General features: G+C 71.0%; 55 protein-coding genes and 1 pseudogene (1 of these 56 running past the window's edge). 31 read left to right on the top strand and 25 right to left on the bottom strand.

Annotation, left to right across the window (positions count from 1 at the left end):
- On the top strand, window positions 1-391 hold the final stretch of the coding sequence (locus ACFC0D_RS09275; RefSeq protein ID WP_329116789.1) for an NAD(P)H-quinone dehydrogenase. The gene continues 1049 nt to the left of window position 1, outside the view; the window shows 391 of its 1440 coding nt (coding positions 1050-1440); its start codon lies beyond the left edge, outside the window; the stop codon is at window positions 389-391.
- A 166-nt stretch (window positions 392-557) separates the two neighbouring features.
- Complete coding sequence (locus tag ACFC0D_RS09270) at window positions 558-1514, top strand: DeoR/GlpR family DNA-binding transcription regulator (RefSeq protein ID WP_376432801.1); 957 nt, start codon at window positions 558-560, stop codon at window positions 1512-1514.
- A 172-nt stretch (window positions 1515-1686) separates the two neighbouring features.
- Here ACFC0D_RS09270 and ACFC0D_RS09265 read toward each other — a convergent pair whose 3' ends face one another.
- Window positions 1687-2232: a helix-turn-helix domain-containing protein gene (locus tag ACFC0D_RS09265; protein WP_329116785.1), complete on the bottom strand. Its 546-nt coding sequence runs from the start codon at window positions 2230-2232 to the stop codon at window positions 1687-1689.
- 85 nt (window positions 2233-2317) lie between these two features.
- Entirely contained in the window at window positions 2318-4072 is a 1755-nt protein-coding gene (locus tag ACFC0D_RS09260) for an acetyl/propionyl/methylcrotonyl-CoA carboxylase subunit alpha (RefSeq protein ID WP_376432798.1), read from the bottom strand.
- A 362-nt stretch (window positions 4073-4434) separates the two neighbouring features.
- Here ACFC0D_RS09260 and ACFC0D_RS09255 point away from each other — a divergent pair, with 362 nt between their 5' ends.
- Window positions 4435-4860, top strand: coding sequence for a hypothetical protein (locus ACFC0D_RS09255; RefSeq protein ID WP_376432796.1), 426 nt, complete (start codon window positions 4435-4437; stop codon window positions 4858-4860).
- Between the two features lie 14 nt (window positions 4861-4874).
- Here ACFC0D_RS09255 and ACFC0D_RS09250 read toward each other — a convergent pair whose 3' ends face one another.
- From ACFC0D_RS09250 to ACFC0D_RS09240, 3 genes are all read right to left on the bottom strand, one after another.
- Complete coding sequence (locus tag ACFC0D_RS09250) at window positions 4875-5480, bottom strand: nucleoside triphosphate pyrophosphatase (protein WP_376432794.1); 606 nt, start codon at window positions 5478-5480, stop codon at window positions 4875-4877.
- 19 nt (window positions 5481-5499) lie between these two features.
- Complete coding sequence (mmpB, locus tag ACFC0D_RS09245) at window positions 5500-5628, bottom strand: morphogenic membrane protein MmpB (protein ID WP_362365552.1); 129 nt, start codon at window positions 5626-5628, stop codon at window positions 5500-5502.
- Window positions 5629-5703: 75 nt separating this feature from the next.
- A complete protein-coding gene (locus ACFC0D_RS09240) occupies window positions 5704-6339 on the bottom strand; it encodes a TetR/AcrR family transcriptional regulator (protein ID WP_376432791.1) in 636 nt (211 codons plus the stop codon).
- A 70-nt stretch (window positions 6340-6409) separates the two neighbouring features.
- Here ACFC0D_RS09240 and ACFC0D_RS09235 point away from each other — a divergent pair, with 70 nt between their 5' ends.
- Both ACFC0D_RS09235 and ACFC0D_RS09230 read left to right on the top strand, forming a co-directional pair.
- A complete protein-coding gene (locus ACFC0D_RS09235; RefSeq protein ID WP_376432789.1) occupies window positions 6410-7768 on the top strand; it encodes an MFS transporter in 1359 nt (452 codons plus the stop codon).
- Between the two features lie 48 nt (window positions 7769-7816).
- A complete protein-coding gene (locus ACFC0D_RS09230; protein WP_376432787.1) occupies window positions 7817-9064 on the top strand; it encodes an SGNH/GDSL hydrolase family protein in 1248 nt (415 codons plus the stop codon).
- 78 nt (window positions 9065-9142) lie between these two features.
- Here the strand turns inward: ACFC0D_RS09230 and ACFC0D_RS09225 are convergent, their stop codons facing one another.
- Both ACFC0D_RS09225 and ACFC0D_RS09220 read right to left on the bottom strand, forming a co-directional pair.
- The gene (locus ACFC0D_RS09225; RefSeq protein ID WP_376432785.1) at window positions 9143-9355 is read right to left on the bottom strand and encodes an acyl-CoA carboxylase subunit epsilon; all 213 of its coding nucleotides are present in this window, start codon (window positions 9353-9355) and stop codon (window positions 9143-9145) included.
- A gap of 9 nt (window positions 9356-9364) precedes the next feature.
- Window positions 9365-10957 carry an acyl-CoA carboxylase subunit beta gene (locus ACFC0D_RS09220; RefSeq protein ID WP_376432783.1) on the bottom strand — a complete coding sequence of 531 codons (1593 nt, stop codon included), beginning with the start codon at window positions 10955-10957 and terminating at the stop codon, window positions 9365-9367.
- Window positions 10958-11090: 133 nt separating this feature from the next.
- Here ACFC0D_RS09220 and ACFC0D_RS09215 point away from each other — a divergent pair, with 133 nt between their 5' ends.
- From ACFC0D_RS09215 to ACFC0D_RS09185, 7 genes are all read left to right on the top strand, one after another.
- Window positions 11091-11942, top strand: a complete 852-nt coding sequence (locus tag ACFC0D_RS09215; protein ID WP_376432781.1) for a biotin--[acetyl-CoA-carboxylase] ligase — start codon at window positions 11091-11093, stop codon at window positions 11940-11942.
- Between the two features lie 166 nt (window positions 11943-12108).
- Window positions 12109-13251: an adenylate/guanylate cyclase domain-containing protein gene (locus tag ACFC0D_RS09210; RefSeq protein WP_376432779.1), complete on the top strand. Its 1143-nt coding sequence runs from the start codon at window positions 12109-12111 to the stop codon at window positions 13249-13251.
- Window positions 13252-13299: 48 nt separating this feature from the next.
- A complete protein-coding gene (locus ACFC0D_RS09205; protein WP_376432777.1) occupies window positions 13300-14097 on the top strand; it encodes an enoyl-CoA hydratase/isomerase family protein in 798 nt (265 codons plus the stop codon).
- A gap of 119 nt (window positions 14098-14216) precedes the next feature.
- Complete coding sequence (locus ACFC0D_RS09200; protein ID WP_376432775.1) at window positions 14217-15371, top strand: diguanylate cyclase domain-containing protein; 1155 nt, start codon at window positions 14217-14219, stop codon at window positions 15369-15371.
- A 439-nt stretch (window positions 15372-15810) separates the two neighbouring features.
- Window positions 15811-19527 carry an RHS repeat-associated core domain-containing protein gene (locus ACFC0D_RS09195; RefSeq protein ID WP_376432773.1) on the top strand — a complete coding sequence of 1239 codons (3717 nt, stop codon included), beginning with the start codon at window positions 15811-15813 and terminating at the stop codon, window positions 19525-19527.
- Window positions 19524-20114, top strand: coding sequence for a hypothetical protein (locus tag ACFC0D_RS09190; RefSeq protein ID WP_376432771.1), 591 nt, complete (start codon window positions 19524-19526; stop codon window positions 20112-20114). The genes ACFC0D_RS09195 and ACFC0D_RS09190 overlap by 4 nt, the downstream gene beginning before the upstream one ends.
- Window positions 20115-20306: 192 nt before the next feature.
- Entirely contained in the window at window positions 20307-20639 is a 333-nt protein-coding gene (locus tag ACFC0D_RS09185) for a hypothetical protein (protein WP_376432769.1), read from the top strand.
- On the opposite strand, the gene ACFC0D_RS09180 is transcribed toward ACFC0D_RS09185, so the two are convergent.
- From ACFC0D_RS09180 to ACFC0D_RS09170, 3 genes are all read right to left on the bottom strand, one after another.
- Window positions 20626-21642 (bottom strand): hypothetical protein, encoded by a 1017-nt coding sequence (locus ACFC0D_RS09180; RefSeq protein WP_376432767.1) that lies wholly within the window; start codon window positions 21640-21642, stop codon window positions 20626-20628. The two genes, ACFC0D_RS09185 and ACFC0D_RS09180, sit on opposite strands and share 14 nt — an antisense overlap.
- A gap of 132 nt (window positions 21643-21774) precedes the next feature.
- Window positions 21775-22005, bottom strand: a complete 231-nt coding sequence (locus ACFC0D_RS09175; protein ID WP_376432765.1) for a hypothetical protein — start codon at window positions 22003-22005, stop codon at window positions 21775-21777.
- Window positions 22002-22238: a hypothetical protein gene (locus ACFC0D_RS09170; protein WP_376432763.1), complete on the bottom strand. Its 237-nt coding sequence runs from the start codon at window positions 22236-22238 to the stop codon at window positions 22002-22004. Before ACFC0D_RS09170 ends, ACFC0D_RS09175 begins: the two co-directional genes overlap by 4 nt.
- Between ACFC0D_RS09170 and ACFC0D_RS09165 the strand changes: the two genes are divergently transcribed.
- From ACFC0D_RS09165 to hutH, 7 genes are all read left to right on the top strand, one after another.
- Complete coding sequence (locus ACFC0D_RS09165) at window positions 22225-23157, top strand: Scr1 family TA system antitoxin-like transcriptional regulator (protein ID WP_376432761.1); 933 nt, start codon at window positions 22225-22227, stop codon at window positions 23155-23157. The two genes, ACFC0D_RS09170 and ACFC0D_RS09165, sit on opposite strands and share 14 nt — an antisense overlap.
- A 21-nt stretch (window positions 23158-23178) precedes the next feature.
- The gene (locus tag ACFC0D_RS09160) at window positions 23179-23310 is read left to right on the top strand and encodes a DUF397 domain-containing protein (protein WP_376432759.1); all 132 of its coding nucleotides are present in this window, start codon (window positions 23179-23181) and stop codon (window positions 23308-23310) included.
- Window positions 23311-23825: 515 nt separating this feature from the next.
- Window positions 23826-25838, top strand: coding sequence for an RICIN domain-containing protein (locus ACFC0D_RS09155; RefSeq protein WP_376432757.1), 2013 nt, complete (start codon window positions 23826-23828; stop codon window positions 25836-25838).
- 172 nt (window positions 25839-26010) lie between these two features.
- Window positions 26011-26661 carry a hypothetical protein gene (locus ACFC0D_RS09150; protein ID WP_376432754.1) on the top strand — a complete coding sequence of 217 codons (651 nt, stop codon included), beginning with the start codon at window positions 26011-26013 and terminating at the stop codon, window positions 26659-26661.
- A 236-nt stretch (window positions 26662-26897) separates the two neighbouring features.
- Window positions 26898-27749 carry an MBL fold metallo-hydrolase gene (locus ACFC0D_RS09145; protein WP_376432752.1) on the top strand — a complete coding sequence of 284 codons (852 nt, stop codon included), beginning with the start codon at window positions 26898-26900 and terminating at the stop codon, window positions 27747-27749.
- 246 nt (window positions 27750-27995) lie between these two features.
- Window positions 27996-28697 (top strand): hypothetical protein, encoded by a 702-nt coding sequence (locus tag ACFC0D_RS09140; RefSeq protein WP_376432750.1) that lies wholly within the window; start codon window positions 27996-27998, stop codon window positions 28695-28697.
- A gap of 82 nt (window positions 28698-28779) precedes the next feature.
- A complete protein-coding gene (hutH, locus tag ACFC0D_RS09135) occupies window positions 28780-30321 on the top strand; it encodes a histidine ammonia-lyase (RefSeq protein WP_376432915.1) in 1542 nt (513 codons plus the stop codon).
- A 126-nt stretch (window positions 30322-30447) separates the two neighbouring features.
- Here the strand turns inward: hutH and ACFC0D_RS09130 are convergent, their stop codons facing one another.
- On the bottom strand, window positions 30448-30708 hold the full coding sequence (locus ACFC0D_RS09130; protein WP_376432748.1) for a hypothetical protein: 261 nt from the start codon (window positions 30706-30708) through the stop codon (window positions 30448-30450).
- 110 nt (window positions 30709-30818) lie between these two features.
- Here ACFC0D_RS09130 and ACFC0D_RS09125 point away from each other — a divergent pair, with 110 nt between their 5' ends.
- Window positions 30819-31160 carry a hypothetical protein gene (locus tag ACFC0D_RS09125; RefSeq protein WP_376432746.1) on the top strand — a complete coding sequence of 114 codons (342 nt, stop codon included), beginning with the start codon at window positions 30819-30821 and terminating at the stop codon, window positions 31158-31160.
- A gap of 229 nt (window positions 31161-31389) precedes the next feature.
- On the top strand, window positions 31390-32658 hold the full coding sequence (locus tag ACFC0D_RS09120) for an Ig-like domain-containing protein (protein ID WP_376432744.1): 1269 nt from the start codon (window positions 31390-31392) through the stop codon (window positions 32656-32658).
- Between the two features lie 151 nt (window positions 32659-32809).
- On the opposite strand, the gene ACFC0D_RS09115 is transcribed toward ACFC0D_RS09120, so the two are convergent.
- On the bottom strand, window positions 32810-33673 hold the full coding sequence (locus ACFC0D_RS09115) for a helix-turn-helix transcriptional regulator (RefSeq protein ID WP_376432742.1): 864 nt from the start codon (window positions 33671-33673) through the stop codon (window positions 32810-32812).
- A gap of 149 nt (window positions 33674-33822) precedes the next feature.
- Here ACFC0D_RS09115 and ACFC0D_RS09110 point away from each other — a divergent pair, with 149 nt between their 5' ends.
- A complete protein-coding gene (locus ACFC0D_RS09110; RefSeq protein ID WP_376432739.1) occupies window positions 33823-34875 on the top strand; it encodes an NAD(P)-dependent alcohol dehydrogenase in 1053 nt (350 codons plus the stop codon).
- A gap of 93 nt (window positions 34876-34968) precedes the next feature.
- Entirely contained in the window at window positions 34969-35337 is a 369-nt protein-coding gene (locus ACFC0D_RS09105) for a DUF1330 domain-containing protein (protein WP_376432737.1), read from the top strand.
- Here the strand turns inward: ACFC0D_RS09105 and ACFC0D_RS09100 are convergent.
- A complete protein-coding gene (locus ACFC0D_RS09100) occupies window positions 35320-37068 on the bottom strand; it encodes an ABC-F family ATP-binding cassette domain-containing protein (protein WP_376432735.1) in 1749 nt (582 codons plus the stop codon). The genes ACFC0D_RS09105 and ACFC0D_RS09100 overlap by 18 nt on opposite strands.
- Before the next feature lie 84 nt (window positions 37069-37152).
- Window positions 37153-37458 (bottom strand): hypothetical protein, encoded by a 306-nt coding sequence (locus ACFC0D_RS09095; RefSeq protein WP_376432733.1) that lies wholly within the window; start codon window positions 37456-37458, stop codon window positions 37153-37155.
- Window positions 37459-37805: 347 nt separating this feature from the next.
- Between ACFC0D_RS09095 and ACFC0D_RS09090 the strand changes: the two are divergent.
- Window positions 37806-38018, top strand: a pseudogene (locus tag ACFC0D_RS09090) (response regulator transcription factor); the annotation flags it as partial.
- Window positions 38019-38071: 53 nt separating this feature from the next.
- Here ACFC0D_RS09090 and msrA read toward each other — a convergent pair.
- From msrA to ACFC0D_RS09070, 4 genes are all read right to left on the bottom strand, one after another.
- Complete coding sequence (gene msrA / locus ACFC0D_RS09085) at window positions 38072-38734, bottom strand: peptide-methionine (S)-S-oxide reductase MsrA (RefSeq protein ID WP_376432731.1); 663 nt, start codon at window positions 38732-38734, stop codon at window positions 38072-38074.
- 129 nt (window positions 38735-38863) lie between these two features.
- The gene (locus ACFC0D_RS09080) at window positions 38864-39979 is read right to left on the bottom strand and encodes a hypothetical protein (protein WP_376432729.1); all 1116 of its coding nucleotides are present in this window, start codon (window positions 39977-39979) and stop codon (window positions 38864-38866) included.
- A gap of 39 nt (window positions 39980-40018) precedes the next feature.
- Window positions 40019-41632 (bottom strand): M48 family metalloprotease, encoded by a 1614-nt coding sequence (locus ACFC0D_RS09075; protein WP_376432727.1) that lies wholly within the window; start codon window positions 41630-41632, stop codon window positions 40019-40021.
- A 336-nt stretch (window positions 41633-41968) separates the two neighbouring features.
- A complete protein-coding gene (locus ACFC0D_RS09070) occupies window positions 41969-43075 on the bottom strand; it encodes a hypothetical protein (RefSeq protein WP_376432725.1) in 1107 nt (368 codons plus the stop codon).
- 141 nt (window positions 43076-43216) lie between these two features.
- On the opposite strand from ACFC0D_RS09070, the gene ACFC0D_RS09065 reads away from it, so the two are divergent.
- Window positions 43217-44371, top strand: a complete 1155-nt coding sequence (locus ACFC0D_RS09065; RefSeq protein WP_376432723.1) for a cystathionine gamma-synthase — start codon at window positions 43217-43219, stop codon at window positions 44369-44371.
- Between the two features lie 37 nt (window positions 44372-44408).
- Here ACFC0D_RS09065 and ACFC0D_RS09060 read toward each other — a convergent pair whose 3' ends face one another.
- From ACFC0D_RS09060 to ACFC0D_RS09045, 4 genes are read right to left on the bottom strand one after another with little or no spacing between them, the layout of a single operon-like run.
- Window positions 44409-44600, bottom strand: a complete 192-nt coding sequence (locus ACFC0D_RS09060; protein ID WP_376432721.1) for a DUF1059 domain-containing protein — start codon at window positions 44598-44600, stop codon at window positions 44409-44411.
- A 41-nt stretch (window positions 44601-44641) separates the two neighbouring features.
- Complete coding sequence (locus tag ACFC0D_RS09055) at window positions 44642-44893, bottom strand: hypothetical protein (protein ID WP_376432719.1); 252 nt, start codon at window positions 44891-44893, stop codon at window positions 44642-44644.
- A complete protein-coding gene (locus ACFC0D_RS09050; protein WP_376432717.1) occupies window positions 44890-45399 on the bottom strand; it encodes a sigma factor-like helix-turn-helix DNA-binding protein in 510 nt (169 codons plus the stop codon). Before ACFC0D_RS09050 ends, ACFC0D_RS09055 begins: the two co-directional genes overlap by 4 nt.
- Window positions 45400-45430: 31 nt before the next feature.
- Entirely contained in the window at window positions 45431-45946 is a 516-nt protein-coding gene (locus ACFC0D_RS09045; RefSeq protein ID WP_329116721.1) for a MarR family transcriptional regulator, read from the bottom strand.
- Window positions 45947-46093: 147 nt separating this feature from the next.
- Here ACFC0D_RS09045 and ilvA point away from each other — a divergent pair, with 147 nt between their 5' ends.
- The 3 genes from ilvA (at window position 46094) to ACFC0D_RS09030 (ending at window position 49318) form a co-directional block, all read left to right on the top strand.
- Window positions 46094-47323: a threonine ammonia-lyase gene (ilvA, locus tag ACFC0D_RS09040; RefSeq protein WP_376432714.1), complete on the top strand. Its 1230-nt coding sequence runs from the start codon at window positions 46094-46096 to the stop codon at window positions 47321-47323.
- A gap of 121 nt (window positions 47324-47444) precedes the next feature.
- Window positions 47445-48476: an ATP-binding cassette domain-containing protein gene (locus ACFC0D_RS09035; RefSeq protein WP_376432712.1), complete on the top strand. Its 1032-nt coding sequence runs from the start codon at window positions 47445-47447 to the stop codon at window positions 48474-48476.
- Entirely contained in the window at window positions 48473-49318 is an 846-nt protein-coding gene (locus tag ACFC0D_RS09030; protein ID WP_376432710.1) for an ABC transporter permease, read from the top strand. The genes ACFC0D_RS09035 and ACFC0D_RS09030 overlap by 4 nt, the downstream gene beginning before the upstream one ends.
- Window positions 49319-49503: 185 nt before the next feature.
- Here ACFC0D_RS09030 and greA read toward each other — a convergent pair whose 3' ends face one another.
- Both greA and ACFC0D_RS09020 read right to left on the bottom strand, forming a co-directional pair.
- Window positions 49504-50001 carry a transcription elongation factor GreA gene (gene greA / locus ACFC0D_RS09025; RefSeq protein ID WP_376432708.1) on the bottom strand — a complete coding sequence of 166 codons (498 nt, stop codon included), beginning with the start codon at window positions 49999-50001 and terminating at the stop codon, window positions 49504-49506.
- A 190-nt stretch (window positions 50002-50191) separates the two neighbouring features.
- The gene (locus ACFC0D_RS09020; protein ID WP_376432706.1) at window positions 50192-50593 is read right to left on the bottom strand and encodes a DUF4307 domain-containing protein; all 402 of its coding nucleotides are present in this window, start codon (window positions 50591-50593) and stop codon (window positions 50192-50194) included.
- Between the two features lie 97 nt (window positions 50594-50690).
- On the opposite strand from ACFC0D_RS09020, the gene mca reads away from it, so the two are divergent.
- Both mca and ACFC0D_RS09010 read left to right on the top strand, forming a co-directional pair.
- Window positions 50691-51572: a mycothiol conjugate amidase Mca gene (mca, locus tag ACFC0D_RS09015; protein WP_376432704.1), complete on the top strand. Its 882-nt coding sequence runs from the start codon at window positions 50691-50693 to the stop codon at window positions 51570-51572.
- Window positions 51565-51804 (top strand): hypothetical protein, encoded by a 240-nt coding sequence (locus ACFC0D_RS09010; RefSeq protein ID WP_376432702.1) that lies wholly within the window; start codon window positions 51565-51567, stop codon window positions 51802-51804. The genes mca and ACFC0D_RS09010 overlap by 8 nt, the downstream gene beginning before the upstream one ends.
- A 103-nt stretch (window positions 51805-51907) precedes the next feature.
- Here ACFC0D_RS09010 and ACFC0D_RS09005 read toward each other — a convergent pair whose 3' ends face one another.
- Window positions 51908-55123 (bottom strand): tetratricopeptide repeat protein, encoded by a 3216-nt coding sequence (locus tag ACFC0D_RS09005; protein ID WP_376432700.1) that lies wholly within the window; start codon window positions 55121-55123, stop codon window positions 51908-51910.
- Window positions 55124-55367: 244 nt separating this feature from the next.
- Here ACFC0D_RS09005 and ACFC0D_RS09000 point away from each other — a divergent pair, with 244 nt between their 5' ends.
- Window positions 55368-55757 carry a rodlin gene (locus ACFC0D_RS09000; RefSeq protein ID WP_376432698.1) on the top strand — a complete coding sequence of 130 codons (390 nt, stop codon included), beginning with the start codon at window positions 55368-55370 and terminating at the stop codon, window positions 55755-55757.
- Window positions 55758-55886: the final 129 nt, after the last annotated feature.

Below are 55886 nucleotides of genomic sequence, written 5' to 3'. Positions count from 1 at the left end.
GGCCCCGCTGAACCTGAAGACGGTCTCGTCGAACGTCTTCACCGACCCCGAGATCGCCACCGTCGGCTTCACCCAGGCCGACGTGGACGCGGGCAAGATCGAGGCCAGGGTCGTCAAGCTGCCGCTGCTGCGCAATCCGCGCGCCAAGATGCAGGGCATCCGGGACGGTTTCGTCAAGATCTTCTGCCGTCCGGGCACCGGGATCGTGGTCGGCGGCTGTGTCGTCGCCCCGAAGGCGAGCGAGCTGATCCACCCGATCTCGATCGCGGTCGACAACAATCTGACGGTCGAACAGATCGCAAACGCTTTCACCGTGTACCCCTCCCTGTCGGGCTCGATCGCGGAAGTGGCACGGCAGTTGCACACCCGAAAGGCGTCGGGCGAAGGCTGACCCACCGTCCCGCCTGGGGAGATGTGGACAACCCCCGGCAAGGCGGGACAAGGAACGATCAACGACGGGGCCTCCCATACCACTTGGGGGCCCCGTCTGTGCGCATCTTCTGCAATTCGGCGCATAGTGCTGAAAAGTATCTGCCGGTCACGTTACTGTCGGTTTCGTGTTCGCTGCAGAACGTCGTCAGTTGATCCTCGAAATGGTGCGCGCCAATGGAGCCGTGTCGCTCCGTGAGCTCGCCCGCGTCGTCCAGACCTCAGAAGTGACCGTACGGCGGGACGTGCGGGCACTGGAGGCAGAAGGACTCCTCGACCGCCGGCACGGCGGTGCGGTACTGCCGGGCGGGTTCACCCGAGAGTCCGGCTTCCCGCAGAAATCCCATCTCGCGACCGCGGAGAAGACGGCCATCGCCGATGTCGCCGCGAGTCTCGTCGAAGAGGGCGAGGCCATCGTCGTCGGCGCCGGGACGACCACGCAGGAGCTGGCCCGCCGGCTCGCCCGCGTGCCCGGTCTGACCGTGGTCACCAACTCCCTGCTCGTCGCCCAGGCCCTCGCCCATGCCAACCGGGTCGAGGTCGTCATGACGGGCGGCACGCTGCGCGGCTCGAACTACGCGCTGGTGGGCAGCGGGGCCGAGCAGTCCCTCCAGGGACTTCGGGTCTCCCGCGCCTTCCTCTCCGGCAGCGGCCTGACGGCCGAGCGCGGTCTCTCCACGTCCAACATGCTCTCCGCGAGCGTGGACCGGGCGCTGGTGCAGGCGGCCGCGGAGGTCGTGGTGCTGGCCGATCACACCAAGCTCGGCACCGACACCATGTTCCAGACGGTGCCGACCGACGTGATCACCCGCCTCGTCACCGACGAGCCGCCGCCGCACGACGACCGGGCCGCCACGGAGCTTCAGGCGCTGGCCGACCAGGGCGTCCAGATCGCCGTGGCGGGGACGGGACCGGGTGGGGACGCCGTCCCCCCGGGCGGCGGCCGCCCGCGCCGTGACGTTCCGCTCCCCGGCCAGCGCGCCCGGCACCAGCCCGGCCAATTCCGGGGAGCCGCCGCCTCCTTGGCGAGTGAGGTGCTTCAGCCGGAACGGACGGCCAGGGTCGCGGACATGCGCAGGCGCTGAGCCGGGGCCGCCGCGGACCGAGCGCGGGCGTCGAGGTCCGGGGCGTCGAGGTCGGCCGGTCCGGCGCGGACGCCGAGGTCCGGCAGCGACTTCCGGCTCCGCGGGCGCTGTTGCCCGCGGCCGGGGTGTGCCTCGGCGTACACGCGGGCGCGTGAGCCGACCGCCCGCGGGCTCAGCTCTTCATGCCCCGTAGGGTCAGGGCCAGCAGCCGGTCCGGCAACTCCTCGTCGTCCGGGTTCTGTTCGGCCGCCAGCGCGATCGCGTGAGTGAGCTGCATCAGATCGCCGATCGACACATCGGCGCGGACCGTACCCGCATCCCGGGCCCGGCCCAGCAGGATCTCGCCGGCCGCGCGCAGCGGCACGCTGCACTGCGCGAGCGCCGAACTCTCGTCCCGTGACGCCGACATGAGTGACCGGGCGAAGCCCCGGTACTCACCCGCGTGGGTGATCAGGGCGCGCAGCCACTCCACCAGCGCCGGACACGGCTCCTCGGCCGCCGCGAGCTCACGGCCCCGCTGGAGCAGCGCGGCCAGGGCCTCCTGGAAGACGGCGTTCACCAGCGCGTCACGGGTGGGGAAGTGCCGGTAGAGCGTGCCGATGCCGACCCCGGCGCGACGGGCGACATCCTCCAGGGAGGCGTCCGTACCGTGCTCGGCGAAGGCTGCGCGGGCCTCGGTCAGCAGCCGTTCGTGATTGCGGCGCGCGTCGGCGCGCATGGGGGCTCCTCGGTTGGGCGAAGGGCCCGCAGGCTATGTGCCTGCGGGCCCTTCCCAGCGTACGAACGGCCTGAGCCGTCGGTCGTCAGTCCTTGATCTCGCAGATCGCGGCGCCGGAGGTGATCGAGGCGCCGACCTCGGCCGACAGTCCCTTGACGGTGCCGGAGCGGTGCGCGTTGAGCGGCTGCTCCATCTTCATGGCCTCGAGGACGACGATCAGGTCGCCCTCCTTGACCTCCTGGCCCTCCTCGACGGCCACCTTCACGATGGTGCCCTGCATCGGGGAGGCGAGGGTGTCGCCGGAAGCGGTCGGGCCGGACTTCTTCGCGGCGCGGCGCTTCGGCTTGGCACCGGCGGCCAGACCCGTACGGGCCAGGGACATGCCCAGCGAGGACGGGAGGGAGACCTCCAGGCGCTTGCCGCCGACCTCGACGACGATCGTCTCGCGGCCCGACTCGTCCTCCTCGGCGTCGGAGCCCGCCGGGGCGAACGGCTTGATCTCGTTGACGAACTCGGTCTCGATCCACCGGGTGTGGACGCGGAACGGGTCCGCGGTGAACGCCGGGTCGACCACGACCGCCTGGTGGAACGGGATGGCCGTGGCCATGCCCTCCACCTTGAACTCGGCCAGGGCGCGGGCGGCGCGCTGGAGCGCCTGCTCACGGGTGGCGCCGGTGACGATCAGCTTGGCCAGGAGCGAGTCCCAGGCCGGGCCGATGACCGAGCCGGACTCGACGCCCGCGTCCAGGCGGACACCGGGGCCGGTCGGCGCGTCGAAGGTGGTGACGGTGCCGGGCGCGGGCAGGAAGTTGCGGCCCGGGTCCTCGCCGTTGATACGGAACTCGAAGGAGTGACCCCTTATGGCCGGGTCGTCGTAACCCAGCTCCTCGCCGTCGGCGATCCGGAACATCTCGCGGACCAGGTCGATGCCGGTGACCTCTTCGGTGACCGGGTGCTCGACCTGGAGACGGGTGTTGACCTCCAGGAAGGAGATCGTGCCGTCCACGCCGACCAGGAACTCGACCGTTCCGGCGCCGACGTAGCCGGCCTCCTTCAGGATCGCCTTGGACGCGGCGTACAGCTCGGCGTTCTGCGCCTCGGAGAGGAACGGCGCGGGCGCCTCCTCGACGAGCTTCTGGTGGCGGCGCTGGAGCGAGCAGTCACGGGTGGAGACGACGACCACGTTGCCGTGGGAGTCGGCCAGGCACTGGGTCTCGACGTGCCGCGGCTTGTCGAGGTAGCGCTCGACGAAGCACTCGCCGCGGCCGAAGGCGGCGACGGCCTCACGGACGGCGGAGTCGTACAGCTCCGGCACCTCTTCGAGGGTGCGGGCGACCTTCAGACCACGACCGCCACCACCGAAGGCGGCCTTGATCGCGATCGGCAGGCCGTGCTCCTCGGCGAAGGCGACGACCTCGTCGGCGCCGGAGACCGGGTCGGGCGTGCCCGCGACGAGCGGGGCGCCCGCACGCTGGGCGATGTGACGGGCCGCCACCTTGTCGCCGAGGTCACGGATGGCCTGCGGCGGCGGGCCGATCCAGGTCAGACCGGCGTCGATCACGGCCTGGGCGAACTCGGCGTTCTCGGAAAGGAACCCGTAGCCGGGGTGGATCGCGTCCGCGCCCGAGTCCTTTGCAGCCTGAAGCACCTTGGCCATGTCCAGATAGCTGGCGGCCGGGGTGTCACCGCCCAGAGCGAACGCCTCGTCGGCCGCGCGGACGTGCAGAGCGTCCCGGTCCGGATCGGCGTAGACGGCTACGCTGGCGATCCCGGCATCCCGGCAAGCACGGGCGACACGGACAGCGATTTCGCCACGGTTGGCGATGAGCACCTTGCGCACGATGGCTCCCTCCTTGAAACAAGCTGAGTTTAGGGACTGCCGACACGGCACTTCGACCCGTCCCCAGTGGTGAGCTTGCCCACACGGAGCGTGATGCGAGGCTTGCTCGGGTCGTGAAATCCCTTGTCGCACCACGGTACGCAGGGTTCCTCTACGGCACAGTAGCTCCGAGGTGTGGCACAGGTCTCTGTTCGTGGGGCCAGTCGCGGATCGGGTTTCTTTGTGGAGTCCCTACGAATGGCGCAATGATTCTTTGCCGCCTCATCCGTACGCGCGGACCCTTGTCCGAAGGTTTACCCGGCAGTAGCCTTCCCGCTGTCGTCCGTACTGCAGGTAACAGCCGTTTTCAGGGGGTGGCCCAGGTGGCCCGCAGACCGATAGCTCTCGTGACGGCGGCGGTGCTCTTCCTGGAAGCGCCGGGCATCGTCGCGCTCAACGCCGTCATGGCACGGTTCGTCGAGATCCAGTCGATGTCACTCGACGGCCTCGACCCGGACCACATGGTGACCGGTACCTGGGCCCTCGGCATCGGTTCCGGGCTGCTGCTCGCGCTCTGCGCCACCGTCGCCCTGATCGCCGGCATACGCGACAAGCGCCCCGGGCGCGCCGGCCGGGCCCTGCTCATCGGCTGCGCCGTCGTGCACGGCGTACTCGGCGCGGTGACGATCGGTCTGATCGGATGGGGCGCCTTCGCGTTCATGACCGCGGTGCTGGGCCTCATCGTGTTGACGCTGGTGGTGTACGGAAAGGGCGCCGACGCCCTGGAGGAGGCGGCGGCGCCCGCGTAGGGCCGGCGTGGCCGTCAGGTCCACAGGTCGGTGATGGAGACCCCCAGCTTGGCGAGCAGGGTGCGCAGCAGGGGCAGCGACAGGCCGATCACATTGCCCGGGTCGCCGTCGATGCCGTCGATGAACGGCGCCGAGCGGCCGTCGAGCGTGAATGCGCCGGCCACGTGCAGCGGTTCGCCGCTCGCCACGTACGCGGCGATCTCGGCGTCCGACGGCTCACCGAAACGGACGACGGTCGAGGCGGTCGCCGACTCGTAGCGCTTGGCCGCCGTGTCGTACACGCAGTGACCCGTCTGGAGGATGCCCACCCGGCCGCGCATCGCCTTCCAGCGCGCGGTGGCCTCCTCGGCGTCGGCCGGCTTGCCGAGGGCCTGCTTGTCGAGCTCCAGGACGGAGTCGCAGCCGATGACCAGGGCGCCGAACGCCTCGGGGCGGGCGGCCACATGGGCGGCCTTGGCCTCGGCGAGCGCGAGGGCGAGTTCGGCGGGAGTCGGCGCGTGCACCTTGTCCTCGTCGACGCCGCTCACGATGACCTCGGGGGCGAGTCCGGCCTGCCGCAGCAGTCCGAGACGGGCGGGCGAGGCGGAGGCGAGCACGACACGGCGGCGATCAGCAGTCATGGGGGAAGCGTAGCCAGTGTCAGTGGAGGCCGACCACGAACATCGCCACCACCATCGCAAGGGCCAGCAGGATGGACGCGCGACGCAGCATGGCCTGCATGTCGCGCATCTCCTCCGGCGGCTCGTTCTTCGGGTCGGACCACAGCATGACCATGATCCTGCTGGTGGGACGGCCGGGGCGCCTGAGTACCCGTACTCAGGCGCCGGGGTGCCAACGGACTAATTACGGCGTGGTGAACACTCCGTCACCGGCCGCCGACAGCGCCGCCCGGACCGCACGCTCCGCGTCCGCGGGGCCCAGCGGCTCGCGCGTGATCATGAAGCGGTAGTAGAGCGGGGCCGAGACCGCGCGCAGCAGTTCGAGGCCGTCCGTCTCCGCCGGGACCTCGCCGCGTGCCGCGCCCCGCTTCACCACCGGGGCCCATTCCTCCAGACGGGCCCGGTAGAAGCCGTTCAGCGCCTCGGCGCACTCCTCGTCACAGGCCGCGGCGGCGATGACCGCGCGGAAGACGGCGCCCATACGGGGGTCGGTGAGGGTCTTGGTGACGAGTGCGGCGTTGGCCCGCAGGTCGCCCGCGAGGCTGCCGGTGTCGGAGGCCGGCAGGGACTGCTCCGCCATGTCGCGCAGCAGGTCGGCGACGAGGCCGACGGGGGAGCCCCAGCGGCGGTAGACGGTCGTCTTGCCGACGCCCGCGCTCGCGGCGACATGGTCCATGTTCAGCGCGTGGAAGCCCGCCGCGGCCAGGGCGTCCTCGGTCGCTTCGAGGACGGCCCGGCGCACCTTCGCGGTACGGCCCCCGGGGCGCACGGTGCCGGGCACGGCCGGCTGGCTCTCAGTCAAACGGGTCTCCTGTTCCATTAACGCCTTCGAGTCTGCTACGGTACGGGACATCTTAACGGAACTAGAAGCCCATTAAGAGGTCTCGCTCATGGTTGCCACCGCTCTCGGGTCCCACACCGACGTCCGAACCGCCCGCATGGACGGACGGATGCGGCTCGTCCTCCTCGTCCTTCTCGTCGCCCAGTTCATGCTGGCCGTCGACTTCTCGATCCTGAACGTCGCCCTGCCCGTCATCGGCGAAGGACTCGGCTTCAGCCTGGGCAACCTCCAGTGGATCGCCACCGCCTTCGCCCTCGCCGCCGCCGGATTCACCCTCCTCCTCGGGCGCGTCGCCGACATCGTCGGCCGCCGCCGCCTCTTCCTTGCCGGAATGGCGCTCCTCGGCATCTCCTCCCTCGTCGGTGGACTCGCCACCAACCCCGGGATGCTGATGGCCGCGCGTGTCGCCCAGGGCCTCGCCACCGCCGCGGTCACCCCCGCCGGGCTCTCCCTGCTCACCTCCTCCTTCCCGGAGGGGCCCCTGCGCGCCAAGGCGCTCGGCCTCAACGGTGCGCTCATGTCGGCCGGCTTCACCACCGGCGCCGTCCTCGGTGGCGTCCTGACCGACCTGCTCTCCTGGCGCTGGGCCTTCTTCATCAACGTGCCGGTCGCCCTCGCCGTCCTGCTCGTCGCACCCGCGGTCCTCGCGGAGAGCCGCCCCGACGTCCGCCCCCGCCTCGACATCCCCGGCGCGATCACCGTCACCGGCGGACTCCTCGCCCTCGTCTACGGCCTCACCACCGAGCCCCTGGCGCTCCCCGTCGGCGCCGCGCTGCTGGTCGCCTTCTGGTTCGTGGAGCGGCGGGCCGCCTCACCCCTCGTACCCGTACGGATCCTCACGCGCCGCACCGTCGTCCACGGCAACCTCGCCGGGCTCGTCGCCTTCGTCACCGAGACCTCGCTCGTCTTCCTGATGACGCTCTACCTCCAGGACGTGCTCGGCTTCTCGCCGCTCGCCGCCGGTCTGTCGTTCGGCGTCCTCGGCGCGGGCACGGTCCTCGGCGGGGTGTACGCCTCCCGCTTCATCGGCCGCTACGGCGCCCGCGCCGCCCTCGTCGGCGGCGGGCTCCTCCAGGCCGCCGCCACGCTCTCGCTGTACGCCCTGGGCGACGACCGGGCCTGGCTCTGGCTGCTGCTCGCCGGCACCTTCGTCGGCGGCGTCGGCAACATGCTCGCCATCGTCGGCTTCATGGTCACCGCGACGTCCGGACTGCCCGACTCCGAGCAGGGGATGGCGACCGGCCTCGCCACCATGACCCAGCAGATCGGCATCACCATGGGCACGCCGATCATGAGCGCCGTCGTGGTCACCTCCACCACGGTCTTCGACGGCATCGGCCTCGCGGTCCTCGTCAACGCCGCCATCGTCCTCGCCGGAGCGCTGGGCCTCTTCCTGCGCCGCTCCTGACCGCTCCTCACATCTCCGTCACCCTCCTGCCGTCGGAAGGAACACGTCATGAAGAAGCTCCTCGCCCCGCTGCTCGCCGCCGCCCTCGGCCTCACGCTCCTCTCCGGCACCCAGGCCGCCGACGCCCGCCCCGCGCCCGCCCCGCGGTGGCACGCCGCCTGGGGCGCCGCCCCGCAGCTCCCCGCCACCGGTTTCACCGCCAACTGGTCCCAGGAGGGGTTCTCGCGCCAGACCCTCCGGCAGGTCGTCCGCGTCAGCGAGGACGGCGACCGGGTCCGGATCCGGCTCAGCAACGCCTACGGGACCTCACCCCTGGCCGTCACCGGCGCCACCGTCGCCCGGACCGCCACCGGCGCCGCCGTCGAACCCGGCTCGGTGCGCCACCTCACCTTCGGCGGCGAACGGTCCGTCTCCGTCCCCGCCCACGGTGAACTGCGAAGCGACCCCGCCCGGCTCGACCTGGGGCGACTGGAGTCGGTGACCGTCACCCTCTACCTCGCCGGCACGACCGGCCCCGCCACGTTCCACTCCCAGGCGTGGGCCGACAGCTACCGCGCCGAGGGCGACCACCGCGCCGACGCCGAAGGGCGCGCCTTCACCGCCCGCAGCCAGTCCTGGTACTACCTCAACGGCGTCGAGGTCAGCGGCGGAACCCCGCCCCGCAGGGGCGGAGTGGTCCTCTTCGGGGACTCCATCACCGACAGCTTCGGCTCCACCACGAACGCGAACCGCCGATACTCCGACGCGCTCGCCGAACGGATCGACCGCCCCGTCGTGAACGCCGGCATCGGCGGCAACCTGGTCCTCAACGACTCGGCCTGGTACGGCGAACGTTCCACCGCCCGGTTCCGCCGCGACGCCCTCGACCAGCCCGGCGTCGGCACCGTCGCCCTGCTCCAGGGAGTCAACGACATCGGCTTCAGCGAGGCCGCGCTGAAGCCCGTGCCCCAGCCCACCTACAAGCCCTCACCGGTCGTCACCTCGGCCGAACTCATCGCCGCCTACCGCCAGTTGATCGAAGCGGCGCACGCCCGCGGGATACGGGTCGTCGGCTCGACGCTGCTGCCCTTCAAGGGCACCAGCCACTGGGGACCGACCGCCGAACGGACCAGTGCGGAGGTCAACCACTGGATCAGGACCTCGGGCGAGTTCGACGCGGTCGTCGACTTCGCTCGGCTCCTCGCCGACCCGAAGGACCCGAAGGCGCTGAACCCGGCGTACGCGTACGCGGACCGGCTCCACCCCAACGACGCCGGGTACCGCGTGATGGCCGAGGCGGTCGCACCCCTCGTCTGACCCCGGGCACACGAAGGCCGGACCTCCCGCACAAGAGGTCCGGCCTTCGGAGTTGTCCGTACGTCGTGGGCGGACCGGCTACGCCGGCCAGTAGGAGCGCGCCCAGGAACGCGGCCCCGGCCGGGGCCGTACCGCGCGCGCGATCCGTGACGGGTCCGACCAGTTCTCGGGAACCGCCGGGCCGCCGTCGGCGGCGGACGCCGCCGCCGTCGCCGCGGCCCGGGCCTGGACCACCGCCAGTGCGGCGGCCAACTCCTCCGGGGTCGGGTTTCCTCGTACGACCTTGATCACAGCGGCTCCTTACAGGGGGATGTTGCCGTGCTTCTTCGGAGGCAGGGATTCCCGCTTCGTCCGCAGCTGACGCAGGCCCTTCACGATCTGCGGGCGGGTGTCCGACGGCATGATCACGCCGTCGATGTAGCCCCGCTCGGCCGCCGTGTACGGGTTGAGGAGCGTGTCCTCGTACTCCTGGATGAGCCGGGCGCGCTCGGCCTCCTGGTCCTCGGCCGCCGCGATGGTGCGCCGGTGCAGGATGTTCACCGCGCCCTGCGCGCCCATGACCGCGATCTGGGCGGTCGGCCAGGCGAGGTTGAGGTCGGCGCCCAGGTGCTTCGAGCCCATGACGTCGTACGCGCCGCCGAAGGCCTTGCGCGTGATGACGGTGATCAGCGGGACCGTCGCCTCGGCGTACGCGTAGATCAGCTTGGCGCCGCGGCGGATGATGCCGCCGTACTCCTGGTCCACACCGGGCAGGAAGCCCGGCACGTCGACGAAGGTGATGACCGGGATGTTGAAGGCGTCGCAGGTGCGGACGAAGCGCGCCGCCTTCTCGGAGGCGTTGATGTCCAGGCAGCCGGCGAACTGCATCGGCTGGTTGGCGACGATGCCGACCGGGAAGCCCTCGACCCGGCCGAAGCCGGTCAGGATGTTCGGCGCGAACAGCGCCTGGGTCTCCAGGAACTCGCCGTCGTCGACGATGTGCTCGATGACGGTGTGCATGTCGTACGGCTGGTTCGCGGAGTCCGGGATCAGGACGTCCAGCTCGCGGTCCTCGTCGTTCACCTCCGTCTCGGCGACCTCGGGGAAGGCCGGCGGCTCGGAAAGGTTGTTCGACGGGAGGTACGACAGCAGGGACTTGACGTACTCGATCGCGTCCTTCTCGTCGCCCGCCATGTGGTGCGCGACACCGGAGGTGGTGTTGTGCGTCCGGGCGCCGCCCAGCTCCTCGAAGCCGACGTCCTCACCGGTGACCGTCTTGATGACGTCCGGGCCGGTGATGAACATGTGCGAGGTCTGGTCCACCATCACCGTGAAGTCGGTGATCGCGGGCGAGTAGACCGCGCCGCCCGCGCAGGGGCCGACGACCAGGGAGATCTGCGGGATCACGCCCGAGGCGTGGGTGTTGCGGCGGAAGATCTCGCCGTACATGCCGAGGGCCATGACGCCCTCCTGGATGCGGGCGCCGCCGGAGTCGTTGATGCCGACGACCGGGCAGCCGGTCTTCAGGGCGAAGTCCATCACCTTCATGATCTTCTGGCCGAAGACCTCGCCGAGGGCTCCGCCGAAGACCGTGAAGTCCTGCGAGAACACGGCGACCGGGCGCCCGTCGACGGTGCCGTAGCCGGTGACCACGCCGTCGCCGTAGGGCCGGGTCTTCTCCAGGCCGAAGTTGGTCGACCGGTGCCGGGCCAGCTCGTCGAGCTCCACGAAGGAGCCCTCGTCGAGCAGCAGCTCGATGCGCTCCCGCGCGGTCAGCTTGCCCTTCGCGTGCTGCTTCTCCACAGCACGCTCGGAACCGGCGTGGGTCGCCTCGTCAATACGGCGCTGCAGATCCGCGATCTTGCCCGCGGTCGTGTGAATGTCGATCTCTTGCGGCTCTACCGACTCGGACATCGGGATGCGGCTCCCTGCCTGGTCACGGGGGTTCGTTGGCTACGAATGGGCTAATGCTCGGCTACTGATCCGTAGGGTATCGACGCCCATACGGTTCGGCACTGCGGTCTTTGCCACACCTAGTCTGGCTTGCATGACGTCCTCTCATGGCTCAGGAGGGCCCTGGTCCGACCTGGACCGGCCCCCGCTCAACGCCGCCTCGCTGCGCCGTGCTCTCGTGCTCCCCGACGGTCTGTGGACCTCGCTCGACGTGGTCACCACCACCGGCTCCACCAACTCCGACCTCGCCGCCCGCGCCGACGAGCTGCCCGAAGGGGCCGTGATCGTCGCCGAGGAACAGACCGAGGGCCGCGGTCGCCTCGACCGCAGCTGGATCGCGCCCGCCCGGTCCGGGATCTTCCTCTCCGTCCTGCTCAAGCCCGACGTGCCGGTGCACCGGTGGGGCTGGCTGCCGCTGCTCACCGGAGTGGCGGCGGTGACCGGGCTCTCGAAGTCCGCCGGGGTGGACCTTTCCCTCAAGTGGCCGAACGACCTGCTGGTTTCGGTCGGCGGCGAGGAGCGGAAGACCGGCGGCATCCTCGCCGAGCGGGCGGGCGAGGACGCCATCGTGGTCGGGCTCGGCATCAACGTCACCCTGCGTGAGGACGAGCTCCCCGTCCCGGCGGCCGGCTCGCTGCTCCTCGCGAACGCGATCTCGACGGACCGGGACACCCTGCTCCGGTCGGTCCTGCGGTCCCTGGAGCACTGGTACGGAGAGTGGGTGCGGGCGGACGGCGACCCCGCCGCCTCCGGCCTCCAGGAGGCGTACACCGCGGGCTGCGCGACCCTCGGCCGCCGCGTCCGGGCCGACCTGCCGGGCGAGCGGATGCTGGAGGGCGACGCGGTCGCGCTGGACGGCGACGGCCGCCTCGTGGTGGCCACGGAGGGCGGCGGCACGGAAGCGGTCGCGGCGGGCGACATCGTCCACCTCCGCGCGGAGGACTGAGCACCTGACGCCGTGGGTGCCCGTTCAGCCGGTGGAGGAACGGGCGCCCTAAACACGGTGAGGTGGACGTTACGGCGTGAGCTGGCACACACCTGTCGTATCGTGGAGCGCGATCCAGGCGACAGATCGGCAGGGCAGTGGGCAGGGAACGGGCAGGAGGCGGCCGGTGACCGTCGACGACGCGCACAACGGCGGCGAGGCCGAGCCACCGGCGTACCCGACCCCTCACCATGTGGTCGACCACACGGCCGAGCCGACGGACGACCCGCTCGCCATCCGCCTCGAACAGCTCATCCTCGGTGCCGACCGCCGCTACACCCCCTTCCAGGCCGCCCGCACCGCCGGCGTCTCGATGGAGCTGGCCTCCCGCTTCTGGCGCGCCATGGGCTTCGCCGACATCGGTCAGGCCAAGGCGCTCACCGAGGCCGACGTCCTCGCCCTGCGCCGGCTCGCCGGTCTCGTCGAGGCGGGCCTGCTCAGCGAGCCGATGGCCGTGCAGGTCGCCCGGTCCACGGGGCAGACGACCGCCCGGCTGGCCGAGTGGCAGATCGACTCGTTCCTGGAGGGCCTCACCGAGCCGCCCGAGCCCGGCATGACCCGTACGGAGGTCACGTACCCCCTGGTCGAGCTGCTCCTGCCCGAGCTGGAGGAGTTCCTGATCTACGTCTGGCGCCGCCAGCTCGCCGCCGCCACCGGCCGCGTCCTCGTGCAGGCCGCCGACGACGAGGAGATGGTCGACCGGCGCCTCGCGGTCGGCTTCGCGGACCTGGTCGGCTTCACCCGGCTGACCCGCCGCCTGGAGGAGGAGGAGCTCGGCGAACTGGTCGAGGCCTTCGAGACGACCTGCGCCGACCTGGTCGCCGCGCACGGCGGCCGGCTCATCAAGACCCTCGGCGACGAGGTCCTGTACGCGGCCGACGACGCGGGCACGGCCGCCGAGATCGCGCTGCGGCTGATCGATACGCTCAGCCACGACGAGACCATGCCGGCGCTCCGGGTGGGCATCGCCTTCGGCACGGTGACGACCCGCATGGGCGACGTCTTCGGTACGACGGTGAACCTCGCGAGCCGGCTCACCTCGATAGCCCCCAAGGACACCGTCCTGGTCGACGGGGCACTCGCCGAGGAGCTGACCCGGACCGGCGACGCGCCGGTCTCGGAGACGCAGGCGGCCGAGGAGGCGGCCCGCGCCGAGAAGGAGGGCGAGGAGCCTCCGACGTACCGTTTCGCGCTCCAGCCGATGTGGCAGCGCCCGGTCCGTGGCCTCGGTGTCGTGGAGCCCTGGCACCTGACCCGCCGCCCCACCTAGGATCCCGGTGAACAGTCGTTAACATGCGTTAACCGGGAGGGTGCGGTCATGTCCGAGCAGTCCGAGCAGCGTTTTGGTGAGTTCGTCGCCGTTCGTAGGCACGAGTACGTCGCCGAGCTCGTCCTCGACCGGCCCAAGGCGATGAACGCCGTCTCCTCGGAGATGGCCCGCTCCATCGGGGCGGCGTGCGCGGCGCTCGCCGACGACGCCTCGGTACGGGTCACGGTGCTGACCTCCTCCAACGACCGGGCCTTCTGTGTCGGCGCCGACCTCAAGGAGCGCAACTCCTTCACCGACGCCGAGCTCGTCCGCCAGCGCCCGACCGCCCGCGGTGCGTACACCGGCGTCCTGGAGCTGCCGATGCCGACCGTCGCCGCGGTGCACGGCTACGCGCTCGGCGGCGGCTTCGAGCTGGCGCTGGCCTGCGATGTGATCGTGGCCGACGCGACGGCCGTGGTCGGGCTGCCGGAGGTGTCGGTGGGCGTGATCCCTGGCGGCGGCGGTACGCAGCTGCTCCCGCGCCGGGTGGGTGCGGCCCGCGCGGCCGAGCTGGTCTTCACCGCGCGGCGGGTCGAGGCCGCCGAGGCGCGCGAGCTGGGGCTCGTGGACCTGCTGGAGGAGGACGCGCGTACGGCCGCCATGGAGCTGGCCGGACGGATCGCGGCGAACTCCCCGGTCGGACTGCGCGCCGCGAAGCGTGCGATGCGGCTCGGACAGGGCCTCGACCTGCGGGCCGGCCTGGAGGTCGAGGACGCGGCATGGCGGTCCGTCGCGTTCTCCGGGGACCGGGCGGAGGGTGTGGCGGCCTTCAACGAGAAGCGGAAGCCCGCGTGGCCGGGTGAGTGATCGACCGCGAGCCGTGTGAGTAACCGCCGAACGGGTGGGAAATGTCGCAAATGTTCGTAATGTAACTTTCTGTGACGCCTCACCAGTAAAAACAGACGAATCGTCCCTAAGCTGGAGGAATGGGAGAGGACGTGCGGCTGCGGGCCGTGGTGGCGCTGGCGCAGGCGATGGCGGCGGCGCACACTCCGCGCGAGTTCTGGCGGGCGGCGGCGCTCGGTGCCCGCGACGCGCTCGGCGGGCACTTCGCCGCACTGTCCGTCTGGGAGCGGGATCGCGGCCGGCTGAAGGTGCTGGTGAACGCCGGGGAGCGGGCCGTCGGGGAGGAGGAGTTCCCCGACGCCGAGACCTACCCCGTCCACCAGTTCCCGGAGATTACCGAGTTCCTGCACGCGCAGTGGGCGGGCGGCGGCGAGCCCGACGCCTGGGTGGAGACCGCCGGCGACCGCATCCCGACCGGCCGCGTCACCGGGCTGCGCAAGCGCGGCCGCGGCTGCTGCGTGGTCGCGCCGATCGTGCTGCACGGCCGGGCCTGGGGCGAGCTGTATGTGGCGCGTCCTGCCGGGGCGCCGGTCTTCGACCGCGACGACGCGGACTTCGCGGCGGTGCTCGCGGCCGTGGTGGCGGCGGGCATCGCCCAGGCGGAGCGTCTGGAGGAGGTACGGAAGCTGGCCTTCACCGACCCGCTGACCGGCCTCGCCAACCGCCGCGCCGTCGACACCCGGCTCGACGAGGCGATCGAGCGCTACCGCACGGACGGCTCCGTGGTGAGCCTGGTGGTCTGCGACCTGAACGGCCTGAAGCGCGTGAACGACACCCACGGACACGCGGTCGGCGACCGCCTGCTGGAGCGGTTCGGCTCGGTGCTCTCCCGGTGCGGCGCGATGCTGCCCGGCGCACTGTCGGCGCGCCTGGGCGGCGACGAGTTCTGCCTGCTCTCGGTGGGTCCGACGTCCGACGAGGTGGTGGCGGTCGCGGACGAGCTGTGCGTACGGGCCGGGGAGCTGGAACTCGGCGAGGGCGTCGCGTGCGGGGTGGCATCGACGGGCGACCCCATCGGCCCCCTGAAGTCCGCCCGCCGCCTCTTCCGCCTCGCGGACGCGGCCCAGTACCAGGCGAAGGCGGCGCGCTCGGCGAAACCGGTCGTGGCGGGCCGCGACGGCACGGTCATCCCCCTCGCGGACGCCCCTCCAGGAGCAAGGGACCGCAGGCGCTTCCGGGACGCGCCGCCCGCTCCTGCGGAGGACCAGGGGCCGGACGCAGCGCCAGGGCGCTGAACCCGGCACCTGCTGGGCGCCGCGGTCCGCGTTCGTGCGGATGGCCGTGCGCACGGTCGAGGGTGGCCGATACCTCCCGTTCAGCGAGGCAGCGCGATTCCGTACGCATCGCCGTCGTCGCCCGCTGCCCAACCGAAGCTGCTCTCCGCGAGGGCGGTCGCGGATTCCAGCGTCCCGGGCTTCACCTTGAGGATCGTGACGGTCCCCGCCGCGTTGCCGGGAGCACCGACCAGCGGCTCGACGCGTCCGTTGCCGTCGGTGTCGAGAGCGCCGACGGCGCACCGCCTACACCTACGACGCGGGCGGCGCGGCGCTCACGGAGACCCACACCGGCGCGGGTGGCACCCGCACCGAGAAGATCACCTACGCGCGCGGCATCACCGGGGCAGCCACCCGGCTGACGGTTGAGAACGGCCCCGACGACCTCGTCACCACACGGGTGGTCGACGACCGGGGCCTGACCCTGTCGGAGACCTCGCCGCGCGGCAACGCGACGGGCGCCGACCCGGTGGCGTACACCACCGACCACGTCTACGACGAGCTCGGACGCCTGGTCGAGACTCGCTCGCCGTCCGTGGTCGTCGAAACCCGGCAGTCCGCCGCTGCCACGGCACGCCCGACCACGACCGTCGGCTACGACACCTTCGGCCAGGCGACCGACGCCCGTGGCCCGAACGGCGAGGTCGTGCACACGGTGTTCGACGGCCTGGGTCGCGAGGTCGACACGACCCTGCCGGACTACACCCCGCCGGGCGCCACGACACCGCTGACGCCGAAGGTCACCCGCGCCTATGACGCGGCGGGCAACCTGGCGAGCGAGACCGACCCACTCGGCAAGACCAGCACGTTCGTCTACGACCAGCTCGGCAACCTTGCCAAGGTGACGCGGCCGGCCCCGACGGTCACCGCGTCCGCGCCGGTCTCCACCTTCACCTATGACCTGCTGGGCGAGCAGCTGTCCGCCACCGACCCGACCGGAGCCCGCACCGAGGCCACCTACGACGACCTCGGCCGCGCGGTGACGTCGACGGTGATCGAGCGACGCCCGGCGCCGGGCGCGTTCACCACGAAGCGGACCTACGACGACACCGGCAACGTGCTGTCGACGACGACTCCGACGGGCCTGACCACGTCCGGCATCTACAACGTGGGGGGGCAGCCGACCTCCATCACGGACCCGGCGGGCGCTAAGACCGTACTGTCGTACGGCCCGACCGGCCGGCCGACGTCGGTGACGACCGCTCAGGGCCGGACCACCCGCACCACCTACGACCTGGCGGGCCGTACCACCGCAGTCACGGACGAGGACGCCGCAGGAACGGTCCTGCGCACCCGAGGTTCCACGTACGACGCGGACGGCAACCCGATCGAGGTCACCGACGCGCTGGGCCACACGGTCAAGCAGACCTTCGACGCGATGGGCCGTCTCACCAAGCTCGTCGAACCGGTCGACGCCACCGCTTCCCTCACGACGACGTACGGCTATGACGCGGCGGGCAACCGCACGCGCCTGACGGACGGCCGCTCGCACACCACCTGGTACGACTTCACCAGCCACGGCCTGCTGGAATCCGTGGTGGAGCCCTCCACCACCGCCCATCCGGACGCGGCGGACCGCACCTGGACCACGGTCTACGACGCGGCCGGCCGGCCGGTCAAGGAGATCCAGCCGGGGAGTGTGACCCAGGACCGCACCTTCGACGCGCTTGACCGCATCACTCAGGTCACCGGCGCGGGCGCCGAAGCCCCTACGACCCCGGACACCTTCGGGTACGACCCGGTGGGCCGACTCGTGTCGGCGAGTGCGCCAGGCGGTACGGACACGTTCGGCTACGACGACCGCGGCAACCTACTGTCATCGGACGGTCCCTCCGGCACGGCGACTTTCGCCTACGACGAGGAGGGCAGACTGACCGGCCGCACCGACGCGGCGGGTCAGGCCACCTTCGTGTACGACATGGCGGGCCGGTTGAAGTCGGCCGTCGACCCGCTGACCCAGGCGACGCGGACGTACGGCTACGACGCCACCTCCCGGCTGACGTCGATCGCCTACGGCGGCACGGGGGCCTCACGGACCCTCGCCTACGACATCCTCGACCGGCTGTCCTCGGACACTCTGAAAGCGCCGGGTGGCACGACGACGGCCTCGTCCGCCTACAGCTACGACGAGGCGTCCCAGCTGACGGGCAGGACGACCGCAGGCACGGCGGGATCGGGAACCCAGTCGTACGGCTACGACTGGACGGGACGCTTGACGAGCTGGACGGCGGCCGACGGCTCAGTCACGGACTACGCGTGGGACGCGGCGGGCAACCGTACGGGCGCGGGTGCTGTGACGGCGGTGTACGACGAGCGCAACCGGCTGTTGTCGGCCGGGGATGTGACGTACACCTACTCGGCGCGGGGGACCCGCACCGGCAGTAGCGGTCCGGGCGGTTCGCACTCCTCGGCCTTCGACGCCCACGGCCGGATGGTCTCCGCCGACGGAACGGCGTACGGGTACGACGCGCTGGGCCGCCTGGTGAAGCGGGGTACGGACACCCTGGGCTACGCCGACCAGACCAACAACCTGGTGGCCGGCGGCGGTCAGTTGGTCTTCCGGGACTCGTCGGGTGAGGCCCTGTCCACGGCCAACGGCGACGGCACGGGGGCGGCGGCGGTCCTGTCGAACCTGCACGGTGATGTGACGGGCTCGTTCGACCCGGCCACGGGCGCGCTGGGCAACTCGACGGGCTACTCCCCGTTCGGCGAGGTCACGGCCCGGACGGGCGCCGCCGGCGCGCTGGGCTACCAGGGCGAGTACACCGACCCGTCCACGGGCCAGGTCAACATGCATGCCCGCTGGTACGACCCGGCCAACGGCGGCTTCTCCTCGCGGGATTCGTGGACCCTGAACCCGGTCCCATCGATCCAGGCGAACCGCTACACCTACGGCAACGGCAGCCCGCTGCTGAACACCGACCCCAGCGGGCACAGCGTCTGCCTCTTCGGGGTGTGTACGCCGAAGTACATCGATGACGGCATCAGAGAGCTGGAGCGCCATGCGAACGCTGGGGTCAGGTATGTAAAGAACAACCCGCGCAGTGTCATCAAGTTCGGTATCAGGCGATTCCCTGTCGTTTCTGTGGTGACCTCCGCCTACGACTTTGCCGAGTGGTTGCGCCGTCCAAAGGAGTCGACCTACGTCGAGATGGAGCCGTGGTACGGGGATCCGGATCCCGGCGACGGCAGCGGCTCCGACCGAGGCAGGGTCATCAGCCCGGTCTACGAAGGTGGCTCGCGCGGTGGCGGAGGCGGAGGCGGTGGTGGCACCGGAACCGGAACCGGGCCCTGCGGCTGGTACTGCATTCCGAAGGGCCCGCCGCCCCCGCCACCCCCACCGCCATGGGAAGAGATCCTCGCCACGGTCTTGGCCAAGGAGCACGCCCGCCCTGCGGCGACGGCCACGACGGACTCTGAGCACGACCAGTTCGTCGATGACGCGTATACACGGTCGCTCAAGGACCTGGAACTCACGGCTAAACAACTGAAGAAGTACTTCAGGTTCTTCCCGACGTTCCAGGACGACGCCATGCGCGCGGAGGAGTTCAAGAACTTCGTGGGCGCGTGGAACGACCAGTCCCGCGACTGCATGAAGGGGCAGGGCAACTGGGCGTACTACCATCCCCTTGACCCCCAGGGCCGCGCCACCGGAGTCACGGCCTGCTTGACCGCCGAGAGCGTCGACTACCGCGGCCGTGGCCGTGAGGCGAACCCGGACAAGCAGACTGAGATCATGGGCAGTGACACGGCACGGGGCCGAGGTACCCCTAACACCAACCCGGCCGGTTGGCAGTACTTGGACGGCGAGATCGGCTTCGCACGTGGCCATCTCCTCGGCAGACAGCTCGGTGGTAACGGCCGTGACCGGCGCAACCTGGTCAAGATGTACAACACCGCGAATTCTGAGGTGATGGCTGAGTACGAGGGCATTGTGCGCAGGCGGCTTGACGGCGGCGAGCGCATCTTCTACGTCTCTGTCCCGCAGTACGACGGCAGCAATCCGATGCCGGATTCGATCGAGCTCTACGCTCTTGGGAACCAAGGTTTCTACGGCCAATGGACGGTCCACAACACGCCGGACGGACTCCCACCGATGAATGGACTGACACCGTGAGCATCGAACAGCTCGCCGCCGACGCTGGGCTCTCCGCCCCGCGCCGCTACCTCGTGGACTGGGACCGTGCGGAGACGGCGATCGGAACCCGGCTCCCGGCTGACTACAAGGAGTACGTCTACTGGTTCGGCCCCGGCTGTTTCGAGTATTACCTCTACATCTGTGTGCCGGGTGTCGAGAACAGTGTCCAGGAGCTGGCCGCACGCCTCGCCGGCGAACATGAGGCGGCGCGACGGCGCGCCCAGCAGTTCAAGCGGTCTCCGCGAGTGCCGCTGTTCCCCGAGTCCGGCGGGTGGCTGCCTTGGGCCTACACCACAGGCGGTGACGCGCTCTACTGGGTGACCTCCTCGGACGACCCCGATCGCTGGACGATCGCTGGGCGGCCCAGCCGCAGCACCGATTTTGCGTACTTCGACGGTGGCTTCGCAGCGTTCCTGCACACATACGTTTGGGATACGGTCGAGATGCACTTCCTCTCGGAAGCCGAGGAGGATGTGCCCATCGCCTTCCAGCCCGGCACCGGCGAATGGCGACCCGGCGGCGCCGCGGAGCGGCTTGAGGCGTACGGGTACTTCGAAACGCCGTGAGCTCGAAGTCGGCTACTGAATTCACCTGGCCCGAGCTGTCCCGCTCTGCAGTGCGACTGCAAAGTCGAGGTGATCTGTTGGATGCGCAGGTCACGGCGGCGTGATGTGTCGGGAGGGCGCACGAGTCGGCCCTGCGATCGGCTGCCGACGCCGGCAGATGCGCGATGCTGGCCCGAAGAGAGTGCTCTGAGCTTGGCCGACTCGCAGGAGGCGAACCTGCGCATCGTCGAGCGGCACCCGGTGGTTCTCGACAGTTACCTCCCGTACGGCATGTACCGGCCGGGAGGGAAGGGCGGCGGCGTCCTCCAGTGGAAGGTGGGTCAGTCGCGGGAGATGTTCGCTTGCCTCGCTGATCCCTCGGTGGCGCCCGAGACCTGGCCCGTTCTGCTCCGCCCAGAGGCGGGGGTGTGGCGGCGCTACGACATCTCCATGAGTGAACTCACATACAGGCTATTGGCCGACGAGTCGTTCGCGGAGTTCGGGACGGCCGGCCTGATCAACCCGCCCTTCTTCATCCGGGCGTGAGCGTACGAAGCGGACTCGGCGTGTGCCTGTCGCAGGCGGCGCAGTGGGTATCGTCTGCGAGTGGGCGGAACAGCATCGGCTGGACGTGGTCGCCCTCGCACTCCCGTGTCCCGGCGAGGCGTGGGGAGAGGCGGGGGCCGGTGCGGACGGCCTGCGCGGGGACGAGGGGTGGAACGTCGCGGAGCAGGTGGCGCAGGAGGCCGCCTGGGCGGTGGACGGGTGTGTTCGCGCCGGGGAGGCCGCGCAGGACGTGCTCGTGGACGTCGGCGGAGGTGTGCCCGGCGGCGAGCCAGCGGGCGGTGAGGTGGGCCAACTCGTCGCGCATTCCGGGTGGGATGTGCCGCAGGGCGGGCGAGAGGAGGGGGAAGGCGGCGACGGCGGCGCGGGCCTCTTCGGGGGCGTCGTCGGCGGATTCAGGCTCGGATTCGGGCTCGAGCTCGGGCGGAGGGTTGGAGGTGTCTTCCTCCGGGTGTTTCTTTGGATGACCGTCGGTCGACGGGGCGGTCGGTTCACCGGCGGCCGGAATCCCGGGACTCGGTGCCACCTGCGGCGACACCCGTTCCGTGCTGGTCCGTACGGGCATCCCGGCGAGGATCTTGGTGGCCTCTCCTGCGCTCAACGGCACGCTGGAGACGAGCTGTTGGGTGACCCATAGGCCGCCGGGTGCCTGGACGCGCCGCTCGTGGACGAAGCCCTCGTCCTTGAGCTGTCGTTTGGCGCGGGCGAAGGCCGTTGACCCGATCCGGGCACGTTCGGCGGTTCGGGAGAGGGATTCCCTGGCGCCCTGGGGGAGGGAGAGTTGCCAGGTGAGGAGGCGAACGGCGTCGGAGCTGAGACGCGGATGCCGGATCAGCTCGTGGGAGAGCTGGGTGAAGGCGCGCGGGGGCGCGATAAAGTTGCGGTAGATCACGGTGGGAGTTGTTGCCTTCCACTGGTGGTTCAGGCCCTCGCCGACGGTTGCAGCCGTCGCGGGGGCCGAGTTGTTGGGGCGACCGTACCGCACGGAAAGTAGCGATGCCGACGCGTTGAGTGAATATGCCCCGAACGTGTGCGTCGCGCTCGGGAGCCAACTCGCCCCAGACCTGACTCGGTTGACCGCGTGGAGGCGAGGCCCGTGGGGCTCGCCTCCACGCGGCTACTTCGCTCCCGAACGCGGGGCGAGCGACGTGCTGATGATGCGTACGGCCCCGCGCGGGGTCATGCTCGCGCGCTCCTCCGGGCTCGCCGTCCAGCAGTGCTCGACCGTGGCCTGCCACACGTGCCCGCTGGGTCGGGCCAGCGTCAGTGCGGTTCCGTTCACGTCGCGGACTTGGCCCGTCAGGGCCCTGGTCGCGTCCGTCACCACATCGCCTCTCCGGTACGTCATCGTTCCCACCGTGCCGCGTGAAGGACGGCGGTCAGCTTCTTGGCGCCGCTCAGGGTGACGGTGCCGAGGCCGTACAGGTGGACATCCGTGCCCGTGCCACGCCTGACGTCGCGGTAAAGGCCGGTGGAGGGGAGGCCGGCCGCCTCCATCGCGGCCTTGAGGTCACGGAACACCTGCGCGGCCTCGGGCTCGGAGACGGGGCGGATCGGGGGCGCGTGCATGGACGTGCTCATGGAGGGCTCTCTTTCTGGTGGATCTCCTCCGGGACGCCTCCACGATCGCGCCGACAGCCCTACGCTCACCAGCAGTTGGGTTTCCGAACGGGATCGGGAAACGAGGCATATGCCGGCCGAGAACGAGATCGACCCGAGCGAGAGCCTCGAGAGCTTCATCGCCGACATGGTCCGGGACGCGCGGAAGCGCCGCGGGTGGCGCCAGGCCGATCTGGCCACCAAGGTCTTCAGCAGCACCACGCGGATCTCGGAGATCGAGAACGGGGATCCGCCGGACCTCGCACTCGGGCGCCAGCTCGACCAGGTGCTGGAGCTGGGCGGGTCGCTGGTGAACTTGCTGAAGATCCGAGACCGGGTGGCTCTTGACGACTACGCGCAAGGGTTCCTCAGGGACCAAGACCGGGCGCGGACCATCCACGAGTTCTCGCTTGTTGTCCCGGGTCTCCTCCAGACGCCCGACTACACACGAGCTATCGTGCGGCTACTACGCCCTGACGGCGGTGTGGACATCGATGCTGTTCTGCGACGACGTGTCGAACGGCAAGCCGTGTTCGACGGCGCCTGCCCACCCTGGTACTGGCTAGTGCTGGAGGAGTCCGCACTCATGAGGGTGATGGGGTCCAAGCAGGTGATGCGGGGGCAGATCGAGCGTCTACTCGAAGCCACGGAGAGGCCCTTCATTAACGTCCAGGTCCTGCGCAGTGAGCGTGTCGCCGCCCATGGATCGATCAGCCTGCTCACATTGCCGTCGGGCGAACGCACGGCCTACACCGAAGGGTTCGGCACCGGCCGCTACATGATCGAAATGAGTGAGGCCGACCGTTTCCAGAGGATCTACGATCGTCTGCACGCTGACGCCCTCGGCGTCGATGAATCCCACGAGGCCATCCGTGAAGCACTGAGGAGGCACGAGAACTGAGGCCGGGGACGAAATGGGTTCGTGGACCCAGAAGGCGACGCCCCCCGCATCGTCCGCGTCCGGGACAGTAAGGACCACACCCAAGGCGAGCTGGCCGTCGCGCCCGCCGTCTGGGCCGCTTTCACTGCGTTCGTGCGCGCCCGCACCGTCTGACCCTTCACGCTCCCCGGTCCGCACGCGGTTCTCGGCCCGCCGCCGTCGGCCGGGGTCGCTGCTTGAGACCGCACCGCCGAGCCCGGCGGTGGGCTCCCCGTCTTGGGCGGCGGTCTCCGAACACCTCCTTGTGATGGAGCAGTTGCGTGGCGTGCGGGTGATTCCTCACGGCTTGTGACGGGAGGAATTCACGAGGTAGTAATTGGATGAAATCTTTACTGAATTGCCGTCAATAGGCCCCCTCGTCTATCTCGATTCGATAACGAGATCCCTTGAAAAGGTCTGGGCCATTGGAGTCCCTCGCTTCAACTGCGCTCACATGCAACATAATTGACTGTTCATCAAATCTTGCAGCAAAGGTAACAGTCGGATATCTCGGCGGCCATTCCCGTTTGCCCGAATTCTCCACCGCACGCGTCTGGCAGGCTTCGCGCACCCACTCCTCCGACCAAGGATTTGAGGTGCGCATGACTAGACATCGCAGAAGACGTGAACATCGGCGCAAGCCAAGGGGGTTGATACTCGTCACCGCCGCCATCGCATCGGCGGCGGTGATCGCCGGAGGCATCGCCTACTCCGGAATGGGGGACGACGCTCAGGCCGGAACATCCGCCCGGGCAGAGGCATCCGCACAGGCCGGATCCACCACGGACACCCTCGCGCCGGCCGCCGCCCCGGCCAAGGACGAGGAGCCGGAGCCCATCGTCGACGTGCCCGCCAACGACGCCGCGCGTGGCATGGTCTACGACGGCCTCAAGGCGGCTGACAAGAGTGACCGCTGCACAGGCGTCTACCGCACCGAGGCGGGGCTGTGCACCCACGGGCCCGACGCCCCGCCCAAGGGCGTGGACATCAAGGCGGACGTAGCCCCCGTAGTCACCGGCAAGGCCCCCGCGGCCGACCCGGCCAAGCCTGCATCGGGCGCCACGGAGGGCGCCGGGCGCCCCCAGGATGCGCCCGCCGCCGACGCCGGCAGCGCCAGGACCGCGGCCGCCGCGGCCCCGAAGCCGGCGGCCTCGTCCGGCAGCCAGGCCGTCGCCGCAGGCCCCGCGGGCCAGACCGTTCAGTGCGACGGAGACGGAAGCACCGGCAACCGTGTGCAGGTCGTGTACGTGCACGGACCCGACCGCGACCGGTACGCCGAATACGTCGCCTCGTTCCGCAAGTGGGCCGCCGACGCCGACCTCATCTACTCGGCCAGCGCCAAGGAAACCGGCGGTGTGCGCCATATCCGCTACGTGACCGCGGCGGACTGCACGCCGACCGTGCTCAACATCGAGCTCCCGTCGTCCGCGCTCTCCGAGTTCAGCGCGACCAACAGGGCGCTCGCCGGCAAGGGCCTCGACCGGCGCGACCGCAAGTACATGATCTTCGCGGACACCAAGGTCTACTGCGGCATAGGCACGTTCGCCGGTGACGAACGACCGGGCCAGAACAATCAGAGCAACTTCGGCCCTTCCTACGGACGCACCGATGCCGGTTGCTGGGGCGGTCACACCGCGGCGCACGAACTGGGCCACAACCTCGGCGCGGTCAACAACAGCGCCCCCAACACCAGTCGCGGCGCACACTGCACGGACGAGTACGACGTCATGTGCTACTCGGACACCCCGTACTACCCCACGATGCGGTACGTGTGCTCCAACCAGGCGGCCGAGAACATCCTGGACTGCAATCACGACGACTACTTCCACACCAACCCCAGGGCCGGCAGCTACCTGGCCACACACTGGAACGTCGCCGACAACCAGTTCCTGATGCGTTCCGGGGGCGGCACAACCCCCGACCCGGGCCCCAGCCCGACGCCCACACCGACCCCGACGCCCACGAAGCCGACCGGCGGCCCGGCGGTGACGGCCGGCCAGATACAGTCCACGGCCGCCGTCGTGAGCTGGCCCAAGGTCGACGGCGCCGTCTGGTACCAGGTCTTGCTGGACGGCAAGCACCTGACCTGGGTCCAGTCGCAGTCGCTGCGCATCTACAACCTCCGGCCCGGCACCGCGTACAAGGTCGCCGTCTCGGTCCGCGACGGGTCCGGCCGTGACAGCGGGGCCGGAAGGGAGACCTCCTTCCGTACGGCCGACGCGAGCGGCGGCACGACCACCCCCGGCACCCGCTACACCCTCGGCAACTCGGGCACCGGCATGGCCGCCGAGGTCTGGGGCGGACGCTCCGCCGACGGCACGGTGCTCGTCGGGGCGCGCGCCAACGGCTATGCGCAGCAGCAGTGGCTGTTCGACGACGCCGGCGGCGGGCTCGTTCGCCTCCGCTCCGCGGTGTCGAGCAAGTGCCTGCAGACGGGAGGCGCCCCCGCCGCGGGCATGTGGATCGCCCAGCAGCCCTGCGGCGACATCGCCACGCAGAAGTGGAAGGTGTCCAGCCGCGGCGGAGCGATCACCGTGACCGACCCGAGCGGCACCTACGCCCTGACGGTGAGCAACCGCCCGTACTACGGGAGCTGGCTGCTCGACCTCCAGCTCGCGAACGGCCTCGCGACGCAGGCGTGGACGGTCCAGAAGATCTCCTGATCGGCCGTCGGACCGGGGCCCGCGCCCCGGTCACCTGATCCGGCGTCGGTGGACGGCGACCGCGCGCGACCGTCCACCGACGCACCGGTTCCCCCGTGGTGCGTCCTCACCGCACCACGTCCTCACCGCACCACGTCCCCACCGCATCTCACGCACCAGGAGCACCGCAACGATGCGTACACGCCACGCTTTCCGCGCCTTCACGGCCCTCGGTTTCCTGCTCATGCTCTTCGCCCAGGCCCTGGCCATGCCGTCCGCCGCACGAGCCCACGGCGATACCGTCAAGGTGGTGGTGACCGGGCAGCGGGACGGCCACATCACGACCGAGATCACCTGGGAGAACGACGGGGACGCCGTCGAGGAGGCGGTCGCCGCCACGGTGAACGCGACCAGCATCGACCGGACCCGCTCCATGGGGCCGTGGCGACTGGTCCGCGTCCCCGGCACGCGCGCCGGCTGGATGACCGCGGAAGGCCTCGCTCCCGGTACCTGGAAGGTCACCGTCGACGTGGGGTTCCCCGCCCTCGGCCACGGGGAGGCGGAGATCGCCGTTCCGGTGGTCGACCCGGTGCCGCCCGGCGCCGTCACCCCCTCCGCGTCCGTGCCCGCCCCGGTCCCCTCCGCGCCGGCGCCGTCCTCCGCCGCACCGTCCTCGTCCGCGACACGTCCGGCCGATCCGTCCTCGCCCTCGTCCTCCTTGGGCGTGGCCGGCGGCGGTGGTGACCGTACGGGCTGGTGGACCACGGCCGGCCTGGTCGGGATCGCGCTCGTCGGCGCCGCAGTCGGCTTGCGGGTACGGCGGGTCCGCGCCGGCAGGCGCTGAGGACGGCGCTCCGCAGGACCGCGGGCCGTCGGGCAACACTCATGCGATGAGTGCACCCCGGCCGGCGCCCGCCTCCGCCGTACGCCACATTGTCCCCGCCACCTCGCGGGGCCGCGGGGGCGATCAGTCTGCTCACCGAAGCCGACGGTCAGGAGTGCCGCGTTTGACGTCGGCCCGGCACGGGGCTGCACTGGATTTATGGACGCTGCGGCGACTCCTCGTTAGGGAGAGCAGCGATGACAACCCTGGACACGTTCAACCTTCTGCAGCCGTACAAGATCGCCGAGGAGACGTTCGTCATCCCGTGGGCCCTGGAGGCCCCGCCGGTCGGCCACTTCCCGATGAATTCGATGGTGATCCGGGGAGCCGAACCGGTCCTCGTGGACACCGGGGCACCCGCAGTGCGCTCCCAGTGGCTGGAGGCCGCCTGGTCCGTCGTGGATCCCCTGGACGTCCGGTGGATCTTCCTCACCCACGACGACCGCGACCACGCCGGCAACCTCCTGGCGGTCCTCGCGGAATGCCCCAACGCGACCCTGCTGACGACATGGTTCTCCATCGGCCGCATGGCCGAGGAGTGGGAGACTCCCATCAACCGGTGCCGCTTCATGACCGACGGCGACACGATCGACGCGGGCGACCGCACCCTGGTCGCCAAGCGACCGCCCCTGTACGACAACCCCACCACCCGCGGCCTCTTCGACCCGAAGACCAACGTCCTGTGGGCCGTCGACACCTTCGCCACGAACGTGCCGACCCCCATGCCCGAAACGGCGGCGATGTCGCCGGCCGAATTCCGCGACGGCCAGTTCTTCGGCGGGCGCCTGGTCTCCCCCTGGGTCGCCCTGCTGGACGCCCAGAAGTTCGGGACGGTCGTCACCGACTTCCAACACCTGAACGCCGAGGTCGTCGCCGGCTGCCACTGCCCGGTCCTCCGCGGCCCCCAGATCTCCGAGGCCTACGACCTCCTCCGCCAACTCCCCGAAATCCCGCCATGGACCGAGTTCACCCAGGCCGACCTGGACCAGTGGATGGCCGTTGCCGAGAGCTCGGTCCCGCCGGAGCAGCCGCGGCCGTCGGGGACGTGAGCGGCGCTTACATGCGGCGTTGGGATCCGCTGCATGAAGAGCGGTCGCCGTTCTGGGCGTCGGCGTCGGGGAGGCTGCCTCCACCGGGCCCGGGCGCCTGAAGGCCTACGACCGCTTCGGGAGGCGTGACGCGGCCGGCCCGTCCCGGGTGTGTAACGAGGTGCGCCGGGGCCTTGGACTCCCGGGGGCGTCCCGCGAGACGATCTGCTGCTTTCGGTGTGGTGCCGGGCGGACAAGGGGTGGGGCATGAGGCGCGCTGTCGTGGTCGTGGTCGGGGCGGCGCTCGTCGTCGGGCTGGCGGCGTGCGGGGAGAAGGACGGCGGCGCCGGCCGGAAGGCTTCGGAGCCGCCGCGTGTCACCCTCACCCCCACGGTGACACCGTCCACCACCGCTCCGTCGGCGTCCCCGTCCGCCGTCGCCGAGCCGAGTCCCACGCCCAGCGTGAGCCGGTCCTCGCTCAAGCCGAGCGCCCCCTCCCGTCCCGTACGGGCCCAGGTCACCGTCACCCCCGTCACCAAGGGCGGCCGACTCGTCGTACGCGGAGGCGGTGCCGCTCAGGAGTTCGCCGTCACCCTGCGCAACGACACCCGTCGCGACTACGCACGCCTTGCCGTCGGGCTCGCCATGGAGCCCTCCTGGGAGGAGGGCGGCCCCGCCGACTGGGGCCTGCGCGCCGAGCGCTGGGACCCGGCCGCGGGCCGCTGGCGCGCGGCCGACATCGTGGTCGCCGGCGATGTCGCCGTGCTCTACCAGACCGTCGGTGGAACCGCATTGCCCCGTGGCACCGAGCGCACCGTCCGGTACCGGATCAAGGCGACGGGGCCCCGGCCCATGGGCAGCACCTGGCTCGCCGTCTACGCCGTCGTGACCGGGTTGCCCGAGGAGGCTCCGGCCGAGGCCAGGCTCGCGGGCCACAGCAGGCTGCCGGTCGACATCAACGCTCGGTGATCGTTCCGGGTCGGGTAAGGGCCCGTCCGGTGGATGACTAGTGACATGTTGGTCTTCAGTCCGTAAGGTTCTGAATATGGATATGCACACCGTCGTCCTTGGCACGTCCGGCACCACCCCCCAGGACGTCATCGACGTCGCCCGGCACGGCGCCCACGTCGAGCTCTCGACCGATGCCGTACAGGCCCTCGCGGACGCCCGCGCCGTCATCGACGCGCTCGCCGCCAAGCCCGAGCCCGTGTACGGCGTCTCGACCGGGTTCGGCGCGCTCGCCACCCGGCACATCAGCCCGGAACTCCGTGCCCAGCTGCAGCGCAACATCGTCCGCTCGCACGCCGCCGGCATGGGCCCGCGCGTCGAGCGCGAGGTGGTGCGCGCGCTGATGTTCCTGCGGCTCAAGACCGTCGCCTCCGGGCACACCGGCGTCCGGCCCGAGGTCGCGCAGACCATGGCCGACGTCCTCAACGCCGGCATCACCCCGGTCGTCCACGAGTACGGCTCCCTCGGCTGCTCCGGCGACCTCGCGCCGCTCTCGCACTGCGCCCTGGCCCTGATGGGCGAGGGCGACGCCGAGGGCCCCGACGGCACCGTGAAGCCCGCGGGCGAGCTCCTCGCCGCCGCCGGCATCCGGCCCGTCGAGCTCCGCGAGAAGGAGGGCCTCGCCCTCCTCAACGGCACCGACGGCATGCTCGGCATGCTGATCATGGCCCTCGCGGACCTCGACACCCTCTACAAGTCCGCCGACATCACCGCGGCCCTCTCCCTCGAGGCCCTCCTCGGCACCGAGAAGGTCCTCGAGCCCGAGCTGCACGCCATCCGCCCCCACCCGGGCCAGGGCGCCTCCGCCGCCAACATGCTCGCCGTGCTCCAGGGCTCCGGGCTCACCGGCCACTTCCAGGAGGAGGAGGCCCCGCGCGTCCAGGACGCGTACTCCGTGCGCTGCGCCCCGCAGGTCGCCGGCGCCGGCCGCGACACCATGGCCCACGCCCGCCTGGTCGCCGACCGCGAGCTCGCCTCCGCCGTGGACAACCCCGTGGTGCTCGCCGACGGCCAGGTCCGCTCCAACGGCAACTTCCACGGCGCCCCCGTCGCGTACGTCCTGGACTTCCTCGCCATCGCCGCCGCCGACCTCGGCTCCATCGCCGAGCGCCGCACCGACCGGCTCCTCGACAAGAACCGGTCCCACGGACTGCCGCCCTTCCTCGCCGACGACGCCGGCGTCGACTCGGGCCTGATGATCGCCCAGTACACCCAGGCCGCCCTGGTCAGCGAGATGAAGCGGCTGGCCGTCCCGGCCTCCGCCGACTCCATCCCGTCCTCCGCGATGCAGGAGGACCACGTCTCCATGGGCTGGTCCGCCGCACGCAAGCTGCGCACCGCGATCGGCAACCTCAACCGGATCATCGCCGTCGAGCTCTACGCCGCCACCCGCGGCATCGAGCTCCGCCGCGGCCTGACCCCCGCCCCCGCCTCGCAGGCCGTCATCGAGGCCCTGCGCGCCGCCGGGGTCGAGGGCCCGGGACCGGACCGCTTCCTCGCCCCCGACCTGGAGGCGGCCGACGTCTTCGTCCGCGAGGGCAAGCTCGTCGCGGCCGTGGAGCCGGTCACCGGTCCGCTGGCGTAGGGACTCCGCGTCGGCCGAAACGTGAAGGGCCGCCTCCCCATGTGCGGGGGAGGCGGCCCTTCCGTCGTGCAGGCTCGGGCGCCGTTTCCGTCGTACCGGCTCAGGCGGCCCTTCCGTCGTACCGGCTCAGTGCACCCGGCCGCCGCGTCTCATCGCCAGTGTCACGAATCCCGCTCCCACGGCCAGGAAGCCCGTCCCGCCGATCAGATACGGCGTCGTGTCCGGGCTGCCGGTCTCGGCGAGGCGCTTCTCACCCGCCTCGCGCTCCTGCTGGGTCGAGGTGACCCGCTCATCGTCGGTGGCGTTCGCGGAAGGGACGAACCACAGCGCGAACAGCAGCGTCCCGGCCGCCGTGGCGGTCAGCAGCGGGCGTCGAGCGACGGACACAGAGATTCGATCCCCCTTGCGGAAACCGCGAATTGGTAGGTGCGCCGATGCTAATGAACACTGCGGGTCGCAGGAAAGTCGAGACCCCACTGAGCTCTACGCTCCCACGTATGAGCACTTCCGAGACATCACGTTACGTACGGCTTCGCGTCGAGGTCGTTCTGGAGATCGACGGCCCCGAGGAGCTGACCGAGGCGGCCGTCGGCCGCATCGACACCGACGAGTTCATGCCCGAGGACGAGCGCGTGCACGCCCGCTCCGCCGTCCACGAGGACAGCGCGGAGGCGCTGGCCTACCTCATCGAGCCCTTCGACCTCGTCAGGCAGGTCCCCGGGATCGAGCTGGTCCAGGCCTCCTGGACCAGCGAGGAGGTCGACTACGACCCCGATGCCCAGGAGTGGGACCTCGACGAGGAAGATGAGGTGGACGAGGACGACACGGAACGGGTCTAGCAGGGCGTGGCACCCCTGGAAGCCCCGGTACGGGCGTCCCGTACCGGGGCTTCCCGCTGTTCGGAATCCGGTACCTGGTCTGAACGGAATCCCGTACGGGAGCCTGTACGGGAACCGGACGCTCCGCGGCCGCGTGTCGATCAGTGGCGTTCCCCACAAACCTTCCGGTTACGGAACCGGGCAGGGTCTCATGGATGTTTTGACGAGTGTTGGCAGGGATTCGGCGACGATGGAGATGCGTGTGATGACGGACAGCAAGCGCCGCAAGAGCCTGGCGGCTGCCGCCGCGGTGCTCGGCGGCGTGTTGGTGCTCTCGGCGTGCAGCGACGGTGACAAGAGTGGCGCCGCCGACAGCTCCGCGTCGGCGCAGTCACAGGCACAGGTCGACGAGGCCGCGGCGCAGAAGACGTCGAAGGCCCAGATATCCATCTCGCCCAAGAACGGCACCGCCAACGCGTCGATCAACAACGACGCCAAGGTCACCGTCACCAACGGCACGCTGTCCGAAGTGACGATGACCACGGCGGAGGGCGCGAGCGTCGAGGGCGAGATGTCCGCCGACAAGCTCAGCTGGAAGCCCACCGGGCAGCTCAAGCGCGCCACCGTCTACAAGATCGCCGCCACGGCCAAGGACGCGGACGGCCTGGAGGCGCACGAGAACACCTCCTTCACCACCGTCTCCCAGGCCAACAGCTTCATCGGCAGCTTCACGCCCGAGGACGGCTCCACCGTCGGCGTCGGCATGCCGGTCTCGATCAACTTCAACAAGGCGATCACCGACAAGAAGGCCGTCCAGGGCGGCATCACGGTGACCTCCAGCAGCGGCCAGGAGGTCGTCGGGCACTGGTTCAACTCCCAGCGCCTCGACTTCCGCCCCGACGACTACTGGACCGAGGGCTCGACCGTCACGCTGAAGCTGAACCTCGACGGCGTCGAGGGCGCCGAGGGTGTCTACGGCGTCCAGCAGAAGACCGTCACCTTCAAGATCGGCCGCAACCAGGTCTCCACCGTCGACGTCGCCACCAAGACCATGACGGTCAAGCAGGACGGCAAGACGATCAAGACCATCCCGATCTCGGCCGGCTCCCCGGAGAACCCCACCTACAACGGTGAGATGGTGATCTCCGAGAAGTTCAAGGAGACCCGGATGAACGGCGCCACCGTCGGCTTCACCGACGACGACGGCAAGGGCGAGTACGACATCAAGGACGTCCCGCACGCCATGCGCCTGTCCACCTCGGGCACGTTCATCCACGGCAACTACTGGGGCCCGGACTCGATCTTCGGCTCCGCCAACACCAGCCACGGCTGCGTGGGCCTGAACGACGTCAAGGGCGCCGGCGACCCGAACCAGATGGCCGCCTGGCTCTACGACCACTCCATCGTGGGCGACGTCGTGATCGTCAAGAACTCCAAGGACAAGACGATCTCGCCCAGCAACGGCCTCAACGGCTGGAACATGAGCTGGTCGGCGTGGAAGGCCGGCTCGGCGGTCTGATCCACCCGGCACACCCGTACGGGAACGGCGGCCCCTTCCGATGGAAGGAGGCCGCCGTTTCCGTAGGTGGGTACCGCGGGGCCGCAACCGTTCCGTCTGCGCGTACCGCAAGGGCCGCTGCCGTTTCCGTCCGCGGGTACCGCAGGGGCGGCTACCGTACGACCGGTTCCTCCGCGCCCCACTGTGCGAGCAGCCGCAGCGCGTCCGCCGACGCCGACCCCGGCTCCGCGTAGGACGTCACGAGTACCAGGTCCGGGTCCGAGCCGGCGACCTTCAGCGACTCGTACTTCAGCGTCATCTCGCCCACCAGCGGATGCCGTAGCCGCTTCGCGCCGTGCCCCTTGTCGGCGACCGTGTGCGCGGCCCACAGCGAGCGGAAGTCTTCGCTCCGTACCGACAGCTCACCCACCAGCTCAAGGAGCGCCGGGTCCTCCGGGTAGCAGCCCGCGTACAGCCGCAGCATGCTCACCACCTCGGTGGCCTTGCACTCCCAGTCGACGTACAGATCACGGGTGTTCGGGTCGAGGAAGACCATCCGCGCCATGTTCCGCTCACGCGGCTCCCAGGCCGCGAAATCGCCCATCAGCGCCCGTGCCATCCGATTCCAGGCGAGGATGTCGAGCCGTCGGCCGACGATCAGGGCCGGGACGGTCTCCATGGAGTCGATCAGCTGCGAGAGGCCCGGCCGGAGCTGCTGGGGCCGGGCGATCGCGGCCCGGTGGTGCTTCTTCTTCGCCGTGGGCTTGGCCAGATGCGTCAGATGCGCCCGCTCGCTGTCGTCCAGCCGCAGCGCCCGGGCGATCGAGTCGAGGACCTCCATCGACACATTGCGGCCGTTCCCTTGCTCGAGCCGTGTGTAGTACGCGACGGAGACACCGGCCAGCTGCGCCAGCTCCTCCCGGCGCAGCCCCGGTACGCGCCGGTGCCGGCCGAATTCCGGCAGCCCGACGTCCTCGGGCTTCAGCCGGGCCCGGCGCGAGCGCAGGAATTCGCTGAGTTCGGCACTGAGATCCATGCGTCCCGAGTATCCCAGGTCGTACGTTCGAACGGCGCGCTGTTCCTGTCGAATGTGCAGTGTTCCTGACCCTGCCAGTGGTATGCACGCTGGTCGTAGGCACAACAGAGGGCTGGGTACGGTCCGCCCGGGTCGGCAGGGTGGTTGCCATGACTACCAACGTCACCACCGTTCCCGCCTACGCCGCACCGGCGGCCAACGCGCCGCTGGAGCGCACCACCGTGCCGCGCCGCCCGGTCGGCGAGCACGATGTCCTGATCGAGATCAAGTTCTCCGGCATCTGCCACTCCGACATCCACCAGGCCCGTGACGGCTGGGGCGAGGGCATCTACCCGATGGTGCCCGGCCACGAGATCGCCGGGATCGTCACCGAGGTCGGCACCGGGGTCACCAAGCACAAGGCCGGGGACCGTGTCGGCGTCGGTTGCTTCGTCGACTCCTGCCGGGAGTGCGAGTACTGCCTCCGGGGCCTGGAGCAGTACTGCGCGAAGGGCATGATCGGCACGTACAACGCCCTCGACAAGGACGGTGAGCCGACCTACGGCGGCTACTCCACCCACATCGTCGTCGACGAGAACTACACCCTGCGCATCCCGGACGGCATCCCGCTCGACCAGGCCGCCCCGCTGCTCTGCGCGGGCATCACCCTCTACTCGCCGCTCGCCCACTGGAAGGCCGGCCCCGGCAAGAAGGTCGCCGTCGTCGGCCTCGGCGGCCTCGGCCACATGGGCGTCAAGATCGCCCACGCGCTCGGTGCCGAGGTGACCGTGCTCAGCCAGTCGCTGAAGAAGCAGGAGGACGGCCTCAGGCTGGGCGCCGACCACTACTACGCCACCAACGACCCGGCGACCTTCACCGAGCTGGCCGGCTCCTTCGATCTGATCGTCTCCACCGTCTCCGCCCCGCTCGACTTCACCGCCTACGTCGGGCTGCTCAGGACGGACGGCGCGCTGGTGAACGTCGGCGCTCCCGAGGAGCCGATCGCGCTCAACCTGTTCCCGCTGATGCTCGGCCGCAAGACGCTCGCCGGCTCCGCGATCGGTGGCATCGCCGAGACCCAGGAGATGCTGGACTTCTGCGCGGAGCACGGACTGGGCGCGGAGATCGAGCTCATCCGCGCGGACCAGATCAACGAGGCGTACGAGCGGGTGCTGGCGAGCGACGTGCGGTACCGCTTCGTGATCGACGCGTCGACGATCTGACCGATCCGAGCGCTCCTCCCGAACGGGATGTGTGCCGGGGCATGACGTACGAGGTAATCGACCCCGTACGCCCTGCCCCGGCACGCTTGCGTCATGACCGCATACGCCCTCGCGAACCTGAACCCCCCGACCGTCCTCGACGAGGAGGTCTTCACCTACATGGAACGCATCCAGGCGACGCTGGACCCCTTCGGCGGCCGCTTCCTCGTGCACGGAGCCCCCGAGCGGGAGGTCCGGGAGGGCGAGTGGCTCGGGGCGCTCGTCATGATCGGCTTCCCCTCGATGGACCAGGCGCGCGGCTGGTACGACTCCGCCGCCTATCAGGAGCTGATTCCGCTGCGCACCCGCCACATCCCGGGCGCTGTGCTCCTGATCGACGGCGTCGCCCCCGGCTACGACCCGGCGGCGACCGCCGCGATGCTGCGTGCCGCGTCAGGTGCCGCGTCAGGTGGCACGGCCTGAGCACAGTTCGAGCCGGGTGCCGCCGAAGCCGGAGCGGAAGCGGTGGTCGTGGGAGACCACGACCACGGCCCCCTCGAAGGCGGCCAGGGCCGCCTCCAGATCCTCGACCAGTGAGAGCGCGACATGGTTGGTCGGCTCGTCCAGGACGAGCAGGTCGGCCGGCCGGCTCACCAGCCGGGCCAGCTCCAGCCGCCGCTGCTGGCCCACCGACAGCGCGGCCACCGGCACGGCCAGGTCCTCCTCCCGGAAGAGCCCGAGGGCGAGCAGCTCGTCCGCGTGCTCCTCGGGCAGCCCGGGGCGGCCCGCCGCGTACGCCGTGAGCAGCGGCTCACGGGACGGCACGGCGGGCAACTCCTGGGCCAGGTACCCGACCCGGCCCGGCCGGACGACCGTGCCGCTGTCGGGTCGCAGATCCCCGGCGATGACCCGCAACAGGGTCGTCTTCCCGGCCCCGTTGGGCCCGGAGACGAGCAGCCGGTCGCCGGGCGAGATCCGCAGCTTGTCGATCCGCAGCCGCTCGCCGACGACGATGTCGGCGAGCTCGACGAGCACACCGCCGACCACGCTCGGCCCGTCCACCGCGCCTGGGCCGTCGCCCGGCCTCGGGCCGCCGTCCGGCCAGGATTCTGTGCCGGGCCCGGAGCCGGATCCGGGCCTGAGCGGGTCGCGGTTCGCCGGTGCCGGGGCGCCGGGAGCCGTCGTCGTCAGCCGGGCCGTGAAGCGCAGTGGCTCCGGTGGGGCCGGTACCGGCGTTCTCCGCAGCTGTTCGAGCCTTACCCGGGCCGACCTGACCTGCCCGGACAGTTTGTTCTCGTGGGAGCGGCGGTGCTTGCCGAAGCCCTGGCGCGGGTCCTTGCCGGACACCGCCAGGCGCTGACCGGCCGCGGCCACCAGCTCCTCCGTGCGGGCCACCTCCTCCCGCCACTCCTCGTGCTCCCGCACGCGGCGGCGGCGTTCGGCGGCCTTCGCCGCGCGGTAGCCGGACCAGCCGTCGCCGTACCGGGTCACCGCGCGTGTGTCGCGGTCGACCTCCAGGATCGCCGTCGCCATCCCCTCCAGGAACGCCCGGTCGTGGGTGACGGCCACCACCGTGCCGCGGTGCGTCCGCAGCCGCTCCTCCAGCCAGCCGGCGGCCGCCCGGTCGAGATGGTTCGTCGGCTCGTCGAGCAGCAGCAGCTCGGCGCCGGAGGCCAGGACGCAGGCGAGGGCGAGCCGGGACTGTTCGCCGCCCGACAGGGTGCCGACGCGGCGCTCGTACGCGATGTGCCCGAGGCCGAGCCCGTGCAGCGCGGCGTCGACCCGGGCGTCGGCCTCGTACCCGCCGCGCTCCTCGTACCGGGCCGCCAGCTCCCCGTACGCGGCCAGCTCCTCGGCCGTCGCGGAGCCGAGCGACTCCTCGGCCGCCCGCATCTCCCGCTCCATCGAACGGAGTTCGGCGAGCGCCGCGTCGACGGTGTTCCGCACGGTGTGCCCGGGGCCGATGCCGAAGGTCTCGGCGAGCGTCTGGGCGAGGTGGGCGGTGCCGCCGGGGAAGCGGACGGTGACCTCCCCGGTGTCCGGGGCCTCCGCCCCGGCGAGGAGCCGCAGCAGCGTGGACTTCCCGGAGCCGTTCTCACCGATGACGGCGGCCTTCTCGCCGGGACGGACGGTGAACGAGACCTGTTCGAGGACGGAGCGGTCCCCGTAGGCCTTGGAGACGTCGTGCATGGTCATTTGGGCGCGTTCGCGCATGGGATCTCTCCCTGGAGGTGGGGTTCGTTCGGGCCGGAGGAAGGGACACCGGGACCACCACCGCCGCGCCCCGAGGGCGCCGGATCAGCGGGTCAGACCGTGTCCGCGGCCGGAATCAGCGAAAGTAGTAGTACGAACCCATGCGATCGAGTCTAGACGCGTGGCCCGACGACGGCGCAACCAATAATGCGCGGTCGCCACGGCGAGCAGCGGGCCCCAGGCGAGCAGGGGCACGTAGCAGGCGGTCATGACCACGTACGCGATCCCCTTCGGGGACTCGGGGTGGCCCATGGTCTCCGGGCCGTTCCAGCCGAAGGCGCCGAGCGTGGTGAGCGCGATCAGGGCGAGCGCCCCGGCGCCGGCCAGGGTCACCGTGAACGAGGTCGGCACGCGCCGCCCGCCGGCTGGTCCGCAGGTTCGGCGAGGAGGGCCGGATCGCGAGCCGTCTCGGCATCGGTGACGGCGTGGAACGCGCGCTCTCCCGGGAGGCCGCCGCCACGCTCCACCGGGTGGCGACCGAAGCGCTGACCAACGTACGTCGGCACGCCCCCGAAGCGACCTGGGTGGAGGTCGAACTGGCCCTCGTCGACGGGGAGGTGACGATGACCGTCACCAACGACGGCGCCCGCCCCGGCCATCACCCCCGTACCCGCGAGCGGCGGCACGCTGCACACCACCACCGCCCACGACGGCATCTGGCGCCTCACCGCCACCCTGGACCGGACCGGAGACCGCACATGACCACCCGCATCCTGATCGCCGACGACCAGGACGACGTCCGCAGCGGCTTCCGGCTCATCCTCGACTCGCAACCGGACATGACCGTCGTCGCCGAGGCGGCCGACGGCTCCACGGCCGTCGACCTCGCGCGCACCCTGCGCCCGGACGTCGTCCTCGCCGACATCCGGATGCCGAAGCTGGACGGGCTGGAGGTCACCCGGCAGCTGTCCGCCGGGACGAAGGTGATCGTGCCCTGCGCATGGGTTCCGAAGCCCACGCGACGTCAGCCGTCGGCCTTCGCCACTCCGATCGGGCAGGACACGCCCGTGCCGCCGATGCCGCAGTAGCCCGTCGGGTTCTTGTCCAGGTACTGCTGGTGATATCCCTCGGCGGGGAAGAACGTGCGGCCGTCCGCAGGGAGGATCTCCGTCGTGATCGTGCCGTAGCCGGAGCCCGTGAGGACCCGCTGGTACGCGGCGCGGGAGGCTTCCACCGCCGTGGCCTGCGCGGGGGAGTGGGTGTAGATCGCCGAGCGGTACTGGGTGCCGACGTCGTTGCCCTGGCGGAAGCCCTGGGTCGGGTCGTGGGACTCCCAGAAGAGCTTGAGCAGCTGCTCGTACGAGACCTTCGACGGGTCGAAGACGACCCGGACGGCCTCGGTGTGGCCGGTCAGGCCCGAGCAGACCTCTTCGTAGGCCGGGTTCGGGGTGATGCCGCCCTGGTAGCCGACGAGCGTCGTCCAGACGCCCTCGGTCTGCCAGAACTTGCGCTCGGCGCCCCAGAAACAGCCGAGGGCGAAGTCGGCGACCTCAAGGCCTTCGGGGTACGGGCCGAGCAGGGGGTTGCCGAGGACGGTGTGGCGCTCGGGCACCGAGAACTCGGGCTCCGGGCGGCCCTTCAGCGCCTGCTCGGGCGTGGGGAGGACGGGGGTGCGTGACAGGAACATACGGCTTCTCCTCGACGGTCGGCGTTACCCACAACGCCCGGGGGCCGGGAGGGATTCCCCCGGCCCCCCGGGGCCCCGCCCCCCCCGGCCCCCGCCCCCCGGCCCCCGGCCCCCGGCCCCCGGTCCCGGTCAGGCCCCCGACCCGTTGGCCACGCACTCGTCGCGCATCCGGCAGAACTCCTCCGCCGCGTCGCCCTTGTGGAGCCAGGGGAGGAACGCGCCCACGTGGCCGTCCACCCGGCGGAACTGGTCGAGCGCCTCGTCCCACCGCTTCTGCAGGTACAGGTAGTACGCCAGCAGGTGACGGACCTCCGGCAGTCGCGGGTGGGCCGGGTCGGCGGCGGCCACGTCGGCGAGGACCGCGTCGACCGTCGCGTACATCTCGGGGGTGCGGTCGACGTCGGCCGTGTCCGAGTCGTCGTGCTCGAAGTGGGCGATGAGCGGGAACACCGACATCAGCGTCCCGGCAGGGGCCTCCGCCGCGGCCCGTACGGCGAAGGCGCGGGCGAGCTCCTCGGAGCCGCGCCACTTCGCGCACCAGTACTGCAGGGCCGAGAAGGTGGCCTCGTAGTGGTGCGGAGCGCGGCTGGTGATCTCCTTCCAGATGCGATGCATCTCCTCGTGCGGCTGACCGAGGCCGATCGCCGTCAGGATCGCGCCCAGATACGGGGCCGGGTCGTCCGCCGGCGCCAGAGCCGCGGCGCGCGTGTGTTCGTCGCGCGAGCGGAGCAACGTGCGGCGGAAGCCCTCGAACTGTTCCTGGGTGGTGTACTGCGCGCGCTTCGCGCCCCGGATGTTCCACGCCAGGACCACGGTGCTGCGCGCCCGCAGCAGGGCCGCGGCCGGATCGTCGGGCCGGGCGGCCTCCCACGACTGCAGCCAGGCGTCGTCGTCGGCGGCCATGTCGGCCAGCTGATGGCAGACGTGGGTACGGCGCTCCCAGTCGCTGTTCTTCGCCGTCTCGTCGAGGAGCTCGGCGGCCGGCTGCCAGTCGCCCGCCCTGGCCGCCGCCATGGCGACCGTGAGGGCCGGCGGCAGCGGCGCGGGCAGTTCGGTGTTCTGCCGCTCGGGGGGCAGCAGCCCCAGCGCCGAGACGCGCGCGGCGGTCTCCTCGGCGGCGGCCTCGGCGGCCGGGTCGGAGCGCAGGCCCTCGATCGTGCCTTGGACGATGGCCTTGAGGAAGTAGAGCCCGAGGGCCAGCACGCCCAGGACGAGGGGGGTCAGGACGATCCAGAGGATGATCACGGTGACTTCGGTGACTTTCTTCGTACGGGGGCGGGAGGTTCAGGAGGTGTGGAGAAGCGTGCGGAGCGGGCCGGTGTCCGGGCGGTCCGTGACCGCCGCGTCCAGGGCGGCCGGGAGTTCGTCCGCGTAGCCGGGCGGCAGACGCAGGCTCGCCTCGGCCGCCCAGGACAGCTGCCAGCGCGCCCGGCCGTCCTCGGTGAGGGCGTCGGTCACCAGCCGGGACAGTCCACGCCGCAGCACGGGCCGGGCGAACTCGCGGGCGGCACGGCCCGTCGCGGCACCGGCCTGCTCCGACTTCGGAAGCCGGTCGGTGATCGCCCAGGCCTTTCCGGCGTCGATCGCGTCGAGCAGAGCGTTCAGTGCCGCGCTCGGCTCCGAACCCTCGGAGACCGTCCCCGCCACCGCCGCCGTCGCGCGCCGCACCGGCTCCGCCTCGCGCACCGAATGCGCGCTCATCGCCTCGTGCACCAGGTCCGGCCACTCCACCCGGCGCATCCGCAACGCGTCGGCGGTCAGCGATACGTCCTCCACCGCGGCGAGTGAGCGCTCGGGCGAGGCGAGCAGCGAGAGAGAGGGCCGCGAGGGCGCGGCGCCGCGGCCGTCGTCGGGCAGGGCTTCGAGGAGGGCGACCCGTTCGGCCACGGGCGGGTGGGAGTCGTAGGGGGAGGCTGGGTGCGTCGGCAGGTCGTACCGCAGGTCGTCCAGCTCCTCCGTGCGCGCGGCGAGCAGATGCCGGACGCCGCCGATCACCTCGCCGTGCGGGGGCAGCAGTCCGAACTCGGCGCCCAGCGTGGCGTAGGAGTCGAGGAAGAAGCCGTTGGCCGCTTCCACGACGGCGATCTCGCGCAGCGCCGAGGCGGTCGCGTCGCGGCCGGTGATCCGGGCGGCCGCGAGGTCGGCGGCGAGCTCCTGGCGGCGCGAATCGGCCTGCGTGGCCCGCAGGGAGAGACGTCCGTACGCGGTGTAGATCCGGGCCATCGTGCGGAAGGTGAAGCCCACGCCGGTCGTGTCGATCTCGCGGGCCTTCTTGCCCTTGGAGATCCGTTTGGCGGCCTTCTTCTCCTGTCGCGCGGTCTCCTTGGCGACCTTGCCGCCGGCCTTCGCCTCGAAGTGCGCGACGGTCCGTTCGACCTGGACGCGGCCGCGGGCGGTGATGCCGGAGAGGCGCGTGTCCGCGTGGGTGAAGTGCCCGAACTCATGGGCGAGGACGGCCCGCAGCTGTGCCTCGGACAGCCCGGCCATGAGCGGGAGGCCCAGGTAGAGGCGGCGCCGGCCGCCCAGCAGGCCGAGGAGCCGGGAGTCCTCGCTGACGGCGGCGTTGACCTCGCCGGTCAGCCGGATCTCGTCCGGCGCACGGGTGCCGACCTGCTCGGCCAGCTCGCGCACGGTCCGCCAGAGCCCCGGCTCGTCGGCCTCGGTGACGAGGACACCCGTGGTGATCTCGTCCTGCGGGGTCCGCAGCATGAGCATGCCGCGGACGATCGGGACCGCGAGGACGGCGGTGACGACGTAGAACTTGAGTGCCCAGGGACCGGGGGCCCAGAGGGTGGCCGCCCAGTCGATCAGACCGAGCACGGCCAGCAGGGCGAAGCCGAGAACATGGAAACCGGCAAGCAGGACGAGGGCGCGCAGCGCGCGCAGAGAAGCGCCCATCGGGCAGAGTTCCCCCACGGAGAAAAGGCGATCGGTGGTGCTGTGGGGGGAAAGCGGAGTATCACCCATCGACGCGGCTGCCGTCCACCAGGAAAGGGCGCCCGACCTGGGCGTTCGTACGGGAAGCACCGTATTTGGCCCGTCCCGTACGGCCGCCGCCACCGACGCCATTCCGTACGGACACCGCGTTACCGGGCCCCCGTTGGAACACCCCGTTCCGACGCCCGTCCCGTGCGGACACCGCGTAATGATGCCCTTCTCGTGCCGACACCGCGTGTGATGCCCTACTCGTGCGGACACCCCGTTCCGACGCCCGTCCCGTGCCGACGGGGGCCGCTAGCGCGGCAGCGTCGCCGGGCTTCCGCCGTTCGCCTCGTACCCGGCCACCGCCAGGTTCCGGTACACGGTGTACTCCGCGGCCGGGTCCTCGCTCAGCGTCCACGGCAGCGCGCCGACGTGGCCGTCCACATGCACGAGCTGGTGCATCGCCTCGGACCAGCGCTCGCCGCGGACCAGGAAGAGCACCAGCAGATGACGGACGTGCGCGAGCATCGGGTCGTCGGGGCGGGCGGAGTGGACGGCGTACAGCGCGCCCTCCATCGCCTTCCTGACCACCTCGGTCCGGTAGAAGTCCTGGACGATGACGATCTCGGGCAGGTGCTCGTACACCGCGAACAGCGGCAGTGCGGCGAGCAGCGAACCCTGCGGGGCGCGGGCCGCGGCCGCCGTCGCGAAGCGGTCGGCGTCCGCGCGCGAGCCGTGCCACTTCTCGCACCAGAAGTGCAGGGCGGCCAGATGCGCGCCCATGTGCTGCGGGGCGCGGTCGATGATCTTCGCCCAGACCTGGTCGAACTCCTCGTGGCTGTAGCCGAGTCCGCGGGCGACGGCGAGCTGCACGATGTACGGGACGGGGTCGCCGGGGGCGAGCAGCGCCGCCTCCTCACTCACCTTCTTCGCCTCTTCGAGGATGATCCGGAAGTCGTCGGTGCCGGCCGCCGAGGAGCGCCAGGCCTGCTGGACCAGGAACTCGGCGTGTACGGCCGCCCCGCCGGGGTCCTTGGGCGAGTCGGCGCGCCAGGCGCGCAGCCACGCGCCTCCGACGCCGGGCTTCTGCTGGAGCTCCAGCGAGGCCGCGCCCGCGAACGCCTGGACGCGCTGCCAGCGGACCTCGCCCTCCTTCTCCGTGCCGGCGAGGAGCTGCGAGGCCGCCCGCCAGTCCTGGGTCGCCTGGACCACGTCGAGGACGTCGAGCAGGTCGGCGTCGGGGCCGGGCATCCGTACGTCCTGCTGCTCCTGGCGCGCGAAACCGTACGCCTCGGGGTCCGCGGCGTCCGGCGCGCCGGGGGCGACCTGATGGATTCCGACGGCGCGGCGGCGCCTCAGGATCGGAGCGAGGACCGCGAACAGCAGCCCCATCGCGAGCAGGAACCAGAGAATCTCCATGGGTCCATTGTCCAGGAAGGCCCGCGCGACCCGTGAGCCGCGGGGCGACCCGCGGCAGCCCCCCTGAGGCGTGCCACGCTGTGAGACACCCGGTGAGACGTCGGCGGCGGTGGGCCGTGCTCAGGACTACGCTCCTGCCTCATGAGCGACGAGCACACTCACCAGAGCTTCGAGACCCGCGCCATCCACGCGGGCAACACGGCCGACCCGCTGACCGGCGCGGTCGTCCCGCCCATCTACCAGGTGTCCACCTACAAGCAGGACGGCGTCGGTGGGCTGCGCGGCGGTTACGAGTACAGCCGCAGCGCCAACCCGACGCGTACCGCCCTCGAGGAGAACCTCGCGGCTCTGGAGGGCGGCCGGCGCGGTCTCGCCTTCGCCTCGGGGCTCGCGGCCGAGGACTGCCTGCTGCGGACGCTGCTGGCCCCCGGCGACCACGTGGTCATCCCCAACGACGCCTACGGCGGCACCTTCCGGCTCTTCGCCAAGGTGGTCCAGCGCTGGGGCGTGGACTTCTCCGTCGCGGACACCTCCGACGTGGAGTCCGTGCGCGCCGCGGTCAACGACCGTACGAAGGTGATCTGGGTCGAGACCCCGTCGAACCCGCTGCTCGGCATCACCGACATCGCGGCGGTCGCGGACGTGGCCCGTACGGCCGGCGCGAAGCTGGTCGTCGACAACACCTTCGCCTCGCCCTACCTCCAGCAGCCGCTCTCGCTCGGCGCGGACATCGTGGTGCACTCGCTGACGAAGTACATGGGCGGCCACTCGGACGTCGTCGGCGGCGCGCTGGTGACGGCCGACGAGGCGCTCGGCGAGGAACTGGCGTACCACCAGAACGCGATGGGCGCGGTGGCCGGTCCGTTCGACTCGTGGATCGTGCTGCGCGGCATCAAGACGCTCGCCGTCCGCATGGACCGGCACAGCGAGAACGCGGGCAAGGTCGCCGAGATGCTGACCCAGCACCCGAAGGTCACCCAGGTCCTGTACCCGGGACTGCCGGAGCACCCGGGCCACGAGATCGCGGCCAAGCAGATGAAGGCGTTCGGCGGGATGATCTCCTTCCGCGTCGCGGGCGGCGAGGAGGCGGCCGTCGAGGTCTGCAACCGCGCCAAGCTGTTCACGCTGGGTGAGTCCCTGGGCGGCGTGGAGTCGCTGATCGAGCACCCTGGCCGGATGACGCACGCGAGCGTGGCGGGCTCGGCCCTGGAGGTCCCGGCGGACCTGGTCCGGCTCTCGGTGGGCATCGAGAACGTGGACGACCTGCTGGCGGACCTGCGCCAGGCGCTGGGCTAGGAGCTCTCTGCCGGGCGCCCCACCGAGGGGCGCCCGGTCAGGCCGAGACCTTCTCGTCCTCGAGCGATTCGCGGATCATCGTGCGCAGGTCGATGCTGTCGCTGTGGCCGTGCACCGAGATCGCGTGCTCGGCCGCGGCCCGTACGACTTCCTCTTCCTCACCGGTGATGGTGAGCGTGCAGCCCATCACGCTGGGCGTCTTGCGGCAGTCGGCGACTTTCCTGGTCATGGCGGCCTCCTGGGTCTCCTCCTTCCAGGCTAGGGCCGTTGTCACCAGCCTTCGAGCGGAGGCGTGGTCTCCGACGGCGGTACCTGCCAGGGTTCGGCCACCGACGCCCACACCGCGAAGGCCAGCACCGCCGCGGCCAGCACTACCCACAGCGCCCGGCGGACCATCCGGTCGCGGTGCAGCAGCCGCGTCCCGCGCTCGACGGCCCGTGCGGCCAGGTCGCCGGGGACCTGGGGATGCGTGCTCTCGAGCATCCGCCGGACCGCGTCCTCCTTGCGTTCGTGCCGGGTCACGAGGCCACCTCCCCCGGCCGATCCCGCCGATCAGGCCGATGCGGCGCGTCCCGCCGGTCCCGCAGGGCGGAGACGGCGCGGGCGCAGACGGCCCGGACCCGTTCCTCGGGCAGCCCGAGCAGCGCCGCGGTCTGCTCCTCGGCCACCCCCTCGTACAGCCGGAGCACCAGGACGAGACGTTCCTGCGGGGTGAGAGCGGAGAGGACGCCGCCCCGGCCGCGGTGGTGCCGCCAGGCGGTGCGGGAGAAGCGGGCGGCGAGGTCGGCGCGGGTGCGGTCGTACGGATCCTCGCCGCGCAGCCGGTCCCAGTGGGCGTAGGTGTGCGCGAGGGAGGCGGTCAGCAGCGCCTGGGCGCGCGGGTTGCGGGCGCGGGTCTCGGCGGTGAGCAGCGTCGCGGCGTGCAGCAGCCGCCCCGCCGCTCCCGCCACGAACGCCTCGAACTGCCGGATGCGGTGGCGCTGTTCGCCTCCCTGGCCGCCCCCTGGGCCGCCGTGTCGATCGCGCACGTCCTCATATGAGGACAGGGCGCTGCTCGGGTCAAGAGGTTGCGGAGGACTCCGTGTCGGCGGCGGGCGGCAGGCCCGACTGGCGAGCGGACAGCGCCGAGTTGAATCGGGTGAGCAGCGTGCAGAACGACTCGCGTTCGTCCGCCGTCCAGCCGTCCGTCACCTGCGCCATCAGTTCGCGGCGGGAGGCGCGGACCTCCTCCAGGCGGGCCAGTCCGCGCGGCGAGAGCTGGAGCACGACCGCGCGTCCGTCCTCGGGGTGCGAGGTGCGCTTGACCAGGCCGGTGTCGACGAGCGGGGCGACCTGGCGGGTGACGGTGGACGAGTCGATGCCCATGCCCGCCGCGAGCGCCTTGACGCCCATCGGGCCTTCCTGGTCGAGCCTGTTCAGAAGCAGATAGGCGGCCCGGTCCATCGAGTTGCGGAGCTGCCCGGTGCCGCCGAGGCGGGTCTGTTCGGCCCGCCGCGCGAAGACGGCCACCTGGTGCTGGAGGGCATCGAGGAGACCGGGGTCAAGCTCAGTCGTCATGTCCTGAGATGTGGGCATGGCTGTGGGGGCTCTCTCGTGCGGTGGTCGGTTGGTGGGGGACAGAGTACGCGGACCTTCGAGGGTCCGTACCTGCGCTGCGCAAACCCGCGGGGGTGCGGGCCACTCGGGCGGCCACGGGGCCCGTGAGCTGCGAGACTTGCTGTCATGAGCTTCCGTAGGCCAGACCCCTTGCACCACCTGATCCTCGACGATGTGCGCGGGGCGCAGAAGATGCTCTCGGGGGTGGCCAGAGTGACGGCGATGGAGGGGAGCCGGCACCTGTCCTCGCTGGTGGGGGCGCCTGTCCACCTCAAGTGCGAGAACCTTCAACGAACCGGTTCGTTCAAGCTTCGTGGCGCGTACGTACGGATCGCCGGGCTGCGGCCCGAGCAGCGGGCGGCCGGAGTGGTCGCCGCATCCGCGGGGAACCACGCGCAGGGCGTCGCGTTGGCCTCCGCGCTCCTCGGGGTGCACTCCACGGTCTTCATGCCGGTCGGAGCCCCGCTGCCGAAGGTCGCGGCGACCCGGGAGTACGGCGCCGACGTGCGGCTGCACGGCCATGTCGTGGACGAGACGCTGGCGGCGGCGGAGGAGTACGCGGCGGAGACCGGCGCGGTCTTCATCCATCCCTTCGACCACCCGGACATCATCGCCGGACAGGGCACGGTCGGTCTGGAGATCCTGGAGCAGTGCCCGGAGGTCCGCACGATCCTGGTCGGGGTCGGCGGCGGTGGGCTGGTGGCGGGCATCGGGCTCGCGGTGAAGTCCGTGCGCCCCGACGTGAAGGTGATCGGGGTGCAGGCGGAGGGAGCGGCCGCGTATCCGCCGTCGCTGACCGCCGGGCACCCGGTGGCCATCGAGTCGCCGGTGACGATGGCGGACGGGATCAAGGTGGGACGCCCGGGCGACGTCCCGTTCGCGATCGTCCAGGAGTACGTCGACGAGATCCGCACGGTCTCCGAGGACGCGCTCTCCTCGGCCCTCCTGCTCTGCCTGGAGCGGGCGAAGCTGGTGGTCGAGCCGGCCGGCGCGAGCCCGGTGGCGGCGCTGCTGACCGATCCGAAGGCGTTCGCGGGCCCGGTGGTCGCGGTCCTGTCCGGGGGGAACGTGGACCCGCTGCTGATGCAGCGGATCCTGCGCCACGGCATGGCTGCCGGGGGCCGCTATCTGAGCCTGCGGCTGCGGGTGACGGACCGGCCGGGCGCGCTGGCGACGCTGCTCGCGGTGCTGACGGTGGTGGACGCGAACGTGCTCGACGTGAGCCATGTGCGGACCGATCCGCGCCTCGGGCTGACGGAGGCCGAGGTGGAGCTGCACCTGGAGACCAAGGGTCCGGAGCACTGCGAGGAGGTCGCGGCGGCGCTGCGGGACGCGGGATACGTCGTGATGGCCTAGGTCTTGTCGGTTCGCGATGTATCGCGTTAGCGTGTGGTCCGGGTCACACATTCGGTGGGCGTCGTCCGCCGTTCAAACCTAAACTTGGGTGGAAAACGCCCAAATCCCTGGGAGAACCCACATGCCAGGCGCGATCTACGCCGAGGGTCTGGTGAAGACCTTCGGCGACGTACGAGCTCTGGACGGCGTCGATCTCGACGTACCCGAGGGCACGGTCCTGGGCCTGCTCGGCCCGAACGGAGCGGGGAAGACCACGGCCGTGCGCGTCCTGACGACGCTGCTGCAGCCGGACAGCGGAAGGGCGGTCGTCGCAGGGATCGACGTCCTCAGGCACCCGAACGAGGTCCGGCGCTCGATCGGCCTGTCCGGCCAGTTCGCGGCCGTCGACGAGTATCTGACGGGCCGCGAGAACCTCCAGATGGTCGGTCAGCTCTACCAGATGGACGCCAGGCGGGCGAAGGTCCGGGCGGGCGAGCTGCTCGAGCGCTTCAACCTCGCGGACGCGGCCGACCGCACCGCCAAGACGTACTCCGGCGGTATGCGCCGCAGGCTCGACCTCGCCGCCGCCCTGGTCGTCTCGCCGCCCGTGATGTTCATGGACGAGCCGACGACCGGCCTGGACCCGCGCAACAGGCAGTCGCTCTGGGCAGTCATCCAGGAACTCGTCGCGGGGGGTACGACCCTGCTCCTGACGACCCAGTACCTGGAAGAGGCCGACCACCTGGCCGACGACATCTGCGTCATCGACCACGGCAAGGTCATCGCCCGAGGTACGTCGGACGAACTCAAGGCCCAGACGGGCGGTGAGCGCGTCGAGGTCGTCGTCCACGAGCCGGAGATGATCGCCCCGGCCCGTGACGTCCTCGGACGCTACGGCCTGGCGGGCATCGGCCACGGCGAGGTCTCCGTCGAGAACCACACCCGCAAGCTGACCGTCCCGGTCACCGGCGGCGCCAAGCTGCTCGCCGAGGTCATCCGGGACCTGGACACCGTCGGTGTCGAGATCGACGACATCGGTCTGCGCCGGCCCACCCTCGACGACGTCTTCCTCTCGCTGACCGGCCACACGGCCGAGCGGGACGAGGAGGAGAACGGCGGAGCGGCGCAGGGCGCCAAGGGCCGCAAGCGCGACCACGAGGAGGCGGCGAAGTGACCGCAGTGAACGACGCCGTCGCGGTCCCCAGGCCGCGCGGCCGCGTCTCCCAGTCCGTCAACGACTCGCTGGTCGTCGCCAAGCGCAACCTGATCCGGATGACCCGGATCCCGGAGATGATCATCTTCGGGATGATCCAGCCGATCATGTTCGTGGTGCTGTTCAGCTACGTCTTCGGCGGGTCCATGAACATCGGCGGCTCGACCTCCCCGGAGGTCTACCGCGAGTTCCTGATGGCCGGCATCTTCGCCCAGACCGTCACCTTCGCCACGGCCGGCGCGGGCGCGGGCATCGCCGACGACATGCACAAGGGCCTCATCGACCGCTTCCGCTCCCTCCCGATGGCCCGCGGCGCGGTCCTCACCGGCCGCACCCTGGCCGACCTGGTGCAGACCACCCTCACGCTCGTCGTCCTCGCGATCGTCGCCCTGCTCGTCGGCTGGCGGATCCACGAGGGCGTCCCGAAGGCGCTCGGGGCCTTCGCCCTGCTGCTCCTCCTCGGCTACGCCTTCTCCTGGATCGGTGCCCTGATCGGCCTCTCGGTCCGTACACCGGAGGCCGCGACGTCCGGCGGGCTCATCTGGCTCTTCCCGGTCACGTTCATCTCGAACGCGTTCGTGGACTCCAGCCAGATGCCGTCCTGGCTGCAGCCCATCGCCGAGTGGAACCCGTTCAGCGCGACCGTCCAGGCCTGCCGCGAACTGTTCGGCAACCCCGGCGTCTCCCCGTCGGACGCCTGGCCGATGCAGTACCCGGTCTGGGCCTCGCTGATCTGGTCGGTGCTGATCATCGTGGTGTTCCGGACCTTGTCGGTACGGAAGTACCGGTCGGCGACGGTCTGACGGTTCAAGGCCCTGCGCTTCGGGGCCCCGGGCCTCAGGGCGCGTAGCCCGACACGATCTGGCCGTCGAAGGTGGTGACGAAGAGCGCCCCTCCGGCGGCTGGCACGCTGCTCGCGCCATGGTCCGCGTAACTGCCAAGGGCCGGGCCCCCGAGGGGGTCCGGCCCTTCGACGGAAGGATCGGGCTCAGCCGGTGTACGGCTTGGCGCTGAGGATCTTCACGGTGGCCTTCTTGCCGTTCGGCAGCTCGTACTCGGCGTCCTCGCCGGCCTTCTTGCCGTTCACACCGACCCCGAGCGGGGACTGCGGCGAGTAGGTCTCGATGGTGCCGCTGGCGTACTCGCGGGAGGCGAGCAGGAAGGTCATCGTGTCGTCCTCGTCGCCGTCGAAGGCGATCGTCACGACCATGCCGGGCTCGACGATGCCGTCGTCCGCCGGCGCCTCGCCGACCTTGGCGTGCTCGAGCAGCTGGGTCAGCTGGCGGACCCGGAGCTCCTGCTTGCCCTGCTCCTCCTTGGCCGCGTGGTACCCGCCGTTCTCGCGCAGGTCGCCCTCCTCGCGCGCCGCGGCGATCTTGGCGGCGATCTCGGTTCGCGCGGGACCAGACAGGTACTCCAGCTCGGCCTTGAGCTGGTTGTACGCCTCCTGGGTGAGCCAGGTGACGTTGTCGCTGGTCTGGGTCACAGGTGCTCCTCGTAGGTACTGGGAATACAAAGCATCGCCCTACCCAGAAGGATTGTCCTTCCTGGGCGGGCGAAACCACGAGCCTAACAATTAGTGGCGAAAAGGGGGAGGACATAAACCATCAAGATGGCGTCACTCCTGGTCAGCGCGGGAAACGGAGCTCGACACACCACATGCTCCCTACCCACAGCTACTGCGGGGTACACCCCACGAGCTCGGCGCTGGTCGCCCGCGCGGTGGTCCGGATCGACCAGACCCGGTCGACCCGGTCGGCGGCCTCGTCGACCTTCACGTCCTTGCGGCCCACCTCGGCCCCGTCCTCGGAGCGCGAGCGCAGCGTGCAGACGCCCGTGACATCGACGTCCTTGCGAACCTCCAGGTGCACCTGCACCTCGGTGTCGCTCACCACGTCGAACTTGATCATCTCGGCGCTGATCCGGCTCTCGCCGACGTAGTGCCAGCCGAACCAGCCCAGGACGCCGAGGAACAGTACGCCGAGCACGGCGCCGGCGACCTTGAGCTTGCGGTCGGCACGCTCGTCCGCGGAACGGCCGTAGCGCCCCTCGGGCAGCTGCTCTCGCACCGCGCTCATGATCGTTCCTCTCGCCGCCGGGGGCCCGGAATTTTCCGCCCCCCGGTTCCGTCACTATAGAGACCTGCCTCCGCGACGAATCACTGAGGATCGAGTCTTGACTGAGCAGCTGCGACTGATGGCCGTTCACGCCCACCCCGACGACGAGTCGAGCAAGGGCGCGGCGACGATGGCCAAGTATGTGTCCGAGGGGGTGGACGTGCTCGTGGTCACGTGCACGGGCGGCGAGCGTGGCTCCATCCTCAACCCGAAGCTCCAGGGTGACGCCTACATCGAGGCGAACATCCACGAGGTGCGCCGCAAGGAGATGGACGAGGCCCGCGAGATCCTCGGGGTCGAGCAGGAGTGGCTCGGCTTCGTCGACTCCGGCCTGCCGGAGGGCGACCCGCTGCCGCCGCTGCCCGAGGGCTGTTTCGCCCTGGAGGACGTCGACACGGCCGCCGGCGAGCTGGTCCGCAAGATCCGTTCCTTCCGTCCGCAGGTCATCACGACCTACGACGAGAACGGCGGCTACCCGCACCCCGACCACATCATGACCCACAAGATCACGATGGTGGCCTTCGAGGGCGCCGCGGACACCGAGAAGTACCCGGAGGCCGAGTTCGGCCCGGCCTTCCAGCCGCAGAAGCTCTACTACAACCAGGGCTTCAACCGTCCCCGCACCGAGGCCCTGCACCAGGCGCTCCTCGACCGGGGCATGGAGTCCCCGTACGGCGACTGGCTGAAGCGCTGGGACGAGTTCGAGCGCACGGAGCGGATCCTGACCACGCACGTCCCGTGCGCGGAGTTCTACGAGATCCGCGACAAGGCGCTGATCGCCCACCGTACGCAGATCGACCCGGACGGTGGCTGGTTCCGCGTGCCGATGGAGATCCAGAAGGAGGTCTGGCCGACGGAGGAGTACGAGCTCAGCAAGTCGCTGGTGCCGACCTCCCTCCCCGAGGACGACCTCTTCGCGGGCATCCGCGACAATGCCTGACATGAGCGCACACCTGGCACTGACCCAGCTTGTCCCCTTCGCCGCCGAAGAGCTGGACAAGAACAAGGTGACCCCCGGCGTCCTCGGTTTCGTCGTCTTCGCCGTGATGGCCGTGGCCGTCTGGATGCTGATGAAGTCGATGAACCGCCACATGGGCAAGGTCTCCTTCGACGAGGCCGCGGAGCCGAAGGGCACCGCCCCCGCGAAGAGCGGCACGGCCGCGCAGGAGTAACGGCGGACCGCCGCGGCGCGGGCTCTCCTCCCGGGGAGGGCCCGCACCGCGGCGTTCCCGGGCTCAGGCCCCTCCGCCGCCGCGCCTCACGACGTGCCCCGGCTCACGCCATCTCCAGCGGGACACCCATCACCTCCCGGGCGTGCCGGTTCGGCACCATGCCCAGGTCCCAGGCCTGCCAGCCCGCGTCGAGCTGGACGCCCCGCTCCAGGACCACGGCGTACGCCTCCGCGCAGTCCTCCACCTTCCCGTCCCGCGTCGGATGCCTGTCCTCGATCAGCCGCGCCAGCTCCTCCTGGGCGACGACCGTGCCGACCTCCGCACCGCCCGGCGAGCCGTACGGGAGCAGCGTGCAGCGCAGGAAGCGGGCCCAGTCGGCGCCCCTCCGGTCGTCGTACGACAGGAAGAGGTCGGTGGCCTCCCCGCACAGCTCCAGGGCCTGCGCGACCTTCCCGTTCCCGGCGTCGACGATCGCCAGCTCCAGACAGGTCCAGGCCTCGCCGTGCGCCACCCCGATGCGGTGGAAGTCCGCCCGGGCGTCGACCAGCAGCTGCCGGGCGAAGCCGGAATTGCGCAGATTGCCGGTCTGGGCCGCGCGCTGGTCCCGGGTCACCCGGCCCGAGTGGTGCCGGGCGCAGGCGAGCCCGTACACGTCCCGCATCCGGGAGAACATCGTGCGCGCCCGCTCCAGCTCCCGTACCGCCTGATCCAGGTCGCCGCGCTCCTCCAGCGCGTGCCCCAGGTAGTACAGCGTCCAGGCCTCGCCCCGCGCGTCCTCCTGGTCGCGATGGCGGGAGAGCGCCTGCCGCAGGCCTTCGACCGCGGGTGCGATCTCGCCCTCGACGAGCCGGGCGCGGGCCAGCTGCGTCAGCGCCCACGCCTCGCCGCGCCCGTCGCGGGTACGGCCGTACTGGTCGAGGGCGGCCCCCAGCTCGGCGTCGGCCCGCTCCACGTCGCCCATCCGCAGACACACCTGGCCCAGCTGGAAGTGCGCCCAGGCCTCGCCGTGCAGGGACTCGTTCTCGCGGTGCAGCTCCAGGGCCGTGTGCAGCAGGGCCAGCGCCTCGGCCAGGTTCGCCCGGTCCCGCTCGACCGCCGCCAGGGCGTGCAGGGTCCAGCCCCGGTCGGCGGCCAGCGACTCCGGCTCCTGGAGCACCAGCGCCTCCCGCAGCTTCGCCGACGCCTCCGACAGATTGCCCTGGTGGTGCAGGGTGATCCCGAGCGAACAGAGCGCGAGCGCGGCCCCCGCGTCCTGGTGCGCCTCCTGGTAGAGGGAGACCACCGAGGTCAGCGTGGTGCGCGCCTTGTCGAGCTCGCCGAGCTGCCGGGCCGCGATACCGGTCCGCCACTGCACCGACCGGGACAGCAGCCCCTGACCGACCGCGTCGGTCAGCTCGTTGATCTCGCCGAGCCGGTACAGGTCGCCGCGCAGCAGGCAGTAGTCGCAGAGTGCGCCGAGCAGATTCAGCACGGTCTGCTGGTCGACGCCCTCGGCGTGCCGCAGGGCCGCCGTGATGAAGCTCGACTCGTCGTCCAGCCAGCGCAGGGCCGCGTCCAGCGAGCCGAAGCCGTGCCCGCCGAAGCGGTCCGCACGGGTCGACATCTTGCCGTCGACCATCCGGATCACCGCGTCCGCGAGCTCCGCGTAGTTCTGTATCAGCCGCTCCTGCGCGGCCGCGATCTCCGCCGCGTCCTCCTCGTCCTGGAGCCGGGCCGCCGCGAAGTCGCGTACGGAGTCGTGCAGCCGGTAGCGCTCTCCCCGGACATGGTCGAGGAGCCCCGCGTCGGCGAGCTCCCGCAGCAGCCGGGCCCCTTCCTGACCGTTCCCGCCGAGCAGCGCACCGGCCGCCGCCGCGCCCAGCGAGGCCCGCCCGGCGAGCGCGAGCCGGCGCAGCAGCCGCCGGCCGTCCTCGTCGAGATCGGTGAAGTACCGTACGGAAAGCGCCCGTTCGACAGCGTCCGGGCCCCAGCCCGGGCGGGCCAGCAGATGCGCCAGATCGCTCATCGAGCGGCTGCCCAGCGAGGACCCCGCCACCCGCAGCGCCAGCGGCAGCCCCCCGCACAGCTCCCGGATCCGGTCGAAGGCCTCGGAGTCGTACGGACCGGGGTCCGGCGCCTCGGCCGCCTCCCGCAGCAGCTCCTCCACCCCCGCCGCGTCCAGCGCAGCCACCGGCAGCCGGTGCACGGCCGCCGGCACGTCCGGCCCGAGGTCCAGCGGCTCCCGGCACGTCACCAGGACCAGACTGTCCGAACGCTCCGGCAGCAGGGTGCGCACCTGCTCCGCCTCCACCGCGTCGTCCAGAATCACCGTCACCGGCAGCCCGGTCAGATGCTGGTGGTACGACTCCGCCAGCCTGCGCACCTGCTGCTCCGCCGAAGACCGCTCGCGGAACAGCAGCTGCTCGCGCGGCGCGCCCAGCCGGTTCAGCAGATGCAGCAGCGCCTCCCGGGTGGACAGCGGCTTCTCGCCGCGCGTCCCGCCGCCCCGCAGGTCCACCACGCATGCCCCGCGGAACTGGTCCCGCAGCGCGTGCGCCGCCCGTACGGCCAGAGTCGTACGGCCCGCGCCCGGCTCCCCGTGCAGCATGACGACCGTCGGCCGGGTCTGTGTCGCCGCCCGGCCCGCCTGCACCCACTGGGTGATCTGGGCCAGCTCGGCGCGCCGTCCCGTGAACGGCCCGCCGGGGTCCGGCAGATGGCCGAACGACTGCTCCAGGACCGTCCGGCGGCGGGCCGCCGCGCTGCGGTCGGCGCCGCGCAGCTGCGCCACCACCTTCTGCGGCGGCTTCTGTGTGCTCGCGAGCAGCACCCGCTGCTGGTCGAGGAAGGGCCGCACGCCCCGTACGTCCAGCGCCGTCAGCCACTGCAGCCGCAGCTGCTCGGGCCCGCCCGGCTGACCCAGCGCGCCCGCCCGGCGGTGCGCGGCGGGCCAGTGCGCGGCCGTCACCTTCAGGACGGTCGCCGCCGCGCCCGCCACCGCCACCACGGCCCCGGCGCCCAACGCCGTACCGGCCGCCGTGCCGAGCGCCAGGTCGGCGCCGAAGGCCGCAGCGGCGGCGACGGCCGTGACCAGCGCGGGAGTTCCCACGGCCTGTCTGCTGAACCGATCTGCAAGGGACTGCCGTCCGGCCTCCGCCTCCTCCAGCGCCCGCAGATACGTCTCGTACTCCTCGCCCGCACTCGCCGCCATGGTGTCCAGCGCGGCCCGGCCGCGCGCCAGCAGCGCCGTGGAGTCGGAGCGGCCTCCGGAGCGCCGCACCTCCTCCTCCACGGCGCGTGCCAACAGCCGCTCGGCCTCGGCCCGGTGGCTGTCCCGCATGTGCGTCCCCCTCCGAGAGCTTCCGCTTTCCGGCGACAAGTGTCCTGCGTGACGCGCGTCGGCGCGAGGGAGCGGGGCGATCGGCCTCCCGAACGCCTGCCCCCCGACCCCGCGTCCGATGGCGTTCATCTGCTGAATAGCGCGTCCGAGTGACGACCCGGAACCAATCCATTCGCGGGCAGTTGATCAGCGTGCTTCGGCTAACGGAGCATTCCAGGGCCCTCGAGCTCAAGAAGGAAGACTCGTGATCAAGAAGGTTCTTGCTACGGCGGCGGTTGCGGTTTCGGTCGCCGGTATGGGCGCGACGACCGCGATGGCGGCCGGCGACGACGGCAACAGCGCCAACATCATCGGCAACCAGTCGAAGCAGTCGATCGGCAACACCTCGACCGATGGCTACTTCAGCCCGAACTTCGGTCTTGTCAACGGTGGCATCCTGCACTGCTTCGACATCCAGAAGGTGAACGCCCAGGTCGGCGGCGGCCTCAACATCCCGATCCAGGTCCAGGACGTTCTCGGCAACCCGATGGCGAACCAGACCTGCACCCAGAACTCCGTGCAGCAGAAGGGCGACGACGCCCTCTCGCACATCCTGGGCGAGGTCCTGTCCGGCAACGGGAACGCCGGCCACTGACGCCACCGGTCGCGCTGAAGCGGCCCCGTTCCTCGCAGAGCCAGTGCGAGGAACGGGGCCGCTTCTAGTATACGTGCCCCAGTCTCTTATAAACATAAGAAGCAGCCGACGATATTTGTGGTGTATATA

It is taken from the genome of Streptomyces sp. NPDC056222 (assembly GCF_042264065.1).
Lineage (GTDB): Bacteria > Actinomycetota > Actinomycetes > Streptomycetales > Streptomycetaceae > Streptomyces.
The sequence above is the reverse complement of the archived record's forward strand: the minus strand, read 5'-3'. Positions and strand labels throughout refer to the sequence as shown.

Coding starts and splice junctions, on each gene's coding strand:
- ACFC0D_RS09100 (WP_376432735.1), bottom strand. CDS start 37,068: ATGCGCGAACGCGCCCAAATGACCATGCACGACGTCTCCAAGGCCTAC.
- mmpB (WP_362365552.1), bottom strand. CDS start 5,628: ATGCTGTGGTCCGACCCGAAGAACGAGCCGCCGGAGGAGATGCGCGAC.
- ACFC0D_RS09120 (WP_376432744.1), top strand. CDS start 31,390: ATGGAGATGCGTGTGATGACGGACAGCAAGCGCCGCAAGAGCCTGGCG.
- ilvA (WP_376432714.1), top strand. CDS start 46,094: ATGAGCTTCCGTAGGCCAGACCCCTTGCACCACCTGATCCTCGACGAT.
- ACFC0D_RS09035 (WP_376432712.1), top strand. CDS start 47,445: ATGCCAGGCGCGATCTACGCCGAGGGTCTGGTGAAGACCTTCGGCGAC.
- ACFC0D_RS09230 (WP_376432787.1), top strand. CDS start 7,817: ATGAAGAAGCTCCTCGCCCCGCTGCTCGCCGCCGCCCTCGGCCTCACG.
- ACFC0D_RS09065 (WP_376432723.1), top strand. CDS start 43,217: ATGAGCGACGAGCACACTCACCAGAGCTTCGAGACCCGCGCCATCCAC.
- ACFC0D_RS09205 (WP_376432777.1), top strand. CDS start 13,300: ATGTCCGAGCAGTCCGAGCAGCGTTTTGGTGAGTTCGTCGCCGTTCGT.
- ACFC0D_RS09265 (WP_329116785.1), bottom strand. CDS start 2,232: ATGCGCGCCGACGCGCGCCGCAATCACGAACGGCTGCTGACCGAGGCC.
- ACFC0D_RS09060 (WP_376432721.1), bottom strand. CDS start 44,600: ATGACCAGGAAAGTCGCCGACTGCCGCAAGACGCCCAGCGTGATGGGC.
- ACFC0D_RS09115 (WP_376432742.1), bottom strand. CDS start 33,673: ATGGATCTCAGTGCCGAACTCAGCGAATTCCTGCGCTCGCGCCGGGCC.
- ACFC0D_RS09020 (WP_376432706.1), bottom strand. CDS start 50,593: ATGAGCGCGGTGCGAGAGCAGCTGCCCGAGGGGCGCTACGGCCGTTCC.
- ACFC0D_RS09170 (WP_376432763.1), bottom strand. CDS start 22,238: ATGAGCACGTCCATGCACGCGCCCCCGATCCGCCCCGTCTCCGAGCCC.
- ACFC0D_RS09150 (WP_376432754.1), top strand. CDS start 26,011: ATGCGTACACGCCACGCTTTCCGCGCCTTCACGGCCCTCGGTTTCCTG.
- ACFC0D_RS09215 (WP_376432781.1), top strand. CDS start 11,091: ATGACGTCCTCTCATGGCTCAGGAGGGCCCTGGTCCGACCTGGACCGG.
- ACFC0D_RS09145 (WP_376432752.1), top strand. CDS start 26,898: ATGACAACCCTGGACACGTTCAACCTTCTGCAGCCGTACAAGATCGCC.
- ACFC0D_RS09250 (WP_376432794.1), bottom strand. CDS start 5,480: ATGACTGCTGATCGCCGCCGTGTCGTGCTCGCCTCCGCCTCGCCCGCC.
- ACFC0D_RS09010 (WP_376432702.1), top strand. CDS start 51,565: ATGCCTGACATGAGCGCACACCTGGCACTGACCCAGCTTGTCCCCTTC.
- ACFC0D_RS09110 (WP_376432739.1), top strand. CDS start 33,823: ATGACTACCAACGTCACCACCGTTCCCGCCTACGCCGCACCGGCGGCC.
- ACFC0D_RS09200 (WP_376432775.1), top strand. CDS start 14,217: ATGGGAGAGGACGTGCGGCTGCGGGCCGTGGTGGCGCTGGCGCAGGCG.
- ACFC0D_RS09105 (WP_376432737.1), top strand. CDS start 34,969: ATGACCGCATACGCCCTCGCGAACCTGAACCCCCCGACCGTCCTCGAC.
- ACFC0D_RS09070 (WP_376432725.1), bottom strand. CDS start 43,075: ATGGAGATTCTCTGGTTCCTGCTCGCGATGGGGCTGCTGTTCGCGGTC.
- ACFC0D_RS09165 (WP_376432761.1), top strand. CDS start 22,225: ATGGACGTGCTCATGGAGGGCTCTCTTTCTGGTGGATCTCCTCCGGGA.
- ACFC0D_RS09220 (WP_376432783.1), bottom strand. CDS start 10,957: ATGTCCGAGTCGGTAGAGCCGCAAGAGATCGACATTCACACGACCGCG.
- ACFC0D_RS09140 (WP_376432750.1), top strand. CDS start 27,996: ATGAGGCGCGCTGTCGTGGTCGTGGTCGGGGCGGCGCTCGTCGTCGGG.
- ACFC0D_RS09075 (WP_376432727.1), bottom strand. CDS start 41,632: ATGGGCGCTTCTCTGCGCGCGCTGCGCGCCCTCGTCCTGCTTGCCGGT.
- ACFC0D_RS09045 (WP_329116721.1), bottom strand. CDS start 45,946: ATGCCCACATCTCAGGACATGACGACTGAGCTTGACCCCGGTCTCCTC.
- ACFC0D_RS09240 (WP_376432791.1), bottom strand. CDS start 6,339: ATGGAACAGGAGACCCGTTTGACTGAGAGCCAGCCGGCCGTGCCCGGC.
- msrA (WP_376432731.1), bottom strand. CDS start 38,734: ATGTTCCTGTCACGCACCCCCGTCCTCCCCACGCCCGAGCAGGCGCTG.
- ACFC0D_RS09235 (WP_376432789.1), top strand. CDS start 6,410: ATGGTTGCCACCGCTCTCGGGTCCCACACCGACGTCCGAACCGCCCGC.
- ACFC0D_RS09175 (WP_376432765.1), bottom strand. CDS start 22,005: ATGACGTACCGGAGAGGCGATGTGGTGACGGACGCGACCAGGGCCCTG.
- hutH (WP_376432915.1), top strand. CDS start 28,780: ATGCACACCGTCGTCCTTGGCACGTCCGGCACCACCCCCCAGGACGTC.
- ACFC0D_RS09125 (WP_376432746.1), top strand. CDS start 30,819: ATGAGCACTTCCGAGACATCACGTTACGTACGGCTTCGCGTCGAGGTC.
- ACFC0D_RS09005 (WP_376432700.1), bottom strand. CDS start 55,123: ATGCGGGACAGCCACCGGGCCGAGGCCGAGCGGCTGTTGGCACGCGCC.